The organism is Pseudomonas sp. B2021 (genome assembly GCF_018135665.1).
Classification (GTDB): Bacteria; Pseudomonadota; Gammaproteobacteria; order Pseudomonadales; family Pseudomonadaceae; genus Aquipseudomonas; species Aquipseudomonas lactis.
The window spans coordinates 204954-260601 of record NZ_SMOF01000001.1 but is presented as its reverse complement, the minus strand read 5'-3'; the positions used below and the strand labels follow the sequence as shown (position 1 = coordinate 260601).

The following is a 55648-nucleotide window of genomic DNA, read 5'->3' as shown; positions in this document are numbered from 1 at the left end:
GTTACTGCAAGTGTTGATCCCCCGCGACTGGCTGCTGCGCCTGTTTGGCCGCGCCGGGCTGGGCTCGACCCTGCGCGGTGGGCTGTTCGCCCTGCCGGGGATGATGTGCAGTTGCTGCGCGGCCCCGGTGGCGGCGGGCATGCGCCGCCAGCAGGTGTCGGTCGGCGCGGCGCTGGCGTTCTGGATTGCCAACCCGGTATTGAACCCGGCCACCCTGGTGTTCATGGGCTTTGTGCTGGGCTGGGGTTTCACCGCGTTGCGGCTGGTGGCGGGGATTGTGCTGGTGGTGGGCGTGTCCCTGGTGGCACAGCGTATTGCGCGCCCGGACCACGTGCCGGAAGCCGCACTGGAAGCCGTTGCCGACGTCAGCACAGTGGAGTCGCAACCGTTCCTGAGCCGCTGGTTACGCACGCTGTGGCAGCTGTTCTGGAGCACTATCCCGGTGTATATCCTGGCGGTGCTGATCCTCGGCGCGGCACGGGTTTGGCTGTTCCCTCATGTGGACGGGGCGATGGCCGACAGCCTGGTGTGGCTGGTGCCGCTGGCGATTGTGGGCACGCTGTTTGTGATTCCGACAGCGGCAGAGATTCCCATCGTACAAACCATGATGGCCCTGGGCATGGGCACCGGCCCGGCCGTGGCCTTGCTGATGACCCTGCCGAGCGTGAGCCTGCCGTCGCTGTTGATGCTGCGCAAGGATTTCGATGCGCGGGTGCTGGTGACGGTGGCCGGGTTGACCATGCTGGTGGGGGTGGTGTGTGGGTTGATTGGGGCGGTGATTCTTTAGAGTTTCAGTGGGGCCGATGGCCTCATCGCAGCATAGGTATCTACACAACTTCGGTACGACGCTAAACCTGTGGCGAGGGAGCTTGCTCCCGCGACGGCCTGGCAGCCGACGCTGATCTAACTGACGCACCGCGATCCAACTGTGGGAGCTGGCTTGCCTGCGAAGACGGCTTGACAGTCAACACAGTTGGACCGTGTACATATCCATTCCTGCGGTAACGGCCACTTAGGGTTCCGCCCTGACGGCGGCTCACTTTGCAAAAGCCGGGATGCCGGCCCAGGCCAAAGTAAGCAAAACGCTCTTGCCCCACCACTCGGCACCTCGCCCAGGCTCGGTGTGCCCGTAATCCGCCAGTGATTTGGGGGTCGCCTAAGATCAAAAGCAGATCAAGATCAAGAGCGTCTCGCGTCGCATCGTGGTTACCGTCGGCTGCTACAGCCTACAAAGTTGTGTAGATACCTATGGCTATCGCGGGCAAGCCCTAATGCCAGTCAGTTAAGGTTTTTTGTAGGAGCGAGCTTTCTCGCGAAAAACTTACGGGCGCCGCGTTCATTCAGCGAGCACGCGTTATCGTTGACGTTTTTCGCGAGCAAGCTCGCTCCTACAGTAGGCGATGACCGCTTAACTGACTGGCATTGGGGCAAGCCCACTCCCACAGGGTTTTGTGTTACCTGTTAGAGCGACTCCAGGCAACCGGCGAGGTCATTGCCGAGTTTTTCCAGCACCTGCTCATAACCCTGGGCCGTCGCCGGGGTATAGCCACCCAACGCATCCAACTCCGCCAACTTCACCGGCAACCCGGCTACCAGGGTTTCGGCCAAGCGAGGTCGCAACGGCGGCTCGCTGAACACGCAAGTCTTGCCCACTTCCTGCAAACGCGCGCGCATCGCCGCTACGTGCTGCGCGCCCGGCTGCACTTCGGCGGCCACGCTGAACACGCCCGCATGCTTCAAGCCGTACGCCTCCTCGAAGTAATCAAAGGCTTCGTGGAACACGAAGTAAGGTTTGCCATCCACGCCCGCCAAACGCTGCTTCAGGCGCGCATCCAGCGCGTTCAGGCGTTCTTCGAAGGCTTTGGCATTGCTCTGATAACGCTCGGCATTGGCCGGGTCGGCGGCGCTGAGGTCGGCCGCCATCCGTGCGGCGATCACGCGCGCATTGACGGTCGACAGCCACAGGTGCGCATCGACGCTGCCTGGGCGGTGATCGTGGTCATGTTCGTCGGCTTCGTCGGCATGAGAATGGCTATCTTCGCCGAAGATGCGCAGTTTCATGCCTGGCAGATCCTGCACGGCCACCGTTGGCGCCGTACGGCCTTTAAGCACACGCGGCAAAAACGTTTCCATGTCGGGCCCGATCCAGTACAGCAGGTCCACCGACTGCACACGCCGTACGTCGGATGGGCGCAAAGCGAAGTTGTGCGGCGACGCCCCTGGCGGCAGCAATACCTCTGGAACAGCCACCCCGTCCTGCACGGCAGCGGCAATCAGCTGCAACGGCTTGATGCTCGTCAGCACCTTGACCTCGGCCTGAGCGGCACCCGCAACGAACAAACTGGTGACAAATACGACAAAAACGGGAAAAAGTCGGGACACGATGACCACTCGATGGCGTAGGAACGGGTAACATAATAACGTCTCTATCAAATATCTGTCGCCGCTCATGCCTAAAACACCGCTTGCCAGCCGTCCCCACGACCACTCTCACTGCGTGCACACCGCATTGTCAGAGGCCGACACCCTGTGCGCAAAGAAAGGCTTGCGCCTGACCGCCTTGCGTCGCCGGGTGCTGGAGCTGGTGTGGCAGAGCCATAAGCCTTTGGGCGCTTACGATATTCTTGGCGTCCTCAGCGAGCAGGACGGCCGCCGCGCCGCACCGCCTACCGTTTACCGTGCACTGGATTTCCTGCTGGAAAATGGCCTGGTGCACCGTATCGCCTCGCTCAACGCCTTTGTCGGTTGCAACCACCCGGAGCACGCGCATCAGGGCCAGTTCCTGATCTGCCGCGAGTGCCACGCCGCCATCGAGCTTGAGCAAAAAAGCATCAGCGACGCCATTGTCAAAAGCGCTGCCGACGTCGGCTTCAAGGTCGAGGGGCAAACGGTCGAAGTGGTCGGCCTGTGCGCAGGCTGCCAGGGGGTTTGATGAGCAATGCGTTAATCCGCCTGGAGCAGGTCGGGGTCACGTTCGCCGGGCAAAACGTGCTGGAAAACATCGCACTGAGCGTGGAGCCGGGGCAAATCGTCACTTTGATCGGCCCCAACGGCGCTGGCAAGACCACCCTGGTGCGCGCCGTGCTCGGGCTGCTCAAGCCCCACAGCGGCACGGTTTGGCGCAAGCCCAAGCTGCGCGTGGGCTATATGCCGCAAAAGCTGCATGTAGACCCGACGTTGCCGCTCTCCGTCTTGCGCTTTCTGCGCCTGGTGCCCGGCGTAGACCGCGCCCGCGCCCAGGCTGCGCTTAAGGAAGTCGGCGCCGAACACGTCATCGACAACCCGGTGCAAAGCATCTCCGGCGGCGAAATGCAGCGCGTGCTGCTGGCCCGCGCCTTGCTGCGCGAGCCCGAGTTGCTGGTACTCGATGAGCCCGTGCAAGGTGTCGATGTCGCTGGCCAGGCCGAGCTGTACAGCCTGATCACCCGCCTGCGCGACCGCCATGGTTGCGGCGTGCTGATGGTCTCCCACGACTTGCACTTGGTCATGAGCACCACCGACCAAGTGGTCTGCCTCAACCGCCACGTGTGCTGCTCGGGCCACCCGGAACAGGTCAGTGGCGACCCGGCGTTCGTGGAGCTGTTCGGCAAGAACGCCCAGAGCCTGGCTATCTATCATCACCACCACGACCACGCCCATGACCTGCATGGCGCCGTCGTCGATACCCCCCACGTTCATGGAGATAGCTGCAAGCATGGCTGATTTTCTGCTCTACGCCCTGCTGGCAGGCTTGGCTTTGGCTCTGGTGGCGGGCCCATTGGGCTCGTTTGTGGTCTGGCGGCGCATGGCCTATTTCGGCGACACCTTGTCCCATGCCGCCTTGCTGGGCGTGGCCATGGGCTTTCTGCTGGATGTAAGCCCGGCCATCGCCGTGACCGTCGGCTGCCTGCTGCTAGCGGTGCTGCTGGTGACCCTGCAGCAACGCCAGCCACTGGCTTCCGACACACTGCTGGGCATCCTTGCGCCCAGTACCTTGTCCCTGGGCCTGGTGGTGCTGAGCTTCATGCATGAAGTGCGCATCGACCTGATGGCCTACCTGTTTGGTGACCTGCTGGCAATCAGCCCGACCGACCTGGCCTGGATACTCGGCGGCAGCGCTGCGGTGCTGGTGTTGCTGGTGACCCTGTGGCGCCCGTTGCTGGCGATCACCGTGCATGAAGAATTGGCCAAGGTAGAGGGCTTGCCCGTCGCAGGCCTGCGTATGGCGCTGATGTTGCTCATCGCCGTGGTGATTGCTGTCGCGATGAAGATTGTCGGCGTATTGTTGATCACGTCGCTGCTGATCATTCCAGCCGCCGCCGCCCAACGTCACGCTCGCTCTCCGGAGCAGATGGCGATTGGCGCCAGCCTCCTGGGGATGCTTGCAGTGTGTGGTGGCCTGGCGCTGTCCTGGTTCAAGGACACACCGGCCGGGCCGTCGATTGTGGTTACGGCGGCCGCCCTGTTTCTGCTGAGTTTTGTCCTGCCCCGTCGAGGGGTGTAGACTTGCTCGCTTTTTGCGCAAATAGAGAGTCGCAGGAATGAAGCCGTTCACCTCCCGTTATCTGCTCCTTGCCGCATTTTCACTGCTGCTGGGCGCCTGCCAAAGTACGCCGCCCGCTGCCCCCCAGGCTCCGGATCCGCGGGCTGCGGCCATCGCGCAGCTGGAACAAAACCTGGCCAGCAGCGAATTGGCCACCGCCGAAGACCAGTTGGCCGCACTGCAGGCCCAATCGCCCAATGACCCGGCACTTGAGGCCTACCAGCGTCAATTGGCCGAAGCCTACTTGCAGCGCAGCCAGATCGTGTTGCAAAAGGGCGATGTCAACGCGGCCGCCACGGCCCTGAGCCGTGCCCGCGCCTTGATGCCCAAGGCCCCTGCGCTGACTGGTGGCGTCAACAGCGCCATCAGCCATGCACGCAAAGCCGAATTGGACCAGGCAGAAGCCGCGTTGAAAGCCGCTGAAGCCAAGCCTGCCGCCAAGGTCATCGACCCGGCAGCACCGAGCACCACCGTGGCGCTGAACCTCGCGGATGTCGAAGACATGCGTCATCAGTTGGACGCGATCGCCACCGACGTGGTGAATTATCAGTGCGATGTCAGCATCCAGGTGCCACGCACCCAGGATTACCCGTGGCTGGCCACGTTACTGACCAAGCGGGTGAAGCGGATTGATTCGGGATATGACCTGAAGATTCACCGGCAAATCCTGAAACACATTCCGGCGCAGGTTGTGCTGATTCCGCGCAAGGCGGACTAAAAGCATCGCAGGCAAGCCACCTCCCACATTTGAACGGTGTGGGAGCTGGCTTGCCTGCGATGACGATCTAACAAACAACCGATAAGTTAAGCCGGAATCGCCTTGGATTTCGGCTCACGCTCCCACACCCGATGCTGGGCAATCGCCGCAAAAAACGCTTTGAACGCCTTGGCATCCGCGCCCACGATTAACCCCGCATCCGCTTCCAGCTTCAGCAGGTCCAGCAACGGCTTCACATCACTGGCTACCGCAATCGCCTTCAGGTGTTTGTAGGCTTCCAGTACATAATGCAACGCCACACCATCACCGCTCAGCGCCTTCACGGACTCTTTGCCACCCGGGATAAACACTGCGTCGAAGGCAATGGACGGCATGCCTTCCATCGAGGCGTCGACCGGCAGCGTCTTGCCCTGCGCAGTGGTCACAGGCGCCGAAGTAGGCCCCAGCAACTTGGCATGGGCGCCTTCAGCTTCCAGCGCGGCTTTTAGCGCGTCAATGGCCGCACCATCAACGCCGTTGGCTGCCAGAATCGCCACTTTGCGCGTTTTAATATCGCCCGATAGTAAATTCACCTGGCTCAAGGCTGGCGATTCTTTCAGCGACGTTTCACGGGCAGGCACCGTGCCCTTGGTCGGCGCCGGCAAGCCCAAATTCTGCGCAACGCGCTTGGCCAGCTGCAGGTCGATATTGGCCAGGATCTCGTTGACCTGGCGCGCACGGATGAACTCGCGCTCCACCTTGCCCAGCTCAAAGCTGTAGGCCGCGATAATGTGCTCTTTCTCGTGGTGGCTCATGCTGTTGTAGAACAGCGTCGCCTGGGAGAAATGGTCACCGAAGGATTCGCTGCGCTCACGCACCTTGTTGGCATCGACGCGCTCGTAGTAGGACTCAAAACCACCATCGGTAGGACCAGCAGGGGTTTCTTTCGGCCAACCCCCATCAATGGAGTTTGGTTCGTAGGACGCACGACCCTTATCAATCACGGTGCGATGCTGAGCGTCGCGCTGGCCGTTATGGAAAGGCACGACAGGCCGGTTGATTGGAATCTCATGAAAATTCGGCCCACCCAGTCGGCTGATCTGGGTATCGGTGTAGGAAAACAGACGGCCTTGCAGCAACGGGTCGTTGGTGAAGTCGATGCCCGGCACGATGTGACCCGGGCAAAACGCAACCTGCTCGACTTCAGCGAAGAAGTTGTCGGGGTTACGGTTGAGCACCATTTTGCCCAGCGGCGTGATCGGTACCAGTTCTTCTGGAATGATCTTGGTCGGGTCGAGCAAGTCGAAATCAAACGTGTGCTCGTCTTCTTCGGCCACGATCTGCACGCCCAGCTCCCACTCGGGGTAATCGCCGCTTTCAATCGCCTCCCACAGGTCACGACGGTGGTAGTCCGTATCTTTACCGGCCAGCTTTTGCGCTTCGTCCCATACCAGGGAGCAGGTGCCGACTTTTGGACGCCAGTGGAATTTCACGAAGCTGGACTTACCTTCGGTATTGATCAACCGGAAGGTATGTACCCCAAAGCCCTGCATGGCGCGCAGGCTTTTTGGAATGGCGCGGTCGGACATGGCCCAGATCACCATGTGCGCGGATTCCGGTTGCAGCGAGACAAAGTCCCAGAAGGTATCGTGGGCCGAACCGCCGGTAGGAATCTCGTTATGAGGCTCGGGTTTCACCGCGTGGACGAAGTCAGGAAATTTGATCGCATCCTGGATGAAGAACACCGGCATGTTGTTGCCCACCAGGTCGAAGTTGCCTTCCTCGGTGAAGAACTTCACGGCAAAACCGCGCACATCACGCACGGTGTCGCCGGAACCACGCGGGCCCTGCACCGTGGAAAAACGCGCGAATACTGGGGTTTTATGCTCAGGCGTGCGCAGGAAACCTGCCTTGGTCAGCGTCGAATGGTCGCCGTAACTCTGGAAATAGCCATGGGCGCCCGTACCACGGGCATGCACGATGCGCTCCGGGATGCGCTCATGGTCGAAGTGCGTGATCTTTTCACGCATGATGAAGTCTTCGAGCAGCGACGGGCCGCGCGCGCCGACTTTCAAGCTGTTCTGGTTATCGGAAATCTTCACGCCTTGGTTGGTGCGCAGGGCCTGGCCAGTCGCGTCAGAGCGGAATTCTTCCAGGGCCTGCAACTTGGCGTTGGTGTTGCCACGGTCCAGGGTATCGGTACCCGCAAGTTCACTCTTGGGCGGGGTGGCTGGCTTCTTGGTACTCATCAGTCAAAACTCCTTATTCAAAGTGGCCAGAGCGGTCCCCGGCTCGTTTGAGCAAAACCCCAGGCACGGCACCTGGGAAATCGAGTTGCTTAAGTAGTGACTGACGCGGTTTTGCACCGTTCCTTTTTTATGACCTTTGATCGCGTTATTGCCAAATGACTGGATGAATACGAAATAAATGCTAAGAAACGCTATACGGACAGGCTAAAATGCGCGCCCGGCTAACCGCTGATCCCTTTTCAATGCGCCCCACAAGGTTCGCTACGTGATCGAGTTTCAAAACGTCCATAAAACCTACCGCGTCGCCGGTAAGGATATCCCCGCCCTGCACCCCACCAGCCTGCGCGTCGAGAACGGCCAGGTGTTTGGCCTGATTGGCCACTCGGGTGCCGGTAAAAGCACCCTGCTGCGCCTGATCAACCGCCTGGAAGAGCCCAGTGGTGGCCAGATCAAGGTGGATGGCGAAGAAGTCACTGCGCTGGACGCCAACGGCCTGCGGCGCTTTCGCCAGCAGGTCGGCATGATCTTCCAGCACTTCAACTTGCTGGCGTCCAAGACCGTGGCCGACAACGTCGCGCTGCCGCTGACGCTCGCCGGCGAACTGTCGCGCAAGGAAATCGACCAGCGTGTGGCTGAGCTGCTCGCCCGCGTCGGCTTGTCGGACCACGCCAAGAAGTACCCGGCGCAGTTGTCCGGCGGCCAGAAACAGCGCGTCGGCATCGCCCGAGCCCTGGCGACCAAGCCAAAAATCCTGCTGTGCGACGAAGCCACCAGCGCCCTCGACCCGCAAACCACGGCGTCGGTCCTGCAACTGCTGGCCGAGATCAACCGCGAGCTGAACCTGACCATCGTGTTGATCACCCATGAAATGGACGTGATCCGCCGCGTATGCGACCAGGTCGCGGTGATGGACGCCGGGGTGATCGTCGAGCAAGGCTCGGTGGCCGACGTGTTCCTGCACCCCAAGCACCCGACCACCAAACGCTTTGTACAAGAAGCCGAACAGGTGGACGAAGGCGAGCAGCGCGACGACTTTGCCCATGTGCCAGGCCGTATCGTGCGCCTGACGTTCCAAGGGGACGCGACCTACGCGCCACTGCTGGGGACCGTCGCACGGGAAACCGGGGTGGACTACAGCATCCTTGCCGGTCGTATCGACCGCATCAAAGACATCCCTTACGGGCAACTGACCCTCGCCGTCACCGGCGGTGACATGGACGCTGCGTTTGCACGCTTCACCGCCGCCGACGTTCACATGGAGGTCCTGCGCTGATGGACGTTTTCCTGAGCTTCTTCGCCAATATCGACTGGTCTGAAATCTGGCTCGCCACCGGCGATACCATGACCATGCTGTTCGGCTCGCTGTTCTTCACCGTGCTGCTGGGCCTGCCCCTGGGCGTGCTGTTGTTCCTGACCAGCCCGCGCCAGCTGTTCGAACAAAAAGGCCTGTACGCGCTGCTGTCGCTGATCGTGAATATCTTGCGCTCGCTACCGTTCATCATCCTGCTGATCGTGATGATTCCATTCACGGTACTGATCACCGGCACGTCGCTGGGTGTCGCCGGCGCGATCCCACCGCTGGTCGTCGGCGCCACGCCATTCTTTGCGCGCCTGGTGGAAACAGCCCTGCGCGAAGTGGACCGTGGCATCATCGAAGCCACCCAGGCCATGGGTGCTACCACCCGCCAGATCATCACCAACGCCCTGTTGCCCGAAGCCCGCCCTGGCATCTTCGCAGCGATTACGGTGACGGCGATTACACTGGTTTCCTACACCGCAATGGCGGGTGTGGTCGGTGCTGGCGGCCTGGGCGACCTGGCAATCCGTTTTGGCTACCAGCGCTTCCAGACCGATGTGATGGTGGTCACCGTGGTGATGCTGTTGATTCTTGTGCAAATTCTGCAAACCGTCGGCGACCGGCTGGTGGTGCATTTTTCTCGTAAATAACGGCCATTGCCGGCACACAGCCGGCAGATGCCCGAACAAGGAGCTTGCTGGATGAAAAAACTACTGGTTGCTTTCGCCGCCGTGGCTGCGTTTTCCGCCCACGCCGAGACCATTACGGTCGCTGCTTCGCCGGTGCCTCACGCCGAAATCCTCGAATTCGTGAAGCCTGCCCTGGCCAAAGAAGGCGTGGACCTGAACGTCAAAGTCTTCACCGACTACGTGCAGCCGAACGTACAGGTGGCTGAAAAGCGCCTGGATGCCAACTTCTTCCAGCACCAGCCGTACCTGGATGAATTCAACAAGGCCAAAGGCACTCACCTGGTGAGCGTCGGCGCGGTGCACCTGGAGCCTCTGGGCGCTTACTCCAGCAAGTACAAAAAATTGGCCGACCTGCCTGACGGCGCCAACGTGGTGATTCCGAACGACGCCACCAACGGTGGTCGTGCGCTGTTACTGCTGGCCAAGAACGGCCTGATCACCCTGAAGGACCCGACCAACATCCTGTCGACCATCAAGGACATCACCGGCAACGATAAAAACCTGAAATTCCGCGAACTGGAAGCCGCCACCCTGCCGCGCGTGCTGACCCAGGTCGACCTGGCGCTGATCAACACCAACTACGCCCTGGAAGCCAAGCTGGACCCATCCAAGGATGCCCTGGTGATCGAAGGCAGCGATTCGCCTTACGTGAACATCCTGGTAACCCGCGAAGACAACAAGGATGCGGACGCGGTGAAGAAGCTGGTCGCAGCTCTGCACACGCCTGAAGTGAAGAAATTCATCGAAGAGAAGTACAAAGGCGCGATCAAGCCGGCGTTCTGATCTCTCCTGATCTGATCGTTCCCACGCTCCGCGTGGGAACGCCTCTTGTGACGCTCTGCGTCACGCTTGGGGACGCAGAGCGTCCCTAACTGCATTCCCACGCAGAGCGTTGGAACGATCATCAGGTGCTCACTTGCGCTGTAGCAACCCCGGCAACTGCGCCACCAGCTTCTGGTTGTTCAACGGCGCACGAATAAACCCACGCTGCGTCCCATCCGGGCCGATCAGTGCCAGGTTACCGCTGTGGTCGACGGTGTAGTTCGGCTTGCTGGTATCCGCCGGAATGAAGGGAATGCTCACCGCATTCGAAACCTTCTGCACATCCTCCACATTCGCGCCAGTCAGGCCTTGGAACTGCGGATCAAAGTAACCCAGATACTGCTTGAGCTGCGCCGGAGTATCGCGGTGCGGATCGACGCTGACCAGGATCACCTGCAACTTATCCACAGCCTCTTGGGGCAGCTCGCTCTTGATCTGGCGAAGCTGGGCGAGGGTGGTTGGGCAGATATCCGGGCAGAAGGTGTAGCCAAAAAACAGCAGGCTCCACTTGCCCTTCAACTCGTTGACCACCACCGGCTGGCCTTCCTGATTGGTCATGGTCACCGCTGGCAACTGGCGGCTTTGCGGCAGCAGAATGATGCCGGCGTCGATCAGCGCAGTGGGGTCGCCCTGGCCTTTGCCCGAGAGCACTTTGTTGACGGTCAGGCCCATGATCAACGCCACCAGGGCCACGAGGATGAAGACGGTTTTTTGAGTTCGAGTCATAGGTTCAACAATAAGTAGTGGTCTACGAGCAGGGCGATAAACAGCAGCAGCAAGTACCAGATAGAGTACTTGAACGTGTTGATCGCCGCGTGCGGCTGGCTGCCACGGTACAACACCCAGGCCCATTGCAGAAAGCGCGCCCCCAACACCAGCGCACAGGCCAGGTAGAGCAGCCCGCTCATGTGGATAACGTAGGGCATCAGGCTCACCGCCAGCAGGGCGAAGGTGTACAGCAGGATATGCACCTTGGTGTAGTGCTCGCCATGGGTGACCGGCAGCATCGGGATGTCGGCCTTGGCGTATTCCTCTTTGCGGTGAATGGCCAGGGCCCAGAAGTGTGGCGGGGTCCAGGCGAAGATGATCAGCACTAGCAGCAAGGGTTCGGCACCCACATGCCCGGTGACAGCCACCCAGCCCAGCAGCGGCGGCGCCGCACCGGCCAGACCGCCGATGACGATATTCTGCGGAGTCGCCCGCTTGAGAAAGCCGGTGTAGATCACCGCATAACCCAGCAGCGAAGCCAAGGTCAGCCAGGCCGCCAGCGGGTTGGTGAACGCCAGCAGCAGGGCCAACCCTGCAATCGCCAGGAACAACGCAAACGCTAACGCCGCCATCGGCGAGACACGCCCCTCAGCCATCGGCCGCTTGTGAGTGCGCGCCATCACGGCATCAATCCGTCGATCCACCACATGATTGACCGCCGCCGCGCCGCCGGCACACAGGGCAATGCCGAGGTTGCCGAACACCAGCACTGTCCAGGGCACCCCGGCGCGGGTGGCGAGGAACATGCCCACCAGCGAGGTGATCAGCATCAGCACCACCACTTTGGGCTTGGTCAGCTCCAGATAGTCACGCCAGATCGCCCGGTCGCGACGTGCGCCGATCACGGTCGCCATGGCAGTTCTCCTTTAAGGGTGATCAGGCCCGACACCTGTTTGCGCGGGATAAAACGCCAACCGAACAGACGCGGGTGACGCACCCGAACCAGGCTGGTGCGCGCGTGATAATTGACCAGCACCAGCGTCAACAACAACGTTGCCCCGCCAGCGTTGTGCGCGACCGCCACCGGTAACGGCAGGCCGAACGCCACATTGCTCAGCCCCAGGCAGATCTGCGCGGCCAGGGCGATCAACAGCAGACCGGCCAGGCGCGTCATCCCCACTGCCCGCAGTTGCCAGGCCAAACCGAGCAGCACCAGCGTGACCAGCACGGCGCCGATGCGATGCGTCAGGTGGATGGCAGTGCGCGCTTCGCTGTCGAGCTGGCCCCCCAGGTAATTGGGGCCGATGTGCTGGGTCAGGTGAAAACCATTGGCGAAGTCCGCTGCCGGCCACCACTGGCCATGGCAGGTGGGCAAATCGACACAGGCCACTGCCGCGTAGTTGGAACTGACCCAGCCGCCCAGGGCGATCTGCCCGATCACCAGCACCAGGCCCGCCGTCGCCCAATATTGCAGGCGCTTGGGCACGACCAGCGCCGGCAGTACGCCGGACAGCCGCAGGGTCAGCAGAAACAGCAGGCTCAAGGTCGCAAAGCCGCCCAACAGGTGCCCGGTGACCACTTGCGGCCAGAGCTTCAAGGTCACGGTCCACATGCCAAACGCCGCCTGGGCCAACACCACCGTCAGCAGGAACAGCGGCAGCTTCACTGGCTGGCCCGGATCACGCCGATGACGCCACGAACGCGCCGCCAGCAGCGCGATCAAGAGGCCCAGGCTGCCAGCGAAGTAGCGATGGGTCATCTCGGCCCAGCCTTTGTCGGCCTCCACCGGCGTGTCGGGAAAGTGCAACTCGGCATGGGCCAGTTGGGCTTCGCTTTGGGGCACGCTGATAAAGCCGTAGCAACCCGGCCAGTCCGGGCAGCCGAGGCCGGCGTGGGTCAGGCGGGTATAGGCGCCGAGCAGCACGACAAGCAACGCCAGTAAGGTGGCAAACAGCGCGAGGCGAAATCCAGGCTTGGCCATGACGGTGCCCTTATCCGATGTTCGACAGTTTCAGCAGCAAGCGCAGGTCGTTGAGCAAGTCCTTGCCCTTGACCTTGGCGTCATAGCGCAGCACCAGATTGCCGTGGGGGTCGACGATCCACAGTTGTGCCTCACCAGGCGCGGCAGCGTTCCTGGCAAAGGTCGACACATCCAGCGGGTAGCGCTGCAGCTGTGGATATTCAGCCTTGAGCTTGGCCTCGTATTCGCGGCTCAAAGGTTGCGCGCCGGCCAGGGCATGGCTGGCACGAGACGCATCACGGCCAAGGCTGATCTGCAGCTGGCGCGCCAGGTACACCAGTTGCTGGCACTCGGCAGCGCAGGCGGCGGGGGCGGTGACCAGCAGTTGCCAACGCTGTTCATCGGCCTGCACACCAATGTCGGCGCGGGTCTGGCCGTTGCCGATCAGTTCGCCGTGGTAGCTGCGGCTGTCCGGCACCCAGAACTGCAATTTGTACATAAAGGTGGCCAGCGCCATCGGGCCGATCACCATCATCAGGATCAAAATCAGCTGCCAGCGACCCTTGCGCCGATCAAGCGTGTCAGATGTGCTGGGTGGATTCATGGCCGCTCCCATGGGGCTTCTCCTTTTTGTTATGCCATCCGAGGTAGAGGTAAAGCGCCAGCAACGCCACGGCCATGGCGAACCATTGCACGGCGTAGGCCAGGTGTTTTTCCGGGCCCATGGCGACCACGGGCCAGCTGGTTTCGTAGGTATCGGGGCCCGCTTCGGCACGCAGCTCATAGGCAAAACCGCTGCGCCCCAGTTCGTCCCACAGCGCGTCGGGGTGCAGTGCGGTAAGCAGGCGCGGCCATTGCGTGCTGGCCGGGTCGGCATGCAGTTGGAAGGTCTCGCCGGGGGTGACGTACACCCAGGCGTCGAGGTTCAGCGTCTGTTCAGGGGTAGTAAAGGCGGGCGCGATACGCCGGTCTGGCCAAGGCAGCCAGCCACGATTGAGCAACAGCCACAGGCCGCTGGCCTGATCATGAAAAGGCTGCAGCAGCTCGACACCGGCCTTGCCGTCACGCATGCGGTTATCCAGCAATACGCTGTGTTCACCATCCAGTTGCCCGCGAAGGTGAACGCGACGGAAGGCTGGATCAGCCATGTCATTGAGCTGCGCACTGCTGACCGGCTCGGCGGCGCGGCGCTCGGCATAACGGTCTACCAGCAGTTGCTTTTCGTGCCCACGGGCCAGTTGCCAAAACCCCAGGCCGACCATCAATGGCAGCAACACCAGCACCACCAGCGTCGGCGCGATGCCCGGACGAAAGCGCTGCAGGGCACTGGCTATACTCGATCTCATCGCCCCTCTCCCAATAAGCCCGGAGCCAGACCATGCTCAAAGCCGCCATTGCCCTGATGCTGATCGCGACCGTCGTGAGCCTGTTCAGTGGCTTGTTCTTCCTGGTCAAGGACGAGGGCAACTCCAACCGCCTCGTCACCGCCTTGACCGTGCGTGTCACGCTGGCCGTGATCACCGTGGGCTTGATCGCCTGGGGCTTTTTCAGCGGCCAACTGGTCTCTCATGCGCCGTGGTAAGCGGCGTCACAGCACATAGACAAAGAAAAACAGCCCGATCCACACCACGTCCACAAAGTGCCAATACCAACTGGCCGCCTCGAAACCGAACTGGTGCTCGGCATTGAAATGCCCACGCAGGATGCGCATCAGCATCACAAACAAAATAATGGTGCCGATGGTCACGTGGGCGCCGTGAAAGCCCGTGAGCATGAAGAACGTCGCGCCGTACACGCCTGAGCCCAGGGTAAGGCCCAACTCTTTATAGGCGTGGATGTATTCCTCAGCCTGGAACCCAAGAAACGCCAGGCCCAGCAGCACGGTGATCGCCAGCCAGAGTTTCAGCGCGCCGCGATGGCCTTTGCGCAGGGCATGGTGGGCGATGGTGATGGTCACGCTGGAGCTCACCAGCAGGATGGTGTTGACCAACGGCAGGCCCCAGGGGCTGATGGTGCCTTTGGGCGCTGGGTAGAGCTTGGGGTCGGGGTTGTTCAGCAGGGGCCAGGCAAACTCAAAGTTCGGCCACAGCATATGGGCAATGCCCTTGGGGCCCTCGCCCGCCAACCAAGGCCCAGCCCAGACGCGCACGTAGAACAGCGCACCAAAAAAGGCGATGAAGAACATCACCTCCGAAAAGATGAACCAGGTCATGCCCCAGCGGAACGAGCGGTCCATCTGCGCGCTGTACAGCCCGGCACGACTTTCCTTGATCACCGCGCCAAACCAGCCAAACAGCATGTAGGCCAGCAGCAAACCGCCGACGAAAAAGATCCACGGCCCGTGGGATTCGGCCCGCGCGGCCTTCAAGTCGTTGAACCACACGGCCAGGCCATACACGGTGACCAGCAGGCCAATCGTGGCAATTATCGGCCATTTGCTTTGCGCCGGTACGTAGTACGTATCATGATTCGACATGTATTCGCTCTCCTGATTGAGGGGGCAAACAGTAGCTAGCCCCCGGTCCTGACGGCCACGGGCGGCTGGCGCGCAGTGATATCGAACAGCGTGTACGCCAGGGTCAAATGCTTCACATCCTTGGGCATCGCGCGATCGACGATGAAACGTACGGGCATCTCAATGCGCTCACCGGGCTGCAACACTTGCTGGGTGAAGCAAAAGCATTCGGTCTTGTGGAAGTACATCGCCGCCTCGGCCGGGGAAATGCTGGGTATCGCCTGGGCGGTCATCGGCTTATCGGTGGGGTTGTAGGCCACGAACAGCATCTCGTTGACTGCTCCGGGGTTGACCACAATCTCGTCAGCCTTGGAATGAAACTCCCAGACCATGTCGATGGCGTTGGTGGACAGAAACTGCACGCGCACCTGGCGCGAGGGGTCGACCATTTGCTCGCCCTCGTACTGGCCGGCGGTCTTGCCGTTGATGCCGAACGCCTTGCACATCACGTCATAGATCGGCACCAGGGCGAAGCCGAAGGCGAACATCGCCAACACCAAAATCAGCAGGCGGGTGACCAGGCGCTTGAGCGGTACGGAGTCAGCCATGGCGCCCACCTGGCTTTGGACTTTCTGTGGGAGCTGGCTTGCCTGCGATGAGGACCTCAAAGTCGGGAGATTCAGCGCCTGACATACCGCCATCGCGGGCAAGCCCGCTCCCACAGGAGGAGTATAGGGAGGGCTTCATTTGACCTCCGGCGGCGTGGTGAAGGTGTGATACGGCGCGGGCGAGGGCACGCTCCATTCCAGGCCCTCGGCGCCATCCCACGGCTTGGCCGGCGCAGGCGGGCCGCCACGGATGCACTTGATGACAATGAACAGGAAGAAGATCTGCGTGGCGCCGAACATGAAGGCACCGATGGACGAGACCATGTTGAAGTCAGCGAACTGCAGGTTGTAGTCCGGCACCCGACGCGGCATACCGGCCAGCCCCACGAAGTGCATGGGGAAGAACGCCATGTTCATGCCCACGAAAGACAACCAGAAGTGCAGCTTGCCCAGGGTTTCGTCGTACATGTGGCCGGTCCATTTCGGCAGCCAGTAGTAGGCCGAGGCGAAGATTCCGAAGATCGCGCCGGGCACCAGTACGTAATGGAAATGCGCCACCACAAAGTAGGTGTCGTGGTACTGGAAGTCCGCCGGGGCAATCGCCAGCATCAGCCCGGAGAAGCCGCCAATGGTAAACAGGATCACAAAGGCCACCGCAAACAACATCGGCGTCTCGAACGTCAGTGAGCCTTGCCACATGGTGCTGACCCAGTTGAATACCTTCACCCCCGTGGGTACGGCGATCAGCAGGGTGGCGTACATGAAGAACAGCTCACCCACCAGCGGAATGCCCACCACGAACATATGGTGTGCCCACACGATGAATGACAGGAACGCGATGCTCGCGGTGGCGTAGACCATCGAGGTGTAACCGAACAGCGGCTTGCGCGAGAAGGTCGGGATGATCGAGCTGACCGCGCCAAAGGCCGGCAGGATCATGATGTACACCTCGGGATGCCCGAAGAACCAGAACACATGCTGGAACAGCACCGGATCGCCACCACCGGCCGCGCTGAAGAAGCTGGTGCCGAAGTGGATATCCATCAGCATCATGGTCACGCAGCCCGCCAGTACCGGCATCACCGCGATCAGCAGGAACGCGGTGATCAGCCAGGTCCACACGAACAGCGGCATTTTCATCAGGGTCATGCCCGGCGCGCGCAGGTTGAGGATGGTGGCGACCACGTTGATCGCGCCCATGATCGAACTGATGCCCATCAGGTGGATGGCAAAGATAAAGAACGTCACGCTTTCCGGCGCATAGGTGGTGGAGAGCGGGGCGTAAAAGGTCCAGCCGAAGTTCGGCCCACCGCCGGGCGTGAACAAGGTAGACACCAACAGCAGAAACGCCGCCGGCAGCAGCCAGAAACTGAAATTGTTCATGCGCGGCAGGGCCATGTCCGGCGCGCCGATCATCAGCGGGATCATCCAGTTGGCCAGGCCGACGAACGCCGGCATCACTGCGCCGAACACCATGATCAGGCCGTGCATGGTGGTCATCTGGTTGAAGAACGCCGGCTGCACAATCTGCAGGCCCGGCTGGAACAGCTCGGCGCGGATCACCATGGCGAACGAGCCACCGAGCAGGAACATGGTGAAGGCGAACCACAGGTACATGGTGCCGATGTCTTTGTGGTTGGTGGTCAGCACCCAGCGCATCAGACCCTTGGCGGGGCCGTGGGCATGGTCGGCATGACCATGGTCGATCACAGTGCTCATGGCCGTTCTCCTGCAAGCGAGTGAGCGGGGCGATTCAGGGCATTGGCAATGAAAGTAGTCATTTGCTTTGGGCCTGTTTCAGAGCCAGCACGTCTTTGGGCGTGACCATGTCGCCTTTGTTATTACCCCAGGCGTTACGCTCATAGGTCACCACAGCGGCGATATCCACTTCCGAGAGCTGCTTGCCGAAAGCTGCCATCGCGGTGCCGGGCTTGCCGTGATACACGATGCTCAGATGGTCTTTGGCCGGCCCCGTGGCGATTTTCGAGCCCTTGAGCGCCGGGAACATCGGTGGCAAGCCTTGGCCCTCGGCTTGGTGACAGGCCACGCAGGTGGTGTGATAGACCTTGTCGCCACGAGCCACCAGTTCGTCCAGTGTCCACTCCTTGGAGGTCAGTTCCTTGAGCTTGGCCGCCTCCTCCTTGCGCTCGCCCAGCCAGGTGTCGTAGTCAGCCTTGGACTTGACCTCAACCACGATGGGCATGAAGCCATGGTCCTTGCCACACAGTTCGGCGCACTGGCCACGATAGATGCCGGGCTTCTCGACGCGGGTCCAGGCCTCGTTGACGAAGCCGGGGATGGCGTCGCGCTTGACCGCGAAGGCCGGTACCCACCATGAGTGGATCACATCGGCGGCGGTCACCAGAAAGCGCACCTTGGCACCCACCGGCAATACCAGCGGCTGGTCGACTTCCAACAGGTAGTGTTCACCCTTGGTAGCCTGGTTATGGATCTGCTCGGCGGGCGTGGCCAGGTTGCTGAAGAACTCCACATCCTGCCCCAGGTATTTGTAATGCCACTTCCACTGATAGCCGGTGACCTGGATATCGATATCCGATTCACTGCTGTCGTAGATGTTGATCAGGGTCTTGGTGGCCGGAATGGCCATGGCCACCAGAATCAGCAAGGGCACCACGGTCCAGAGGATTTCCACGGTGGTGCTTTCGTGGAACTTGGCCGCTACCTGGCCCGTAGACCGGCGGTGCAGGATCATTGACCAGAACATCGCGCCAAACACGACGATGCCGATCACCACACAAATCCAGAAAATGGTCATGTGCAGGTCAAACACAGCGTGGCTGACTTCAGTAGCCCCTGGCGCCATATTCGTAGTCCAGGCGGCGTGCGCCTGGCCGAATACCGACCACACCAGGAGGCCCATCCAAACGTGTGGATGTCGCGTCATTGCGGGTTCCCCTTTATGTTTCTTGTTATCCCGCCGGTTTGCACCTGCGGCGAAGGGAGCGGCTTCCATACTGCTTACAACCGCCAAGCCTTGCCTGCGTCATGCAGTTGGGCGTCATCAGCTAATTGCGTACAAAATCGAGTATAGACAGCCGTAGCAACCCCGCAATGTGTGGGGGCAAATGAATAGAAACAGACAGACGGAGCCCGTAAAATAGGCAGCGGAATCGTTTATCCGACGAACGATGGCATTTCGATATAACCCCTGCCTATAACCATGAAATAATTATGACAAATGCGTCTTAGGCGCTCGTATAAACGAACTACCTTATCTTCTCCCTTTTCCTACGCCTGCTTCACTGGAGCCCTCATGAACACCGCCGCATTGCGCGAGCAGATTTCCCGTGCCCATCAACACGAAGCCAGCACCGGCCAGCTCGTCAGCCAGCTGAAAAAACAAGTGCCGCACCTGCATTCGTCCATCGCCCTGGCTGACGGTGATCGCAACATGGTCATGACCCGTTTTGTGACCGCTTACATCGACCTGGTTCCTGATTTGCTCGACGCCGCCAATGACGTGGCCCGTGAGGCCGGGATTGAAAGCCAGATCAAACCGGTACTGAAAATCGCTGAACATTTCTTCCTGCAGCCGCCAGCGATTCTGGCCGGCCACGACGGCCTTGATGGCCTGCTGGATGAGGCCTACCTGGCGCATCGCCTGGTCGAAGAAGTAAACGATCTGTATATCAAGCATTTTGGCCAGCCGTTGATTCCAGCGGATACCACCGTGGCCAACGTGATCGCCCATCAACTGATCGGCGAAGACTTCGCCAACCAGTTGGATGAAGCCGTGCACCTGGCGGTGGATGAGATGCTTAACGAGGAAAGCTTTGCGCTGGAGTCGGTCGAGGCCTATCGCGAGCAGCTCAAGAGCCCGCAGACCGAAGCGTCCTGGAAGCGCTGGCCGTGCCTGTCGCGCCAGCTTGGGGTTGAGCTGTCGCTGGATCAACCTGCGTAAATCGTCCGGCTTACAAAGATCAACTGTGGGAGCCGGGCTTGCCCGCGATTGGCGGAGTATCAGCCAACAGATTAGTTGACTGAACCACCGCCATCGCGGGCAAGCCCGGCTCCCACAGTTTTTTGAGGGGTCAGGCAGGCGCTGAGCCGATCCCCACTGTCGTTCTCACCCGACCTTCCAGCCGACGCTTCAACCCACGCGCCTCGATCACCAACGTCGAGCCCTTGGCTGCATTGGCCCGGCCCCATTCTTCCAGCAACTCCAGGCAAGAGTGGTCGATGTAACTCAAGTTACTCAGCGGCACATGCAAGGTGGTCCCCGCAGGCACCGCCGACAGCACCTGAGTCAACGCCGGCACCTTCAGAAAGGTCGCCGCCCCCGTCAAACGCAGCTCCATTTCACCTTCCTGAGGCAGGTCAACAAGGCTGACTTTAAGACGCGACGCCTTGAACGCCAACTTCACCAGCGTCAGCCCAAAGCCCACCAGCACGCCGGTCAGCAAATCGGTAAAGATGATTGCCAGCGCGGTGGCCGCATAGGTGAACATCGGCATCCGACCATAGCGCCCCAGCGCCTTGAACGCCTTGACGTCTACCAGCTTGATGCCGGTGTACACCAGCACACCCGCCAGGCTCGCGACCGGAATGCTCTGCAGCACGCTCGACAGCAAGAGCACGAAACCCAGCAGCCACAGGCCATGGAACATCGCCGACAGACGCGTGGTAGCACCCGCTTGGACGTTCGCCGAGCTGCGTACGATCACGCCAGTCATTGGCAAGGCGCCAACCAGGCCGCAAAGCATGTTGCCTACACCTTGGGCCGACAATTCCTTATCGAAGTCGGAACGTTGACCACTGTGCATGCGGTCCACCGCTGCGGCAGACAGCAGGGTTTCGGCACTGGCAATAAACGCCACGGCGAACGCCGCGATCAGCAGCTGTGGATCAGCCAGGTTCAGCAGGTCGCTGGGGCGCAGCCAGTCGATAGCGTCCGCCAGGTTTTCCGGAACTTCCACGCGCTTGACCTGCAGCGCCAGCAGCAGGCTGGCGACGGTCGCCAGGCCCACGCCAAGCAGCGCACCGGGCACAAACCGTAGTGGTTGCGGGCGGAATTTGTCCCACAGGTACATCACCAACATCGTCGACAGGCCGAGCACGCCAGCCTGCCAACCGAGCCCGCCGCCGAAGGTCGGAATTGCTTCAGCCAACGCTGCCGGGAAGCCTGCCAGGTTATCCAGCCCGGACGGCTTGGGCGCGCCGTCGAGCATCACATGAATCTGCGACAACACGATCAACACGCCAATCCCGGCCAACATGCCATAGACTACCGCCGGCGCGGTGACGCGAAACCAGCAGCCCAGGCGCAAACGCCCGGCCACCAATTGCAGGAAGCCGGCCAGCAGCAGGATCGGCCCCAGCATCAGCATGCCGTGCTGGCGCACCAACTCGAACACCAACACCGCCAGACCCGCCGCCGGGCCGCTGACTTGCAGCGGCGAGCCGGCCAGCCAGCCCACCACCAGGCCACCGATGATGCCCGTGATCAGGCCCTTGGCCGGCGGCATGCCGGACGCAATCGCGATGCCCATGCACAGTGGCAAGGCGACCAGAAAAACAACCACCGAGGCGAGCAGCTCCCGTGGCAATACAGCTTTCAATTGAGCAGCACGCATGATGACTCTCCCGAGGCATTCGCCGGGCGCGGTAAAGCCTGGCTGCATCCATGGCAGCCACCGCATTACCCGGCAGGGAAGTGTTTTAGAAGCGCGCTTTAGGCGTCGCTGAAGGGATCGGCTCGGTGCCGTTCAGCGGTCGGAACGCCGCTTTGTCCGCATCGTAGGCCCGTATTTCGCTGGTCTCGATGTTGTAGATCCAACCATGGATAAACAAATGACCATTGGCCATGCGCGAAGCCACGGAAGGGTGGGTGCGCAAGTGTTGCAGTTGGGCGATGACGTTTTCTTCGGTCAGCACCGCCATGCTCTCGCCTTCGTTGGCGCAGTCGCAGTTGTCATGGACCATGGTCTTGGCGACCTCGGCGTGACGCAGCCAGGCCTTGACCGTTGGCATCTTTTCCAGGCTGTCGGGGTTGAGCACGGCACGCATGGCGCCGCAGTCCGAATGCCCGCACACGATGATGTGCTGTACGCCAAGGGCGAGCACCGCGTACTCGATAGCGGTGGAAACACCGCCGTTCATCTGGCCGTAGGGCGGCACCACGTTGCCGACGTTACGGGTCACGAACAGGTCGCCTGGGGAGCTTTGAGTGATCAGCTCGGGCACGATGCGCGAGTCGGCGCAGGTGATGAACATTGCCCGTGGGCTCTGGGCAGTGGCGAGTTTCTTGAAGAGTTCTTCCTGCTGGGGGAAGACGTCGTGATGGAAATGCAAAAAGCCGTCAACGATATGCTGCAGCGCTGCATCGGCGGATTCCGCCACCTGAGGGGCTGAAGCCGACGCAGCCAACGGCTGTTTATCCTTGTCACTCATGATTCATCCTCTTGATCAATGCAGGGGAGGGTTCAGGTCAGTTCGACGCCATGGCGGTGAAATAGTTGTAAAACAAGCACCGGCCAGGCCGCCGACTCATCAGTCACTCGCTGAACAAGGTAACCGCCGAAACTTAACTCAAACTGAATGAACCGCTCTAGAACGCGGGTTTCAGTGATGTCAAAACGCGACTATTGCTACAGCAAAGGTGCACGTCTGTCCCTCAGTCTACAACAAAGCCATCTGCCTGCCCGGTGGGCAAAACGCCGTGCAATCGAGGTTGAACCCTTCCCGCCGATTCAGCCCCAGGCGTTTGATTGCCTTGGTGAACCGCTGCGCCAGCAAATCGGCAAACGGCCCCTCACCGCGCATGCGCACGCCAAACCGGCTGTCATACACCTCACCCCCGCGTACCTGGCGCACCAGGCTCATCACATGGGCCGCTCGCTGGGGGTAATGGGCCACCAGCCACTCCTCGAACAACGGCGCCACCTCCAACGGCAGGCGCAGCATCATATACGCCGCGCTTTGTGCGCCGGCCGCGTGAGCTTCGGTAAGCAGGCTCTCCAGCTCGCTGTCGTTGATCATCGGGATCATTGGCGAGCACAGCACGCCCACCGGGATACCCGCGTCGCGCATTACCCGAATCGCCCGCAGCCGCGCCTTGGGCGCTGCCGTGCGCGGTTCCAGGATGCGCTTGAGCTCGTCGTCCAGGCTGGTGAGGCTGATCATCACCGCCACCAGGCGCTGGCGGGCCAACTCGGTCAGCAAGTCGAGGTCACGCAGGATCAACGAACCCTTGGTGATGATGGTCACCGGGTGCCGGTAGCGCAGCAGTACCTCAAGGGTTTGCCGGGTAATCCGGTATTCACGCTCGATTGGCTGGTACGGATCGGTATTGGAGCCCAGGTTGATCGGTGCGCACACGTAGCCCGGCTTGGACAACTGCTGCTCCAGCACATCAGCCGCGTTGCTCTTGGCAATCAATTTGGTTTCAAAGTCCAGCCCGGGCGACATGTCCCAATAGGCATGGCTGGGCCGCGCATAGCAGTAGATGCAACCATGCTCACAACCGCGATACGGGTTGATGGACCGATCAAACGGCAAGTCCGGCGAGTTGTTGCGGGTGATGATGGTCTTGGCCGTTTCGATACGCACTTCGGTGCCTTGGGTCGGCGGCACTTCCTGGTACCAACCGTCGTCCTCAGCCACGCTGACGGTGGGTGCAAACCGATTGTGCAGGTTGGTGGCCGTACCCCGGCCACGGGGCGGCAGCGCAGTAGACATGAAAACGCCTCGATACTGTTTTTATATACAGTATCGAGGCGCGAGGTTTCTGACCAGTGCCGTTGGGCGGCCAGCGAACTTATCAGTGCTTTTGCGTCACCTGGCCCAAGTCATCGCCCGAGGTGGTGTGCAGATCGTTTTTGCGCAGATCCGCCACATCGCTGGCCTTGACCGGCGCGCCCTGGTTGCCCCAGCTGCCACGGATAAAACTCACCACATCCGCCACTTCCTGGTCCGACAGACGCCAGGCGAACGCCGGCATGGTGAAGGTTGACGGCGCCGCATGGGTGGCCGGCAAGGTGCCGCCGTTCAACACAATGTTGATCAACGACGTGGCATCTGCCGTCTGCAACACCGGGTTGCCCGCCAGCGCCGGGAATACCCGCGTATAGCCATGGCCATCGGTACGGTGGCAAGCCGCGCAGTTGTCGATATACACCGACGCACCGGGCTTGCTGTCATCGCCCTTCCACAGCGCTTGTGCTACCTGCTTGTCGTACTGGTGCGGCTGGTCCTTGGGATCGACCGCCGGCAGGCTCTTGAGGTAGCGGGCGATAGCGGTCAGGTCCTCTTGGGACATGTACTGCATGCTGTGCACAACCACATCACTCATGCCGCCGAATACCGCGCTACGGTCGCTGCGACCGGTCTTGAGGAACTGCACCAGTTGCTCCTCGCTCCAGCTGCCGAGGCCGTCCTTGTGGTCGCCGCGCAGGCTTTTGGCAATCCAGCCTTCCAACGGCGCACTGCCAGACAGGAAGGCGCTGCCGTCCGTGGCACTCAAGGCCTTTTCCTGCATGGTCAGGGCACGCGGCGTATGGCAGGCGCCGCAATGTCCGAGACCTTCCACCAGGTAGGCACCGCGATCGATCACCGGGTCGACAGCGGCTTGCGGCTGATGCGCCTCGACCGCTGGGGCAAACATCCAGCGCCAGGCCGCCAACGGCCAACGCATGCTCAGGGGCCAGGGAATATCGCTGTCCTTGTTTTCCTGGGCAACCGGTTCGACCCCCTTCATGAAGTACGCATACAGCGCTTGCATATCGCTGTCGCTGACGCGTGCGTAGGACGGGTAGGGCATCGCCGGGTAAAGCGTACTACCGTTCTTGGCGACGCCATGGCGCACGGCCTTGTCGAAATCCTCGAAGCTGTAGTCGCCCAGGCCGGTCTTGTCCGGGGTGATGTTGGTGGAATAGATCACGCCAATCGGTGTTTCCATCGGCAGGCCGCCAGCGAAGGGCTTGCCCCCCTTGGCGGTATGGCAGGCGACACAGTCGCCGGCGCGTGCCAGGTATTCACCCTGCTTGATCAGATCGGTTTCGGCGGCGCTGATCGAGCAGCTGCTGAACAGCGCCAGGGAGGCGATAACGAGTGCTTTCATGGTCATCGCTCCTTATGCCTGAACCAGTGGGCCGGGGTTTTTGAGGTACTGCTCGCGAATCGCTCGCGCCGACCAATAGGTCAACGCTGCCACCAGGCCGGTAGGGTTGTAGCCCAGCCCTTGTGGGAAAGCGGAAGCACCGGGGACAAATACGTTGTGCACATCCCAGCTCTGCAAGTAGCGGTTCAACGCACTGGTTTTCGGGTCGGTGCCCATGATCGCGCCACCGTTGAGGTGGGTGGTCTGGTAGGCGGCGGTATTGAAATGCTCACCGACCTTTTTACCCAGCACGGCGATGGCCTTGGGGTTCATGGCCTGGGCCACTTTGCCCATTTTCTCCATCATGAAGCGGTTCATCTTGATGTCGTTTTCTTGCCAGTCGAAGGTCATGCGCAGCAGCGGCAGACCGTAGGCATCGCGGTAAACCGGGTCCAGATCCAGGTAGTTGCTGCGGTAGGACTGATGGGCACCGTGGGAGTCCATAGAGACCTGATGGGTGTAGTAATCGGCGGTGGCGCGCTTCCAGGCGCTGCCCCAGGCCGGCGTGCCCGGCGGGTTGGACGTACCGGCAATCGGCCGGCTGCCCGCCTGGTTGACCCACATCGGCGAACCACCCACGAAGCCGTGGGGGCCATGGTCAAAGTTGTCGGCGTTGAAGTCGTCGATGGCCACGCCATTGCCGCCCGCACCGATAAAGTTGTTGGTGTGGGTGTCCTTGTCGAAGAACGCCTTGATGGTGCCCATGTTCTGGTAGGCGAAGTTCCTGCCTACCACGCCTTCATTGGTAATCGGGTCGTAGGGTTTGCCGATGCCGGACAGCAGCATCAGGCGCACGTTATGGAACTGGAAGGCGCCAAGAATCACCAGGTCCGCCGGCTGTTCGCATTCGCGGCCCTGGGCGTCGATGTAGGTCACGCCGGTGGCTTTCTTCTTGGTGCTGTCGAGGTTGACCTTGAGCACGTGGGAATTGGGCCGCAGCTCGAAGTTGGGCACTTGGCGCAAGGCCGGCAAGATGTTCACGTTCGGCGAGGCCTTGGAGTACATGTAGCACACGTAGCCACTGCAAAAGCCGCAGAAGTTGCACGGGCCCATCTGCGCACCGTAGGGGTTGGTGTACGGCCCCGACGTGTTGGCCGACGGCAGGTTGTAAGGTTTGTAACCTACGTCGGTCGCCGCTTTCTGAAACAGCTGGGCGGAGACGGTATTTTTCTGCGCCTCCAATGGGAACGGGTTGGAGCGATCCGGCGCGTAGGGGTTGCCGCCACGGCCTTCTCCGACTAACTGGCCTTTGACTGTCCAGGCTTGGCCGGAGGTGCCAAAGACTTTTTCCGCATAGTCGAAAAACGGCTCCAGCTCTTCATAGCTGACGCCGAAGTCCTGGATGGTCATGTCCTTGGGAATGAAGTTCTTCCCGTAGCGCTCTTCGTAATGGCTGCGCATGCGCAGCTCAATCGGGTCGACGCGAAAATGCACGCCCGACCAGTGCAGCCCCGCACCACCCACGCCATTACCCGGCAAGAAAGCGCCCAACTGACGATTGGGCAGGGCGACGTCATTTACGCTGTGGCGAATGGTCACCGTTTCTTTGGAGATGTCCTGGAACAGCTTCTTACGCACGCTGTAGGTCAATTCGTCGATGACCTGGGGATAGTTGCCGTCTGGGTAAGTGTCCTGCATCGGGCCGCGCTCCAGCGCTACCACGTTGAGGCCCGCTTCCGTCAGCTCCTTGGCCATGATCGCGCCCGTCCAGCCGAAGCCCACAATCACTGCATCCACTTTCTTCATGATGGTCGCCACGTTTATGCCCTCTCGCCGCGAATGGAAACAGCCGGGAAGGGGTACTGCTCGTTGCGTTCCACCCAATCCATGAAGTCGGCGCGGGCGCCGGGGAAGCCGATCATGGTCCAGCCGACCATGCCTTTATTGCCACCGTGGATAGGGTCGCAGAAGAAGCCTTCCTTGGTGTTTTGCAGCAAAAGGTTAAAGAACATCTTGGGTGGCACGGCGTCGAAGTGCGCCGCCACTTCGCTGCCGCCAGCCTCCAGACGCCTGAGCATATCGTCTCGGGTAGCGCTGTCTTGCGCAGCAAAAGCTTTACCGTTGAACGCTTTCGACCACGCATCCGTGGCAGCAATGCCCAGGCGATAGATCTCCTTGGGCACCAACTTGCTCTGCCAGCCCATCTCCGGCGCCGCGTCGGCGTTGAACGGGCCTTGCATGAACCACAGGGCGCCACTGGCGTAAGGAGTGTTCATCTGGCGGTCGATGTATTCCGGCGCGCTAGCCTCCAAGGCACCTGGGCCCTGGGCGTCAGCGGGAATCAAGCGCTCGACGGCAGCGTTGATAAACGCCCACTCCTCGGCTGTGAAATAGCTCGGCTCGTAGGCTTTATCGCTGACCGCAGGCTTGGCCGGTTCGGCCTGGGCCGGTTCCGGCGTGGCCATCAGCATCGAACCGCCAAGGCCGGTGCTGGCAACCGTGACCACCGGGATCAAGGTCAAGGATTTGCGTAAAAAGTCACGCCGGGGGTTGTCTTGATCTTGATCAGACATGGGTACACCTCATCATGTGGTCACGGGTTTATCCGCCGCTTCTGGGAGCAGCGTGAAGGCTTGCGGCTAATTGGATCCAAGCAGATACAGCACAATGGCAAACATTAGTTACAAATGATAGCAGGCTAAGAATTCAGAGGCGTCAATTCGACGACAAAAACACCGGATCAGATCGCAAGCATCACGATTCTTTGACACGGACCTCACGCCGTATTGACCCGCCTTGAGTGAGTCTGGGGCCCATCAGCCACTTCCTCGCTCGGTCACAACGTTCATGTTCAACACACGCATACTGCTCGTTCTAGGCCTGGCGCTCATGAGCCTGCTCAACACCGTACAAGCCGATGAGGCTGCGTCGATCCGCTCGCCGGAATGGGCCCAGCCGGTGGGTAACCAATACAACCTGCATCAAATGACACCCACGCTCTATCGCAGTGCATTGCCGGACGAGCGTGCGCTGCCTCTGTTGCAAACGCTCAAGATCGCTACGGTCATCAACTTCCTGCCGGAATCTGATGCGCAGTGGCTCCAATCATCTGATATCAAACAGGTGCAGTTGAGCTATCGCACCAACCACGTCGACGATTCCGACGTGCTGGCGGCGATCAGGGCGATTCAGGCAGCAGAGGCCGATGGCCCGGTGTTGATGCACTGCAAGCACGGCGCCGACCGCACCGGCCTGATGGCAGCGATGTATCGGGTGGTGGTGCAGGGGTGGAGCAAGGAGGATGCGCTGAACGAGATGACCTTGGGCGGCTTTGGCAGCAGCAACGGTTTCAAGGATGGCGTTCGCTACATGATGAAAGCCGATGTCGACAAGTTGCGCACAGCTTTAGCAAATGGGGATTGCAGCACCAGCGCGTTTGCGTTGTGCTCAATGAAAGACTGGATCACCACAACGGGCCAGGCAGAGAAACAACTGTAGGAGCGAGCTTGCTCGCGAAAAACTCAACAGCACCGCGCTTATCCAGGATAGCGCGCGTTATCGTTAACGTTTTTCGCGAGCAAGCTCGCTCCTACAGGGGGTGCGGGGTTAGTCTTTTTTCAGCTTCGGGTTCGGGAAGAACTGCACTGCCTGCACTTTAGGATCCGCCGGCGCTTTCAGCGCGGTGGTATTGACCCTAGTGCCCAATTCCTTGGGCACCGACAGGCCTTGATCATTCAGCGTATCGGTATACCCGCAGGCCACGCACTCGCGGTGCGGCACGTTGTCTTCGGTCCACATCTTCAACTTGTCCGGCTCGCTGCACGCCGGGCAGACAGCCCCAGCGATAAATTGCTTTTTGGTGATCACAGGCCCTTCACTCATGCTGCCGCGTCCTCACTCAGGCCGCTGTGGCGCAAGAGTGCGTCAATCGACGGCGCGCGTCCGCGGAAGTCGACGAACAGCACCATCGGCGCCTGGGAACCGCCACGGGCCAGGATGGCTTCACGGAACGCCCGCCCGGTCTGGGCATTGAGCACGCCGTCTTCTTCAAACTTGGAGAACGCGTCCGCCGACAGCACTTCGGCCCACTTGTAGCTGTAGTAACCCGCCGCATAACCGCCGGCGAAGATGTGCGCGAAGCTGTTGGGGAAGCGGTTGTAGGCCGGTGGGCGCATGACCGAGACTTCATCGCGCACGCCTTCCAGCACCTGGGCCACACTGCGACCATCGCCATGGGTGGCGTGCAATTCAAAGTCGAACAGCGAGAACTCCAGCTGACGCACCATCATCAGGCCGGACTGGAAGTTTTTCGCCGCGAGCATTTTCTCCAGCAGGTCCTGGGGCAGGGGCTCGCCGGTTTCGTAGTGGCCGGAGATCAGCGCCAGGCCTTCAGGCTCCCAGCACCAGTTCTCCATGAATTGGCTCGGCAGTTCCACCGCGTCCCACGCCACACCGTTGATACCGGATACTCCGGCATGTTCCACGCGGGTGAGCAGGTGATGCAAGCCATGGCCGAATTCGTGGAACAGGGTGGTGACTTCATCGTGGGTCAGCAGGGCAGGCTTGCCGCTGTCGGCCGGGGTGAAGTTGCACACCAGGTTGGCGACGGGGCTTTGCAGCACGCCATCAACGGTACGGCGGCGGTCACGGGCGCCATCCATCCAGGCACCGCCACGCTTGTTGGCGCGGGCGTACAGGTCGAAGAAGAAACGCCCGACGTGCTCGCCGTTTTCCTTGATTTCGAACAAACGAACATCCGGGTGCCAGGTGTCGAAGCCTTTGAGCTCAGCAATCTCGATGCCGTACAGGCGCTGCACAATGGCAAACAGGCCGCCCAGCACTTTGTCGATGGGGAAGTAGGCGCGTAGCGCTTCCTGGGACACGCTGTAGCGCTGCTCACGCAGTTTTTCGCCGTAGAAACCGCTGTCCCAGCTTTGCAGATCAGGGCAGCCTTGCTCGGCGGCATAGGCCTTGAGCTGTTGCAGGTCCTGGGCGGCAAACGGCTTGCTGCGCTTGGCCAGGTCACGCAGAAAGCTCAGCACCTGGTCGCTGGACTCGGCCATCTTGGTGGCCAGGCTCAGCTCGGAGAAGGACGCATAACCCAACAATTGGGCCAGTTCCTGACGCAGGTCGAGGATCTGTTCCATCACCGGGCCGTTATCGTTCTGACCGGCATTCGGGCCTTGGTCCGACGCACGGGTGCAGTAGGCGGCGTACACCTCTTCACGCAGGGCACGGTCCTGGGCGTAGGTCATGACGGCGTAGTAGCTGGGGAATTCCAAGGTGATCAGCCAGCCGTCGAGGCCCTTGGCCTGGGCGGCGGCGGCCATTTGTGCCTTGGCCGAGTCGGTCAGACCGGCAAGGGTGGCTTCATCGGTGACGTGCTTGGTCCAGGCCTGGGTGGCGTCCAGCAACTGGTTTGAGAACTTGCTGCCCAGCTCGGACAGCTTGCTCTGCACCTCGGCGTAGCGCTTTTGCTGCTCCGGCGGCAAGTCGATACCCGACAGGCGGAAGTCACGCAGGGAGTGTTCCAGAATGGTTTTTTGCGCCACATCGAAACCGGCAGCTTCCGGGCTGTTGGCCAGGGCTTCGAAGGCCTGGAACAGCTCACGGTTCTGGCCCATTTCGGTAGAGTAAGCGCTCAAGGCCGGCAGGCACGCCTCATAGGCTTCGCGCAGTTCGGCGCTGTTGCACACGGCATTGAGGTGGCTGACCGGGCTCCAGGCCGCACCCAGGCGATCATTGAGTTCGTCCATGGCCAGGACCAGGCCGGCCCACGTCGGATTTTTACCCTGGCTTTGCAGGATCTCTGCGATTGCCACGCGGTTGTCGGCGAGGATCTGTTCGATGGCCGGCTGCACGTGCTCGGCACGGATCGCCGAGAACGGCGGCAGGTCGTAGGACTGCAAAAGAGGGTTGTTCGCGCTCACGGTGGGCACCTTGGCTGAAGAAACATGTAGAACAAAGATGGGGCCATCTTAATTACAATCAACACCCACCGCAGCTATCAGCACAACAGAGAGAGGCTATCGTGACCCTTCGCACCTATCAGAACCACACGCCAACCCTCGGCGCCGGGGCGTTTGTCGATATTTCGGCGGTGGTGATCGGCGATGTCGAAATCGGCACTGACAGCTCGGTTTGGCCGCTGACAGTGATTCGCGGCGACATGCACCGCATCCGCATCGGTGCCCGCACCAGCGTGCAAGATGGCTGCGTGCTGCACATTACCCATGCCGGGCCGTTCAATCCGCAGGGTTACCCGTTGCTGATCGGCGACGACGTGACCATCGCTCATAAGGTCATGCTGCATGGCTGCACCGTGGGTAGCCGCGTCCTGATCGGCATGGGCAGTATTGTGATGGATGGCGCCGTGGTCGAAGACGACGTGATCATCGGCGCCGGCAGCCTGGTGCCGCCAGGCAAGAAACTCGACAGCGGTTTTTTGTATGTGGGCAGCCCGGTGAAGCAGGTTCGCGCATTGACTGACAAAGAGCGCGCCTTTTTCACCTACAGCGCGGCGAACTACGTGAAACTCAAAGACCTGCACCTGGCCGAAGGATTCGATCAATGACCCTGCATCACCCCACCGTCCTGTTCGACCTGGACGGTACCCTCACCGACCCGCGTGAGGGCATTACCCGTTCGATCCAGTACGCCCTGGCCAAACTGGGCATTGATGAGCCCGACCTGGGGAAGCTCGAACACTTCATCGGCCCGCCCTTGCTGCAGGCGTTCATGCAGTTTTACGCCTTCGACGAGGCCAAGGCGTGGGAAGCGGTGAATTTCTACCGTGAGCGCTTCAAGGTTACCGGCCTGTACGAAAACCGCGTGTTCGACGGGGTCATGCCGTTATTGGAAGAGCTGAACAGCCAAGGGCGCCAGCTGTACGTCGCCACCTCCAAACCGTGGGAGTTTGCCCGCGAGATTGCGCGGCATTTCGACTTTGCCAAGCACTTCAAGGTGATCTACGGCAGCGAGTTGGACGGTACGCGTACCAACAAGGTCGAGTTGATCGCGCATTTGATGCGTGAGGAACGGCTGGACCCGGCCACCACCTTGATGATCGGTGATCGCAAGCATGACCTGATCGGGGCACGCAGTAATGGGCTGGATTCGGTCGCCGTGGGGTATGGGTTTGGTAGTTTTGAAGAGCTGAATGCCGAGGCGCCGACCTGGCATTTCGAGACGTTGGACCAGATGCATCAGGCGTTTTTGCAGCGGCCTTGAGACTGCTTTCGCAGGCAAGCCAGCTCCCACAGTTGACCGCATTCTCATGTTGAAAATCGGTGAACTGTGGGAGCTGGCTTGCCTGCGATAAGGCCCTAACGGCCAACCCTCTCCAACTGCCTCAACGCCGCTTTACGCTGCTCCACCGGCAACCCACCCAACCGCTCCACCGCAGTATAAAACTTCACCCAATCCCCACCTTCCTGCGCAAACAACGCCGCAAACGCCGGCACCCATTGGTCATACAACCCAAACGGCAACAGTCGGGCATTGTTCATCGGCTGGTTGATCCAGGCGTCATAACGCTTGTCACCACCCCATTGGCTATCACGCAGGTGCCGGTATTCGCGGCGCAACTGTTCGAATTGCGCCGCTTTGGCCCGGCGCATCGCGTCCGCTGCCAACGGCTGTGCGTACAACGCCTCCAGACGTTTGCGGGTATCGAGAATCAGCCGGATAAATTGATCGCGTTGCTTCAACGCCGCATCGCCGACAGGCGGCAGGCCCCGCGCCACACGCCATTGCCGGGTGCCTTCCTGCTCGACAAAACTGGCATAGGACTCGTTGAACTCGGTGTCATCCTTCACGTAAAAGCGCTGGTGGGCCAGCTCATGGAAGATCAGCGTGGCGAGGCGCTCATCGCCCCAGCTCATCATCGAACTCATGATCGGATCGTTGAACCAGCCCAGCGTGGAGTAGGCCTCCACTCCACCGATCGACACGTCCATGCCCTGTTGCCGCAACAGTGCCGCCTCGCCCCGCGCCGCGCCTTGGTTGTAGTAGCCGCGATAGGCGACGCAACCGGCGATGGGAAAGCAATGGTTCTGTGGTGACAGAGAGAATTCCTGTGTGGCAAAGACATTCCAGACCACATAGGGTCGGCCAATATCGGCATACAGCCGATAACTTTGGTTGTCAGGCAGATGCAGCTGTTCACTGGCAAAGATTCGGGCTTTCTGCGATTGAGCCAGATGCTCGCGCAGCACTGGCGGGCGAGCAGGGTCGGCGATGACCTCGGCAACCGGCTCCCGGGCCCGCAACAGCTGCCACTGGCCGCTCGCCAACTGGCTGTAATAACTGACACTGGAGCAGCCGCTGAGCAGCACAACCATCAGCCCTGGAAGAAAACGCCTGATCATGCACTGACTGCTCCTGGGAGATTGGTTCGCCAGACTATCGCGCTTGCAGGGGATTTTTCCACGGCACGGCGTGTTTATACTCAAGCCTCTCTTCGTGTTGAGTACCTGCCATGCGCCAGCTTTTGCTTCCCGTCGCCGCTGTGTTCCTCAGCGCTTGCGCCTCTACCCCCATCCCCCCTGTGGACCCGCAGCAGGCCTGGGTCGATTTCACTACACCGACGCCGGGCTCCAAGTTGGTGATGGCTCAGCGCCTGGACGGGAAAAACCTCGACGACGGGCGCTTTTTTCAAATGCCTCCCGGCCCTCACGAGCTGATGGTGCGCTTTGACTTTGAAGTGCCCGCCGGCGGCGGTTTGGGTGGCCTCAGCCAGATGATGTATCGAACCTGCTTCATGACACTGCAGTACGACCACTTTCAGGCCGGCCAGCGCTATGTGCTGGAAGGGCGCTCACTGGCGTTCACGCCCAACATCCGGCTGTACGACTCAACCCGCCAGTTATTGGCCGAAGAGCGCAGCGTGAACTGCATCTGAGTCAGTCGTTGTTCTTTTGGTAGATGATGCGCTTGGTGCCGTTTTCGCACGAACCAACAATCATGGCTTCATCATGGTTCTTGGCTTCTTCGGCGGTGATGATTTCCAGGGTGTAGGACGGAATCGCCTTGGCCTGGATCTTCACTTCGATTTCTTTCCTGAGCTCTTCACAATCTTTTGGCGCGGCCACGGCCGAAGTGGCCAATACACCGCAGATGATTGCCAAGGCAAAACGTTTCATGTGTGGAGCTCCCTGAATGCGCTGCGCACGAGTGTGCGCCTAGGCTGCATGGGCTATTCGACCACATTTTGCAAACACGAGTTCTAATTTAACGCAGAACTAAAATGTGGGAGCAGGCTTGCTCGCTCCCACATAAGATTACTGCTGTGTCAGTTGACCAGCGTGGCATCCAACGTGATGGTTGCATTCAACACCTTGGACACCGGGCACCCTTCCTTGGCCTTTTTGCTCAGTTCATCGAACTGCGCCTGGCTTGCGCCTGGGATTTTGGCCTTCAGGATCAGGTGCACTGCTGTAATCGCAAAGCCGCCCTCGACCTGGTCCAGGGTCACTTCGGCCTGGGTGTCGATGCTGTCAGCCTTGAGCCCAGCGTCGCCGAGAATCATGGAAAACGCCATGGAGAAACAGCCGGCGTGAGCTGCGCCGATCAGTTCTTCAGGGTTGGTACCCTTGCCGCCCTCGAAACGGGCCTTGAAGCCGTAGGGCGCTTCGCGCAGCACGCCGGTTTCCGTGGAAATGGAGCCCAGGCCAGTCTTCAGGTCGCCTTCCCAATGCGCGGATGCCTTTTTAACGATACTCATAGCTTTCTCCTCGAACGGTGGTTTTGCGTCGGTAAGGGTTCTGAGGATAGACGCCCCGGCAAAGTTCATCTTGTCGGAAAAACCTAGCAATCCAGTAGGAAATTTCAGACCCTCCTATTGAATCTCGGGTATATGCCCTCATTGCATAGAACATGCACATGCAGCGGCAGGTTTTGGCTCGTTTACAAAAGCCTGTGCGCCCTATTGGAGAAGCAGGCTTATGAAATCGCTGTCCGACGTAAAATTTTCGACCCTCGACCTGGTGCCCGTACGCGCCAACGGCAGCCCGGCGCAGTCGCTGCGTAATTCCCTGGACCTGGCCCAGCATGTGGAGAAGTTCGGCTACCACCGTTTCTGGGTAGCCGAGCACCACAATATGGACGGTATCGCCAGTTCGGCCACCTCGGTACTGCTCGGTTACCTGGCAGGCGGCACCTCGACCATCCGCGTGGGTTCCGGCGGCGTGATGTTGCCTAACCACGCGCCACTGGTGATCGCCGAGCAGTTCGGCACCCTGGAAAGCCTCTACCCTGGCCGTATCGACCTGGGCCTGGGGCGCGCCCCCGGTTCCGACCAGATGACCGCCCGCGCCCTACGCCGTGAACGCTCCGGCAGTGCCGATGACTTCCCCGAAGATGTGGCCGAGTTGATGGCCTACCTGGGCCCACGTACGCCCGACCAACGGGTTATCGCGGTACCGGGCACCGGCACCAATGTGCCGGTGTGGCTGTTGGGTTCGAGCCTGTTCAGTGCGCAATTGGCCGGTGAGCGGGGCTTGCCTTACGCCTTCGCCTCGCATTTCGCACCGCGCTTGATGCATGAGGCGATTCGCGTGTATCGCAATCACTTCAAGCCTTCAGCCGTGCTGGATAAGCCCTACGTGATGCTCGGCATTCCGCTGGTGGCGGCCGACACCGATGAGCAGGCCGATTACCTGGCCACCTCGGTGTACCAGCGTATTCTCGCGTTGATGCGCGGCCAGAGCCTGGTGCAGCGCCCTCCAGTCAAAACCATGGACGGCCTGTGGTTGCCCCATGAAAAAGACGCGGTTGGCAGCTTCCTCGGCCTGGCCATGGTGGGCAGCCCGTCGAAGATTCGCGGCAAGCTGGAGGTGTTGATCGAGCAGACCGGCGCCGATGAGCTGATTTTTACCAGTGACCTGTACGAGCACGCCGATCGGATTCATTCCTACGAGCTGCTTGCACAAGTGATGAAGGGCTGAAATTCAGGCGAAAAAACCGACGCACTTGCGTCGGTTTTTATATCCACAACACGAGATTAACCGCGCTTGTAGGCAATTTCCTTGGTTCCACCTTCGCAAGTGCCAACTACTGTGTGGTCACTTGGCGTAGCACCTTTGTCCACCACTTCCAGCGAATACCCCGAAGCACCCTTGGCGTCGATTTGCGCGGCAATTTCGCTTTTCAGCTCTTCACAAGGCTTGCCCGCCGCCATAGCGGTACCCGCAATGCTCAACAACCCTACCGCCAACAGAAACGTCTTCATCCGTTACTTTCCTTGCGCTGATCAAAAAGAGCGTGCCGACGCTCATCGCGTCGGCACCCGTTGTTTGTAGCGCAGGTTATGGCAATCGGCCAGCGGGCAAAGTTCAACTCTGCCGATCAACTACTGGCAATGCGGAATCCCACTTTGAGCGTGACCTGGAAGTGCGCAGCCTTGCCATCCTTGATGTGACCACGGGTTTCGGTCACCTCAAACCACTCCAGATGCTTGATGCTTTTGTTGGCTTCGGCCAGGGCATTGTTGATCGCGTCTTCGATGCTGGTGGTGGAAGAGCCTACCAGTTCGACTTTCTTGTACGTGTGATGATCACTCATGGCGTTTCTCCTTATAGGTCGTCAATCAAGACTAGCAGCGAATGTGCGTACTGCTTCAGGCGACCGTTGGGAGGCGAAAGTTCAGAATTACTGCACTTTCTGAAACCGGCGCAGTCGGTATCTACACACGCCACTCAATCACTTCAGGAGATGTCCACATGGCCAACACTTCTTTACGCAAAGCGTCGCTGGAAAGCATGGAAGCCGAGATTTCGAGCCTGCTCAAATCTCTGGAGAGCCTCAAGGACGACGCGTCCGATGAGTCGCGCAAAACGCTGAAGGCCTTGAAAAGCAATGCCGAGAACGCGCTCAAGCACTCTCGTCACCTGATCAGCGACGCCTACGAAGAAAGCAAAGTCAAAATCCGTGAAACCAGCGCTGCCACCCGTGACTACGCTCAAGAGCACCCATGGACGACCGCTGGCGTCGCCGTTGGCGCACTGGGCCTGCTGGCGGCTTACCTGCTGTGCAAGCGCGGTGACTGATTGACCGGTTACATCGGTTGGCGCAACAGCTCAGCCTTGAGCCATTGCGCCAACTGCCCGGCGCGCCCATCTGCGGCGCGCTTGGGTAGCCACAACGCCAGGTGCGCCGGGGTTTCACTGAACCCCCACGGCGCCACCAGGCGACCCGCTCGCAGGTCTTCTGCCACCAGCGGTTCTGGCGCAATTGCCACGCCCAACCCGGCAACCGCCGCTTCCAGCAAATAATACAAATGCTCAAACCCCTGGCCGAGTTTCAACGCGCCGGGCTCGATGCCGTGTTGCCGTGCCCAACTGGGCCAGGCCTGCGGCCTTGAAGTGGTGTGCAGCAAGGCTTGCTCGGCCAGTGCCGACGCCGGAGCCTGGCGCAGCTGTTCAAAATCGGCGAAGCGTGGGCTCATAACCGGGCCGATACGCTCGCTGGCCAGCTCATACACCTGCATATCCGCTGGCCACGGCGGCTCAGCGAACACCAACAAGGCATCCAGCCCGGGGCGGCGCGGGTCCAGATCGCCTTCGCCCGCCGAGAGGTGCAGGCGCAAATCCGGCAAGTCGGCATTCAACCGCCCCAGGCGAGGGATAAACCAACGCGCCAGCAAACTACCGGAACAGCCAAGTACGAAAGGTGCATCGGCGCCGCGCTGGGTCAGTTCGGCGCACACGTCGCGTAAACGCTCGAAAGCTTCCGCGCTCGCGTCGCGAAGCCTTACCCCCGCATCTGTGAGTTTAAGGCCGCGCCCGTCCTTGACGAACAAGCTCACGCCCAAGTGCTCCTCCAGCACTTTCAGCTGGCGGCTGACGGCGCCGTGGGTCACGTGCAATAGCTCTGCTGCCTGGCTGACGCTGTTCAGGCGGGCGGTGGCTTCAAAAGCGCGCAGGGCGTTGAGGGGAGGGAGGTCGCGGCTCATCTGTGAGTTTTCCTGACAGGTTGCGGCGATCTTATCGGTTTTCAGGCCAAGGCGTCACGCGTAGAGTGACCGTCATTGCCTTTAAACACATTCTTTCCTGGAGCGTCCCATGACTCAGTCCCAGACCGATCTACGCAACGGCCCTGATGCCAACGGCCTGTTTGGTGCGTTCGGTGGCCGCTACGTCGCTGAAACCCTGATGCCGTTGATCCTCGACCTGGCCCGCGAATACGAAGCGGCCAAGGTAGATCCGGCGTTTAACGAAGAATTGGCTTACTTCCAGCGCGACTATGTCGGGCGCCCAAGCCCGCTGTACTTCGCAGAACGCCTCACCGAGTTCTGCGGCGGCGCCAAGATCTACCTCAAGCGCGAAGAGCTCAACCACACCGGCGCGCACAAGATCAACAACTGCATCGGCCAGATCCTGCTGGCCCGGCGCATGGGCAAAAAACGCATCATCGCCGAGACCGGCGCCGGCATGCACGGCGTGGCCACCGCCACCGTGGCGGCGCGCTTTGGCTTGCAATGCGTGATCTACATGGGCACCACCGACATCGAGCGCCAGCAGGCCAACGTGTTCCGCATGAAGCTGCTGGGCGCCGAAGTCATCCCTGTGGTCGCCGGCACCGGCACCCTCAAAGACGCCATGAACGAAGCCCTGCGCGACTGGGTCACCAACGTCGACAGCACCTTCTACCTGATCGGTACCGTGGCCGGCCCACACCCATACCCGGCAATGGTGCGCGACTTCCAGGCCGTGATCGGCAAGGAAACCCGTACCCAGTTGCAAGCCCAGGAAGGCCGCCTGCCGGACAGCCTGGTGGCGTGCATCGGCGGCGGTTCCAACGCCATGGGCCTGTTCCACCCGTTCCTGGATGACACCAGCGTCGAAATCATCGGCGTTGAAGCAGCCGGCCATGGCATTGAAACCGGCAAGCACGCCGCCAGCCTCAACGGCGGCGTTCCCGGCGTGCTGCACGGCAACCGCACCTTCCTGCTACAGGACGACGACGGCCAGATCATCGACGCCCACTCGATTTCCGCAGGCCTGGACTACCCCGGCATCGGCCCGGAACACGCTTGGTTGCATGACATCGGCCGCGTCCAGTACACCTCGGTGACGGACGACGAAGCCTTGGAAGCCTTCCACAAATGCTGCCGCCTGGAAGGGATCATTCCTGCCCTGGAAAGCGCCCACGCCCTGGCTGAAGTATTCAAGCGCGCGCCAAACCTGCCCAAGGATCACCTGATGGTGGTCAACCTCTCGGGCCGTGGCGACAAAGACATGCAGACCGTGATGCACCATATGGAACAGTCCAAGCAGGAGAAACACTGATGAGCCGCCTGCAAACCCGCTTTGCGCAACTCAAAGAACAGAACCGCGCCGCCCTGGTGACCTTCGTCACCGCTGGCGACCCCGGCTATGACACTTCGCTGGCGATCCTCAAGGGCTTGCCGGCCGCCGGCGCCGACGTGATCGAACTGGGCATGCCCTTCACCGACCCGATGGCCGACGGCCCGGCCATTCAACTGGCCAATATCCGCGCTCTGGGCGCCAAGCAGAACCTGTTGAAAACCCTGCAGATGGTTCGCGAGTTCCGCCAGGACAACAACGACACCCCGCTGGTGTTGATGGGTTATTTCAACCCGATCCACAAATATGGCGTGTCGCAGTTCATTGCCGATGCCAAGGCAGCTGGTGTCGACGGCCTGATCGTGGTGGACATGCCGCCTGAGCACAATGGCGAGCTGTGCGACCCGGCCCAGGCTGCAGGCATCGACTTTATCCGCCTGACCACGCCAACCACCGATGACGTGCGCCTGCCCACTGTGCTCAATGGCAGCTCCGGGTTTGTGTATTACGTGTCGGTCGCCGGTGTAACCGGGGCCGGTGCCGCCACCCTGGAACACGTCGAAGAAGCCGTGACCCGCCTGCGCCGCCATACCGACCTGCCGATCAGCATCGGCTTTGGTATCCGCACGCCGGACCAGGCAGCGGCCATCGCACGCCTGGCAGACGGGGTGGTAGTGGGTTCGGCGCTGATCGATCACATCGCCACGGCCAAGAACGACCAGCAAGCCATTGATGGCGTGCTGACGCTGTGCACGGCGCTGTCGGAAGGTGTGCGCAACGCACGCAAGTAACTGCCTGTTCGGTCGGTGATCGGACTGTTCAAACATCACCGATTTATACGCTAGGCTTCAAAAGGGGGCAGGCATCTCGCCTAATGTGTAGGAGCGAGCTTGCTCGCGAAAAACTTACAGGCGCCGCGTTCATTCAGCGAGCACGCGTTATCGTTGACGTTTTTCGCGAGCAAGCTCGCTCCTACACAAGGCTAGGCATCGCGTCTCTCCTTTTTAACGCACTTCGTGCCCTTTGCCGTCTAACCACCTTCGCAAGCCCCGCAGTCCTTGCCCCTCGGTCGTTAAGTTAGCCGCATCAGAAGTCATTCTTGTCTCTTTAAGGAGTACATCATGGCATTTGATCTCGTCACTGTTTCAGACCGTCGCCACTCCACCCTGCAAAAGGGTTTCAATCTGCGCTGGCCCTTGGGAAATGTGCAGGGCCAGTCTTCGCCCAATGGCGCCAACCTGGTTTACCTGTGCCGCAGCCCCCAAGACATCATGGACGCCGCCGCCCAGGCATTGGCCCTGCCCAATGGACGCATCACCGTACGCAGCGGCGGTCACTGCTATGAGGGGTTTGTCGCCAACAAGATGCCCGACAGCCCGGATGAGATGCTGTCGATCCTGGATATCAGCGCGCTGAGCCAAGTGGTGTACGACGCCAGCGGGCAGATCGGTTCCGAACTGAGCCCGACGCAGCCCTTTCGCTACCGCTTTCGCCTGGAGGCCGGCAGCCAGATCTGGGACAGCTATAGCGAGTTGTACAAGCGGGCCAACAAGACCTTGCCCGGGGGCTCCTGTTATTCGGTCGGATTGGGCGGGCACATTTGCGGCGGCGGCTACGGTCTGCTGTCGCGCAAGTATGGACTGGTGTGTGACTGGCTCAGCGGGGTCGACATCCTGGTGCCTGACAGCCAAGGCAAAGGGCTCGAACCGCGCCATGTCAGCAGGGACAGCACCCAACAGGACGAATTGGACCTGTTCGCCGCGTGCTGCGGTGCTGGGGGTGGTCAATTCGGCATTATCACCAGTTATTACTTCAAGGACCTGCCACCGGCCCCCAAAGAGGTGCTGTGGCTGGTGTTGGAATGGGACTGGTCAATACTGACCCAGGATGCACTCGAAAGCTTGCTGGTGGCTTACCAGCTGTGGTTTTCCAGCCATCAGAGCAACCCAGATACCTGGGGCCTGGCGACCAAGCTGGAAATGCGCCATCAGCACACAGGCAATATCACGCTGGGCTTCCATTATGTGGATAAGGACGGCGAACTGAACGACCGCGCGCCGTTTGATGATTTTGTCGAAAAGATGCTCACGGCCATCGGCTTACCCGCTACCGAGTCGCTGGTGCCGTTTCATGTGGTCCATTTGCCGCCTGGCACAGCCCGCGGGCGCCCCATCGACTCAGTGTCATCCGCCCAGGCTGCGGCGCGGCGCCTGGATTGGCTGGTGTGCCAGCAAACATTGAATGGTTCGGGAGACAACCAGCGTGGGCGCTATAAGTCGGCCTACCAGAAAGGGGAGTTCAGCCCTCAAGTGCTACAGGCCATCTGGACTACCCTGACATGGCCAGACCCTGACAACCACCTGACACAAAGCCTGATCCAGATTCAGTCCTTCGGCGGCCAGATCAACGCCGCCAGTGCGCCAGTGCGCAAGGAGTCGTCGGCCGCCCAGCGTTCGTCCTTCCTCAAGTGGCAACCTCAGTGTTACTGGCGCGGCGACAGCGCCGCCGCGGACCAAGCCCATGCTGACTGGATCCGAGGGCTGTACTTCAACGCGTTTGCGGATGCTCAAGGTGTACCGCTCAACAACGCGTTCGAAGGCTGCTACATCAATTACCCCGACCTCGACATGACTTACGCAGGGGGTAATCCGGCCAACGGCAAAAACCCCCAGTGGTACAAAATATTCTTTCCCGACCTGATGATCGAAAGCCGCTTGCGCCGTACCAAACAGCGCTGGGACCCGCGCAATGTATTTCGCAACGAGATGTCGGTGCCGTAGAACGAAAAAAGGGCGACCCGCAGGTCGCCCCTTTTTACAGCTCGATCCGCTCGACTTTGCCGACCAGCAATATGTAGGAAAGCGCGCCAAGCAACGCCAGTACTGCAATGTAGGTAATGGCCGGCGCAAACGATGAGCCACTGGCCAGAAAACCAATCACGATAGGCGTGGCAATCGCCGCCAGGTTGCCAATGAAGTTGAACACGCCCCCGGTCAGCCCCAGCAAACGGGCAGGCGCCAAGGTCGACACCAACGACCAGGTGATCGACGCCAGGCCATTGCCGAAAAACGCCACCGCCAGAAACGCGATGACCCACCCCGTCGAGTCCACATAGTTGGCCCCGATGATCGCCGTGGAAATCAGCAGCCCGCTGATGATCGGCAACTTGCGCGCAAAGCCCACCGACGCCCCACGACGAATCAGCCAATCGGAAAACACCCCCGAACACAGCACGCCCACAAACGCGGCCAGGAACGGCAAGGAGGCCAGCAAGCCAGACTGGATAAAGTCCATGCCACGATATTTCACCAGGTACGTCGGGAACCAGGTCAGGAAGAACCACAGCGTGGAGTTCAGGCAAAACTGGCCCAGGTAGATGCCCCACAGCTTGCGCTTGCTCAGCACGATGCCCAGGTCCGTCCAACTGAAGGGTGCCTTGATGGTTTTAGCCTGCATGTCCACCAGCCCGCCACCGTCGCGGATCAGTTGGATTTCAGCTTCGTTGGCGCCTTTGAAGTCTTTGGGCTCGCGGTACACCGCATACCAGATCGCGGCCCATAGGATGCCGACGCCACCGGTTACCACAAACACCATGTGCCAGCCGTACTGATGTTGCAGCCACGCCAGTACCGGGGTGAGGAACGCCAGGCCGACGAATTGCCCAGAAGTGTAGACGCCGATAGCCGTGGCGCGCTCGCGCTCGGGAAACCAGGTGGTGACCACGCGGCTGTTGATGGGATAGGCCGGTGCCTCCAACGCGCCAACGGCCATGCGCAGCACGAACAGCGCGATAAAGCTGGCGGCGAAACCGAGCATTACGGTGGCAATCGACCACAGCAGCAGGGCCGCCGTGTAGAGAATGCGCGGCGGCACCCGGTCTACCAACCAGCCACCCGGGATTTGCATGGCGGCGTAGGTCCAGCCGAAGGCAGAGAAAATCAGCCCGACTTGCACCGGGTCGATCCCCAGCTCGCTGGTCAGCGCCGGAGCGGCAATCGACAGGTTGCTGCGGTCGAGGTAGTTGATAACCACGGTGATGAACAGCAGCACCATGATGAAAAAGCGCTTTCTGCTAGGCGTGACTAAAGAAGCCTGCCCGGTGAGGGATTCAGGGTGCATGGGGGTGCCTCTTTTTATATTTGTTGAGGAAGGAACGCGCTCAATGTGGGAGCTGGCATGCCTGCGATGGCGGCATGACTGGCACCGCTGCGGTGACTGGCCCACCGCCATCGCAGGCAAGCCAGCTCCCACCTTTTTTAGCGCGTTTCAATCAGGTGGAAATCACCACTCGGCAAAGCTGCCATCGGCATGGCGCCAGATCGGGTTGCGCCAGCGATGGCCGATGGCCGCGCGCTCAACCACATACTCTTCGTTGATCTCAATGCCCAAACCCGGGCCGTTGGGGATCTTCACAAAGCCCTGGTCATAGTCGAACACGCCCGGGTCTCGCACATAGTCGAGCAGATCGTTGCTTTCATTGTAGTGAATGCCCAGGCTCTGCTCCTGGATAAACGCGTTGTAGCAAACCGCATCCAGTTGCAGGCACGCCGCCAAGGCAATCGGGCCCAGCGGGCAGTGCAAGGCGAGGGCCACGTCGTAGGCTTCGGCCATGTTGGCGATCTTGCGGGTTTCGGTGATACCGCCCGCGTGGGAGGCGTCCGGCTGGATGATGTCGACGTAGCCTTCGCTGAGCACGCGCTTGAAATCCCAGCGCGAGAACAGGCGCTCGCCCAGGGCGATCGGCGTACTGGTCAACGGTGCCAGTTCTTTGAGCGCTTCGTAGTTTTCGCTGAGCACCGGCTCTTCAATGAACATCAGTTTGTACGGGTCGAGCTCTTTCATCAGCACCTTGGCCATCGGCTTGTGCACCCGGCCATGGAAGTCGACGCCGATCCCCACGTTAGGGCCGACCGCATCGCGCACGGCAGCGACGTTGGCCAGGGCCAGGTCGACTTTTTCGAAGCTGTCGACAAACTGCAATTCTTCGGTGCCGTTCATTTTTACCGCCGTGAAGCCACGGGCCACCGCCTCTTTGGCAGCACGGGCGGTGTCGGCAGGGCGGTCACCGCCGATCCATGAATACACGCGGATTTTGTCGCGCACCTGGCCGCCCAGCAGATCGCTGACCGACACACCGAGGGCCTTGCCCTTGATGTCCCACAACGCCTGGTCGATGCCGGCGAGGGCGCTCATGTGCACCGCGCCGCCTCGGTAGAAGCCGCCGCGATAGAGCACGGTCCAGATATCTTCGATGTTGCGTGGGTCTTTGCCGATCAGGTAGTCGGACAGTTCTTCGACGGCAGCGGCCACCGTGTGAGCGCGGCCCTCGACCACAGGCTCACCCCAGCCGGTCACACCCTGGTCGGTTTCGACCTTGAGGAAGCACCAGCGCGGCGGAACGATAAAGGTCGTCAGTTTGGTGATTTTCATCTCTTGTCTCTCTTATAGATGCAGCGCCTGTGGGCGCGGAATGTGCTCTCAGCCGAGGGCTTTCCAGGCGGCGACATACGCCTGGGCACGGCTCGCAACCTGATCCACTGTCATGCCCGGCTTGAACAGCCCGGAACCCAATCCGAAGCCCTTGGCGCCGGCGTCGGTAAACACCTGCATGTTGTCCGGGGTGATGCCGCCCACCGGCAGCAGCAACGTGCCCGCCGGCAATACCGCCAGCCATGCCTTGATCACTGAAGGGCCCATTTGCTCGGCCGGGAACAGCTTCAACACATCGGCGCCTTCGGCCAGTGCGGCAAAGGCTTCGGTGGGCGTGGCTACCCCAGGGGACAAATACAGGCCCGCCGCTTTGGCCGCACGCAACACCTTGGCATCGCTGTGGGGCATGACGATCACCTGGCCTCCGGCCGCCTTGACCTGCTCGACCTGCTCAGGCGTCAACACCGTGCCAGCACCGATCAGGCAATCGGCGGGCAAGCTGTCGCGCAGGGTGCGGATGCTGGTGTAAGGGTCTGGCGAGTTGAGCGGCACTTCGATCACGCGAAAACCCGCGTCGTACAGCACTTGGCCGACCGCCTGGGCTTCGTCGGGGCGTAGGCCGCGCAGGATGGCGATCAAACCGTTTTGTGCGAGTGCTTGCTTGAGCATGTCAGGCCTCCAGTAAAGGTCGAGTAAGCCCGGCGGCTTGCGCCAGTTGCCACAGGCCACGCTCGGTGGCTTCTTGCGCCAGGCTGACGTGGGCAAAGCCGCAAAGGGCGAGGGCGCGTTGATAGCGGGCGCAGAGTGGAGCAGCGCCGACCAGGATGATCGGCTGGTGTTTGGCGGAATCTGGCAGGCCGACGAGTTCATGGCCGATGAGCAAGCCGGACAGGTAATCGGGTTGCTGGTCGGGCGCCAGCTGCGCAGTGAGCCCAAGGGTACGGGCACTGAACAGGGTTGAGAGCACGCCACGCTGGCCGTCGTTGGACAGCGCCACGTGCACGCCTCGATCAAACGCCTCGGCCTGGAACTGTTCGCTGGCCTGTTGGGTGCGCCCCAGAATGCTGTGCTTGCTCAACACCGCAAACACTTCGCCGGTCATGAAGGTATCGAAATGGGTAATGCGGCCTTCCACCACCTCGACCCATTTGGAATGGCTGCCGGGCAGGCCGATCAGCACCTTGGGCCCAAGCCCTTGCAGTACGCCGAGCACTTGGGTTTCTTCGCCGCGCATCACATTGGGCAGCCCCACTTGCTCGATCACCCCCGGCACGATGTGCACCTGCACCCCGCGCAGGCTGCGTATGCCATGCAACGCCTGGCCAAGGCTGGCGACATCCACAGGCGTGCTGCGATAGGCCGCCTCGCTCCAACCCTGTGCGCTGCCGACCATGCCGCACGCGATCACTGGCAGCCTGGGCTGGGCGTCGAGCCAATCGCCGCAGGCGCTATCGAACGCCAGTTCAAAGCCGTCGGTGCACAGCACACCGGCAATTTCCCGAGGCTCTGTGGGCAAGTGCATGATGCCGGTAGCCAGCGAGCGCTGTTCCAGCACAACGCCCGCGGGGCCGAGTTTGTAAGCACGAAGGGAGCTGGTCCCCCAATCGAGCGCGATCAATTGCGCCTGCATCGCTTCACCTGAAATGAGTGGGTGCTGAAAAAAGCAGATGGGCGAATATAAACCTACGGCGCAGAACATCTCAATATATAAATATCAATCCCATATAATGAGAAAAGGCAAGATAAATCCTACAACTCTTCCTGTTTTTACTTAGGGAAAGACGCGGGTTAACCGGGTAAGAACGCTTAAAAAATCGACAGGTCCAGCTCGCGCATCGCACCCATCCAAATGGCGTAATCGGTGTGGTCCTTGAGGTCATCACCGGTTTCCGGGTGCAGGAACACCACCAAACCATTGCGATGCAGCGCCAGCCACGGCAATACCACGCCGATATATTCCGGCTCGAACGCCAGTTGGCAACTCCAATCCGGGTGCGGGCCCACCGGCCGCTCATGCACGCGGCCCATGCGCAACGGGAACAGCCTGGCGGCGTCTTCACAGAGCGTGCGCGCCTGCTCGATCGTACTGGCGTCGAAGTAGATATGGGCGTGGTAGCCCTTGATACGTTGCATGACTGACTCCGGTTCCACTGTGCGCCGATCCTAGACCGCAATCGACGGCAGGGCCAGCCCGGTCAACGACTGCGCACTGCTGGCCTGTTCCGCCACCAGCCACTCGACAAAGCGGTCCACCAACTGACCACGGCGTTTGCGCTGGGGCTGCACCACGTAATAGCCAAATCGCGACGTCACCGTGGGGCTGATCGGTCGGCACAACCAATTCTGCTCCAGCAGGTTATCCACCAGGTGGCGCCAGCCGATGGCGACACCCTGGCCGGCAATCGCGGCCTGGATCAGCAAGGTGTAGTTGTCGAAGCGCAATTGCCCAGGGGTCGGCGCAGCGGTGATACCCAGTTCGCGGAATACGCCGTTCCAGTCGAACCACTGGCTGTTGTTTTCCTGGCGCAGGTGCAGCAACGGGCAGCCTTGCAAGGTCTGCACCGTCAGGGGCGCAGCTTGCTCCTTGAGCCACTGCGGGCTGCACACCGGAAACACCTCCTCATTGAACAACCACAGGCTCTCGCCCTGCTTGAAACGGCCATCGCCGAACAACACCGCCACATCAATATCGCTGCGCAGAGTGGCGTGGTTGCGCTCACTGGTGACCAGGCTGACATCCACCTGCGGGTTGGCCTGGTGGAAGCGATGCAGGCGCGGCATCAGCCAATAGGCAGCGAAGGCGAAGTCAGTGGCGACTTGCAGCACTTCATGCTGGCTTTGTTGAGTAATGGCGCCGAGGCCCTGGTTGATGTTCTGCAGGCCGCCTTGCACATGCTCGAACAGCAGGGCGCCAGCGTCGGTCAGTTCAATGCCGCGATAAATGCGGTCAAACAGGCGGATCGCCAGTTGCTCTTCGAGGCGTTTGATCTGCTGGCTGACCGCCGGTTGGGTGGTGCCCAGTTCCATCGCGGCAGCGGTGAAACTGCGATGGCGTGCCGCTGCCTCAAAGGCGCGCAGCAAATCGAGAGAGAGGTCACCCAGCGCTTCATACATAAGCTCAACTTATCCTAGTCATTGCCGCGTATGGGCTTTACCCATGTATTGATGGACCGCATGCTCATTCGCATAAACACCGCCTATGGAATGCCGAGAAACCATGAAGCACAAGAACATTCTTTTCATCATGGCCGATCAGATGGCCGCGCCGATGCTGCCGTTCTACGGGCCTTCCCCGATCAAGCTGCCCAACCTCAGCCGCCTGGCGGCACAAGGTGTGGTGTTCGACGCCGCCTATTGCAACAGCCCATTGTGCGCACCGTCGCGCTTCACCTTGGTAAGTGGCCAATTGCCGAGCAAGATCGGCGCCTACGACAACGCCGCCGATTTCCCCGCCGATGTACCGACCTATGCCCACTACCTGCGTCGCCTCGGCTATCGCACTGCGCTGTCGGGCAAGATGCACTTCTGCGGCCCCGACCAGTTGCACGGCTATGAGGAACGCCTGACCAGCGACATCTACCCCGCCGACTATGGCTGGGCGGTGAACTGGGACGAACCAGACGTACGCCCTACCTGGTATCACAACATGTCCTCGGTACTGCAAGCCGGCCCGTGTGTGCGCACCAACCAGCTGGATTTCGACGAAGAGGTGGTGTTCAAGGCTCAGCAATATCTGTTTGATCACATCCGCGAGGAGGGCGACCAGCCGTTCTGCCTGACCGTGTCGATGACCCATCCCCACGACCCGTACACCATTCCCAAGCCGTTCTGGGACCTGTACGCCGACACCGAGATTCCAATGCCCGCGACGCCGCCCCAGGCCGACCTTGACCCGCATTCCCAGCGGCTGCTCAAGGTCTATGACTTGTGGGACAAACCGCTGCCGGTGGATAAGATCCGCGACGCCCGCCGCGCCTACTTCGGCGCCTGCAGCTACATCGACGGCAACGTCGGCAAGCTGCTGCAGACCCTGGAAGACACCGGCCTGGCCGCCGACACCCTGATCATTTTCTCCGGCGACCACGGCGACATGCTTGGCGAGCGCGGCCTCTGGTACAAAATGCACTGGTTTGAAATGGCCGCCCGCGTGCCGCTGCTGGTCAGTGCACCGGGTCAGTTCGCCGCTGGTCGAGTCACTCAAGCCGTGTCGACCGCCGACCTGTTGCCGACCCTGGTGGAATTGGCCGGTGGCGAACTGGACCCGCACTTGCCGCTGGACGGCCGCTCACTGGTCCCGCACTTGCTAGGGCAGGGCGGGCATGACGAAGTGTTTGGCGAATACATGGCCGAAGGCACCATAAGCCCGTTGATGATGATTCGCCGGGGCGCCTACAAATTCATCTACAGCGAAGACGACCCTTGCTTGTTGTTCGATGTGCACAACGACCCGCGCGAGCAGGAAAACCTCAGCCAGTGCGCCGAACATCGTCCGTTGTTCGAGGCGTTCTTGCGTGAAGCGCGGGCTAAATGGGACATCCCGGCGATCCATCAACAGGTGCTCGCCAGCCAACGCCGTCGCCGCCTGGTGTTTGAAGCGCTGACCCAAGGCAAACTCAAGAGCTGGGATCACCAGCCACTGGTAGACGCCAGTCAGCAGTACATGCGCAACCATATCGACCTTGATGACCTGGAGCGCAAGGCACGTTTTCCACAACCCTGCCAAAACCAATAAGTAGACAGAGGGAAGGCCATGCAAAAGTTGACCGTGGTACTGAGTTTGGTGGTGCTCAGCAGCGCCCAGGTGTACGCAGACACTCGCTGCGAAACGGTGAAGATGGCCGATCCAGGCTGGAGCGACATTGCCGCCACCAACGCCATCACCAGTTTCTTGCTGACGGGCATGGGCTACCAACCCAAGGTCGACACCTTGGCGGTGCCGATCACCTTCGGCGGGCTGAAAGACGGCCAGGTGGATGTCTTCCTCGGCAACTGGATGCCGGCGCAGCAAGGCTTCTACGACAAGTTCGTGGCCAACGGCGATGTGGTGCAACTGGCGAAGAACCTGGAGGGCACCGAGTTCACCCTCGCGGTGCCGGACTATGTGTGGGAAGCCGGGGTGCATGACTTCGCCGACCTGAACAAGTTTGCCGACAAGTTCGACAAGAAGATCTACGGCATTGGCTCCGGCGCGCCGGCCAATATCTCCTTGCAGGAGATCATCAAGAAAAATGACTTCGACCTGGGGCAATGGAAGCTGATCGAGTCCAGCGAACAAGCGATGCTCGCAGAGGTCTCGCGAGCGGTGAAGAAACAGCGTTTCATCACCTTCCTCGGCTGGACCCCACACCCGATGAACGTGCAACTGAAAATGCGTTACCTCAAAGGCGGCGAGCAGTACTTTGGCGCTACCGGCAGCGTGTATACCCTGACCCGCAAGGGTTACGCACAAGCCTGCCCCAATGTCGGGAAACTGCTGACCAACCTGAGTTTCACCCAGGCCATGGAGAACAGCATCATGGCCGACGTGGCCAACAACAAGGTCAGCAATGCGCAGGCGGCGAAGGCGTGGATCAAGGCCAACCCGGCGGTGCTGGACCAGTGGCTGGAGGGCGTGAAAACCCTGGATGGCCAGGAGGCGTTGCCGGCGGTAAAGGCCAAACTCTGACGCTTGCCGCTGCCCCCTGTGGGAGCTGGCTTGCCTGCGATAGCATCATCCCGGTATGCCTGTCGCACCGAGGCGCCAGCATCGCAGGCAACCCAGCTCCCACACGTACCCATGCATATTGATACTCTTGCCAAAACCCTTTACCCGAGCCTGCGATGCCCCGGCCCACCCGCCATACACTCTTGCCCTTCCTGCGCTGGCTGCCGCGCCAAACCCGCGCCAGCGTCGGCCGGGATGCCATCGTCGGCCTCAGCGGCGCCGTGCTTGCGCTGCCGCAGTCAATTGCCTACGCATTGATCGCAGGTCTCCCACCCGAATACGGGCTCTACGCCGCCATCATTCCGGTATTGATCGCTTGCCTGTGGGGCTCGTCCTGGCACCTGATCTGCGGGCCCACGGCCGCCATCTCCATCGTGCTTTACGCCAGCGTCAGCCCATTGGCCGTGCCCGGCTCCCAGGACTACATCACCCTTATTCTGTTGCTGACCCTCCTCGCGGGCGTATTCCAGTGGTTGCTCGGCCTGCTGCGCTTCGGCGCCCTGGTGAACTTTGTCTCCCATTCGGTGGTGCTGGGTTTCACCCTGGGCGCCGCTGTGGTGATTGCCCTGGGGCAACTGCCCAACCTGCTCGGGTTGGATTTGCCCAGCCAGGCCACGGCCATCAACGGTCTACTGGCGCTGATCGATCATCGTGGCGAGTGGGATCAGGCATCCCTGGCCCTGGGGCTGGGGACGTTGCTGGCAGGCATGTTGCTCAAGTACCTGGTGCCACGCTGGCCCACACTGTTGATAGCCTTGGTGCTGGGCAGCCTGGTGGCATGGTTGTGGCCGGCGATGTTCGGGCATGTGGCACGGGTCAGTTCGTTCATCGGCAAACTGCCGCCGTTCAGCCCGTTGCCGATGGACCTGGACCTGGTGCTGCGCCTGCTGCCCAGTGCCGTGGCTGTGGGCATGCTGGGGTTGGTGACCAGCCTGTCGATTGCCCGCTCGCTGTCGGCCCGCTCGCAACAACTGCTCGACGCCAACCAGGAAGTTCGCGCCCAGGGTTTATCCAACATCGTCGGCGGATTTTTTTCCGGCTACCTGTCAGCCGGATCATTCACCCGCTCGGGCCTCAGTTACGAGGCGGGCGCCTGTTCGCCGCTGGCGGGGGTGTTTTCGGCCCTGTGGGTGGCGTTATTCGCGTTATTTGGCGCAGCGTTGATCGCGCATATTCCGATCCCGAGCATGGCGGCGAGCATCCTGCTGATTTGCTGGGGGCTGGTGGACCACCGCGGCATTCGCGCGCTGTTCCGGGTCAGCCGTGCCGAATTCGTGGTGATGAGCCTGACCTGCGTCGCCACCTTATTGTTGGAGCTGCAAACGGCCATCTATGCCGGGGTGCTGGCGTCGCTGTTTTTCTACCTCAAGCGCACGTCGCAGCCACGGGTTCAACACTGGCGCGACGGTGAGGCGGATGTGTTGCGGGTGGGCGGCTCGATCTTTTTTGGCGCCAGCCATTACCTGCAAGTGCGCCTGCAGCGCTTGCAGGGCGAGCGGGTGGTGATCGAGGCGCAGCAGATCAACTTTATCGACTATTCCGGGGTGGAGATGCTGCATCAGGAGGCGCGCCGGTTGGCGGGGTTGGGGCGTAGCTTGACGTTGCGTGGGGCCAGGCCGCAGGTGGTTGATGAGCTGAAAAAGCTCGACGGGCCCGATAACTGCCCCATCGACTTTGAAGACTGAACCCGATCAAAACTGTGGGAGCTGGCTTGCCTGCGATAGCGGTGGGTCAGCCAGCACATGGGTAACTGACCTATTGCTGTCGCAGGCAAGCCAGCTCCCACATTAACGGTGCCCACATCAGAGTGTGGAATCAGGCCAATTGCCGGCGCAGTTCGGCCAGTACCGGCGCCGAATCCGGCCGCACACCACGCCACAGCAAGAAGGCTTCCGCCGCTTGTTCCACCAGCATGCCCAGGCCATCCATCGCCACCGCCGCGCCTTGCTCGCTCGCCCAGCGGCAGAATGCAGTGGGTTCCTTGGCGTACATCATGTCGTAGCAGAAGGTCTTGCCCGACTCGATCAGGCTGCCGGCAATCGGCGGTACATCGCCTGACAGGCTGGCCGACGTGGCATTGATGATCACGTCCACCGGCTCACGCAACCAGTCGAAGCCACTGGCAGACACCGGGCCCAGGTCATCGAACAGCTCAGCCAGTAACTCGGCTTTTTCCACGGTGCGGTTGGCGATGATCAACGACGAGGGTTGCTGCGCCAGCAACGGCTCCAGCGCACCGCGTACCGCGCCACCGGCGCCCAATAACAGAATGCGTTTGCCTTGCAGGGCCAGCCCGGCACTGACCGTCAAATCGCGCACCAGGCCCGCGCCGTCGGTGTTGTCGCCCAACAAGGTGCCGTCAGCCAGTTTGCTCAAGGTGTTCACGGCACCGGCGCGCTGGGCTCGTTCGGTCAGGGTATTGGCCAGGCGATAGGCCTCTTCCTTGAACGGCACGGTCACGTTGGCGCCCCGGCCCTGTTGGAAAAACTCTCGGGCACAGGCGGTGAAGTCCTCCAACGGCGCGAGCATTGTGCTGTAGTCCAGCTGCTCACCGGTCTGGGCGGCGAACAGACGGTGAATCAGCGGCGATTTGCTGTGGCCGATGGGGTTGCCGAACACGACATAACGGTCCATCACACCGCCGCCTTGGGCGCGGCAACGCCGAGCCAGTCACGGTCTTGCAGGAAGTAGTCGGTGAGGCGCGCCTCTTCGCTGCCGGCTTCGGCCTTCCAGTCGTAGCTCCAGCGTACCTGAGGTGGCAGCGACATCAGGATCGACTCCGTACGCCCGCCCGATTGCAGGCCGAACAGGGTGCCACGGTCATAGACCAAGTTGAACTCAACGTAGCGGCCCCGGCGGAACTCCTGGAACTGGCGCTGTTGCTCGGTGTACGCCATGGCCTTGCGACGCTGCACAATCGGCAGGTAGGCGTCGATGTAGGCATCGCCGATGGCACGGATGAAGGCGAAGCAGGTGTCGAAGCCCCACTCGTTCAAGTCATCGAAGAACAACCCACCGATGCCACGGGGCTCGTTGCGATGTTTGATGTGGAAGTAGGTGTCACACCAGGCCTTGTAGCGTGCGTACACATCCGGGCCAAACGGCGCACAGGCCTGCTCGGCCACGCGGTGCCAGTGAATGCAGTCTTCTTCATTGCCGTAATACGGGGTGAGATCGAAGCCACCCCCGAACCACCACACCGGTTCTTCGCCTTCTTTTTCAGCGATGAAAAACCGCACATTGGCGTGGGAAGTCGGTACATGCGGGTTATGCGGATGGATCACCAGTGACACGCCAAGCGCTTCAAACCCACGGCCGGCCAGCTCGGGGCGATGGGCACTGGCAGACGGTGGTAAACCGCTGCCGAACACGTGGGAAAAGTTGACGCCGCCTTTTTCGATCACCGAACCGTTTTCCATCACACGGGTGCGACCGCCACCGCCGGCTGGCCGGGTCCAGGCGTCTTCGATAAAGCGAGTGTCCGTCTCGAAGGTTTCCAGGGCGCTGCAAATGCGGTCTTGCAGGTCAAGCAGGTAGGCTTTAACGGCCTCGGTGCGGGTAGTCATGGCATCACCTTGAATCGGGCAAAGCTACGCGAGGCCCATGGGGCGTCGGCGGCAAATGGGCGCACAGGATACCACTGCGCTTAGATGCCACTGCACTTAGGTGCGCGGCAGTTGACGAAGATCAAGCTTAGGAGTCCGATAGGGGGCTACGCAGATTCGAACCCAAGGAGAAGTGCAGATGGCCAAACGTATCCAGTTCAGCGCCCATGGCGGCCCCGACGTACTTGAATATGTGGACTACACGCCAGCGGAACCTGGCCCACAGCAGGTTCGGGTGCGCAACGAGGCGATCGGCCTGAACTTCATCGACACCTACTTCCGCAGTGGCCTCTATGCGCCGCCGGCCCTGCCATCGGGTCTGGGTGCGGAAGGTGCTGGCGTAGTCGATGCCGTTGGCAGTGAAGTCAGCCAATTCAAAGTCGGCGACCGTGTGGCCTACGGCAGCGGCCCGCTGGGTGCCTACAGCGAGTCGCACGTGTTGCCCGCCGCCAACCTGGTGCACCTGCCGGATGAGATCAGCTTTGAACAGGCCGCCGGTGCCATGCTCAAAGGCCTGACCGTGCAGTACCTGCTGCGCCAGACCTATGAGCTCAAAGGCGGTGAAACCATTTTGTTCCACGCCGCCGCCGGTGGCGTGGGCTCCCTGGCCTGCCAATGGGCCAAGGCTTTGGGGGTGAAGTTGATCGGTACCGTCAGCTCCCCGGAAAAAGCCGCTTTGGCCAAATCGCTGGGCGCCTGGGAAACCATCGACTACAGCAAGGAAGATGTCGCACAACGCGTACTGGAATTAACTGACGGCAAGAAATGCCCGGTGGTGTACGACGGCGTCGGCAAGGACACCTGGCTGACCTCACTCGACAGCGTGGCGCCACGGGGTCTGGTGGTGAGCTTCGGCAACGCGTCGGGTGCGGTGGATGGGGTGAACCTGGGGATTCTGTCGGCGAAGGGTTCGCTGTACGTCACCCGGCCGACTTTGGCGACCTATGCAAACAATCCGGCGAACCTGCAGGCGATGGCGGACGATCTGTTTTCGATGATCAAGAGTGGCAAGGTACGCATTGATATCAACCAGCGCTACTCGCTGGCAGAGGCGGCCAAAGCGCAGACGGAGTTGTCGGGGCGGCGCACGACTGGATCGACCATCCTGCTGCCTTAAGATCGTACCCACGCTCTGCGTGGGAATGCATACCGTGACGCTCTGCGTCACAAGCGGACCCAGAGCGTCCAATGCGGCGTTCCCACGCAGAGCGTGGGAACGAGCTGCACCTACGAGGGGCGCACCACATCACCCGTCACCAGATCCCGAATCAGGCTCGGGTTCTTGCGCCCACCCAAGGCGCCGCCCAACACCAGGTCCACTTGCCCGCGAAAATACTGCTCCACGCGAATGCGCGTGCGGGCTGCCGGGCGGCCCTGAGGGTTGGCCGAGGTGGAAATCAACGGGCCGACCTCGGCGCACAAATCTCTCACCAACGGATGATCACTGACCCGCAGCGCTACGGTGTCGTGCACACCCGTGACCCATTCGGGCAGCAAGTCTTGATGGGGCACCAGCCAGGTATTCGGCCCTGGCCAGG

At 60.9% G+C, this 55648-nt stretch carries 57 protein-coding genes (2 of these 57 only partly in view); 23 read left to right on the top strand and 34 right to left on the bottom strand.

Features of this window, described 5'->3' with window-relative positions; genetic code table 11:
* A protein-coding gene (locus E1K68_RS01160; RefSeq protein WP_003190307.1) for a permease crosses the window boundary here: on the top strand, positions 1–787 show its 3' portion. It extends 269 nt beyond the left edge of the window; only the last 787 of its 1056 coding nucleotides appear in the window; its start codon lies off the left edge, out of view; it ends in the stop codon at positions 785–787.
* A 674-nt stretch (positions 788–1461) separates the two neighbouring features.
* On the opposite strand, the gene E1K68_RS01155 is transcribed toward E1K68_RS01160, so the two are convergent.
* Positions 1462–2391 (bottom strand): zinc ABC transporter substrate-binding protein, encoded by a 930-nt coding sequence (locus E1K68_RS01155; protein WP_003187364.1) that lies wholly within the window; start codon positions 2389–2391, stop codon positions 1462–1464.
* Positions 2392–2437: 46 nt separating this feature from the next.
* On the opposite strand from E1K68_RS01155, the gene E1K68_RS01150 reads away from it, so the two are divergent.
* The 4 genes from E1K68_RS01150 to E1K68_RS01135 are packed head-to-tail and all read left to right on the top strand — an operon-like array spanning position 2438 to position 5240.
* Entirely contained in the window at positions 2438–2932 is a 495-nt protein-coding gene (locus E1K68_RS01150) for a Fur family transcriptional regulator (protein WP_169857065.1), read from the top strand.
* Positions 2932–3702, top strand: a complete 771-nt coding sequence (gene znuC / locus E1K68_RS01145) for a zinc ABC transporter ATP-binding protein ZnuC (protein WP_003187361.1) — start codon at positions 2932–2934, stop codon at positions 3700–3702. Before E1K68_RS01150 ends, znuC begins: the two co-directional genes overlap by 1 nt.
* Positions 3695–4483, top strand: coding sequence for a zinc ABC transporter permease subunit ZnuB (znuB, locus tag E1K68_RS01140; protein WP_003187359.1), 789 nt, complete (start codon positions 3695–3697; stop codon positions 4481–4483). Before znuC ends, znuB begins: the two co-directional genes overlap by 8 nt.
* 37 nt (positions 4484–4520) lie before the next feature.
* Entirely contained in the window at positions 4521–5240 is a 720-nt protein-coding gene (locus tag E1K68_RS01135; RefSeq protein ID WP_014716334.1) for a PA5502 family lipoprotein, read from the top strand.
* A gap of 86 nt (positions 5241–5326) precedes the next feature.
* Here E1K68_RS01135 and katE read toward each other — a convergent pair whose 3' ends face one another.
* Positions 5327–7468 (bottom strand): catalase HPII, encoded by a 2142-nt coding sequence (gene katE / locus E1K68_RS01130; RefSeq protein ID WP_169857044.1) that lies wholly within the window; start codon positions 7466–7468, stop codon positions 5327–5329.
* Positions 7469–7733: 265 nt separating this feature from the next.
* Between katE and E1K68_RS01125 the strand changes: the two genes are divergently transcribed.
* The 3 genes from E1K68_RS01125 to E1K68_RS01115 are packed head-to-tail and all read left to right on the top strand — an operon-like array spanning position 7734 to position 10237.
* A complete protein-coding gene (locus E1K68_RS01125) occupies positions 7734–8741 on the top strand; it encodes a methionine ABC transporter ATP-binding protein (RefSeq protein ID WP_003187356.1) in 1008 nt (335 codons plus the stop codon).
* Entirely contained in the window at positions 8741–9415 is a 675-nt protein-coding gene (locus tag E1K68_RS01120) for a methionine ABC transporter permease (protein ID WP_003187354.1), read from the top strand. Before E1K68_RS01125 ends, E1K68_RS01120 begins: the two co-directional genes overlap by 1 nt.
* 51 nt (positions 9416–9466) lie before the next feature.
* A complete protein-coding gene (locus E1K68_RS01115) occupies positions 9467–10237 on the top strand; it encodes a MetQ/NlpA family ABC transporter substrate-binding protein (protein ID WP_034134153.1) in 771 nt (256 codons plus the stop codon).
* A 129-nt stretch (positions 10238–10366) separates the two neighbouring features.
* Here the strand turns inward: E1K68_RS01115 and E1K68_RS01110 are convergent, their stop codons facing one another.
* The 5 genes from E1K68_RS01110 to E1K68_RS01090 are packed head-to-tail and all read right to left on the bottom strand — an operon-like array spanning position 10367 to position 14290.
* Positions 10367–11002, bottom strand: a complete 636-nt coding sequence (locus tag E1K68_RS01110) for an SCO family protein (RefSeq protein ID WP_120247388.1) — start codon at positions 11000–11002, stop codon at positions 10367–10369.
* Complete coding sequence (gene cyoE, locus E1K68_RS01105) at positions 10999–11898, bottom strand: heme o synthase (RefSeq protein ID WP_057710650.1); 900 nt, start codon at positions 11896–11898, stop codon at positions 10999–11001. The genes E1K68_RS01110 and cyoE overlap by 4 nt, the downstream gene beginning before the upstream one ends.
* Complete coding sequence (locus tag E1K68_RS01100; RefSeq protein WP_003187349.1) at positions 11886–12965, bottom strand: COX15/CtaA family protein; 1080 nt, start codon at positions 12963–12965, stop codon at positions 11886–11888. Before E1K68_RS01100 ends, cyoE begins: the two co-directional genes overlap by 13 nt.
* Before the next feature lie 10 nt (positions 12966–12975).
* Positions 12976–13560, bottom strand: coding sequence for a hypothetical protein (locus E1K68_RS01095; protein WP_003187348.1), 585 nt, complete (start codon positions 13558–13560; stop codon positions 12976–12978).
* Positions 13526–14290: an SURF1 family protein gene (locus tag E1K68_RS01090; protein ID WP_192002124.1), complete on the bottom strand. Its 765-nt coding sequence runs from the start codon at positions 14288–14290 to the stop codon at positions 13526–13528. The genes E1K68_RS01095 and E1K68_RS01090 overlap by 35 nt, the downstream gene beginning before the upstream one ends.
* 32 nt (positions 14291–14322) lie before the next feature.
* On the opposite strand from E1K68_RS01090, the gene E1K68_RS01085 reads away from it, so the two are divergent.
* On the top strand, positions 14323–14526 hold the full coding sequence (locus E1K68_RS01085; protein ID WP_003187345.1) for a twin transmembrane helix small protein: 204 nt from the start codon (positions 14323–14325) through the stop codon (positions 14524–14526).
* Positions 14527–14532: 6 nt separating this feature from the next.
* Here E1K68_RS01085 and E1K68_RS01080 read toward each other — a convergent pair whose 3' ends face one another.
* The 4 genes from E1K68_RS01080 to coxB all read right to left on the bottom strand — a co-directional run bounded on the left by E1K68_RS01080 (position 14533) and on the right by coxB (position 18912).
* Positions 14533–15420: a cytochrome c oxidase subunit 3 gene (locus E1K68_RS01080; RefSeq protein WP_212613680.1), complete on the bottom strand. Its 888-nt coding sequence runs from the start codon at positions 15418–15420 to the stop codon at positions 14533–14535.
* Positions 15421–15455: 35 nt separating this feature from the next.
* A complete protein-coding gene (locus tag E1K68_RS01075) occupies positions 15456–16007 on the bottom strand; it encodes a cytochrome c oxidase assembly protein (RefSeq protein ID WP_003187340.1) in 552 nt (183 codons plus the stop codon).
* 135 nt (positions 16008–16142) lie between these two features.
* Complete coding sequence (ctaD, locus tag E1K68_RS01070; protein ID WP_003187339.1) at positions 16143–17726, bottom strand: cytochrome c oxidase subunit I; 1584 nt, start codon at positions 17724–17726, stop codon at positions 16143–16145.
* Positions 17727–17784: 58 nt separating this feature from the next.
* The gene (gene coxB, locus E1K68_RS01065) at positions 17785–18912 is read right to left on the bottom strand and encodes a cytochrome c oxidase subunit II (RefSeq protein ID WP_003187336.1); all 1128 of its coding nucleotides are present in this window, start codon (positions 18910–18912) and stop codon (positions 17785–17787) included.
* 369 nt (positions 18913–19281) lie between these two features.
* Between coxB and E1K68_RS01060 the strand changes: the two genes are divergently transcribed.
* Positions 19282–19929 (top strand): hypothetical protein, encoded by a 648-nt coding sequence (locus tag E1K68_RS01060; protein ID WP_003187334.1) that lies wholly within the window; start codon positions 19282–19284, stop codon positions 19927–19929.
* A gap of 130 nt (positions 19930–20059) precedes the next feature.
* On the opposite strand, the gene E1K68_RS01055 is transcribed toward E1K68_RS01060, so the two are convergent.
* From E1K68_RS01055 to E1K68_RS01030, 6 genes are all read right to left on the bottom strand, one after another.
* A complete protein-coding gene (locus E1K68_RS01055) occupies positions 20060–21601 on the bottom strand; it encodes a SulP family inorganic anion transporter (RefSeq protein WP_212613679.1) in 1542 nt (513 codons plus the stop codon).
* Between the two features lie 85 nt (positions 21602–21686).
* Positions 21687–22418, bottom strand: a complete 732-nt coding sequence (locus E1K68_RS01050) for a carbonic anhydrase (protein ID WP_003187331.1) — start codon at positions 22416–22418, stop codon at positions 21687–21689.
* A 228-nt stretch (positions 22419–22646) separates the two neighbouring features.
* Complete coding sequence (locus tag E1K68_RS01045; RefSeq protein ID WP_003187330.1) at positions 22647–23705, bottom strand: PA0069 family radical SAM protein; 1059 nt, start codon at positions 23703–23705, stop codon at positions 22647–22649.
* Positions 23706–23787: 82 nt separating this feature from the next.
* On the bottom strand, positions 23788–25086 hold the full coding sequence (locus tag E1K68_RS01040) for a cytochrome c (RefSeq protein WP_212613678.1): 1299 nt from the start codon (positions 25084–25086) through the stop codon (positions 23788–23790).
* A gap of 12 nt (positions 25087–25098) precedes the next feature.
* Positions 25099–26883, bottom strand: coding sequence for a GMC family oxidoreductase (locus E1K68_RS01035; protein ID WP_003187327.1), 1785 nt, complete (start codon positions 26881–26883; stop codon positions 25099–25101).
* Between the two features lie 2 nt (positions 26884–26885).
* A complete protein-coding gene (locus E1K68_RS01030) occupies positions 26886–27638 on the bottom strand; it encodes a gluconate 2-dehydrogenase subunit 3 family protein (RefSeq protein ID WP_212613677.1) in 753 nt (250 codons plus the stop codon).
* Between the two features lie 274 nt (positions 27639–27912).
* Here E1K68_RS01030 and E1K68_RS01025 point away from each other — a divergent pair, with 274 nt between their 5' ends.
* A complete protein-coding gene (locus E1K68_RS01025; RefSeq protein WP_034134457.1) occupies positions 27913–28563 on the top strand; it encodes a dual specificity protein phosphatase family protein in 651 nt (216 codons plus the stop codon).
* 108 nt (positions 28564–28671) lie between these two features.
* Here the strand turns inward: E1K68_RS01025 and E1K68_RS01020 are convergent, their stop codons facing one another.
* The gene (locus tag E1K68_RS01020) at positions 28672–28947 is read right to left on the bottom strand and encodes a YheV family putative zinc ribbon protein (protein ID WP_003187322.1); all 276 of its coding nucleotides are present in this window, start codon (positions 28945–28947) and stop codon (positions 28672–28674) included.
* Entirely contained in the window at positions 28944–30995 is a 2052-nt protein-coding gene (gene prlC / locus E1K68_RS01015; RefSeq protein WP_003187320.1) for an oligopeptidase A, read from the bottom strand. The genes E1K68_RS01020 and prlC overlap by 4 nt, the downstream gene beginning before the upstream one ends.
* A gap of 101 nt (positions 30996–31096) precedes the next feature.
* Here prlC and E1K68_RS01010 point away from each other — a divergent pair, with 101 nt between their 5' ends.
* Together E1K68_RS01010 and E1K68_RS01005 are read left to right on the top strand one after the other, a co-directional pair.
* Complete coding sequence (locus E1K68_RS01010; protein ID WP_003187318.1) at positions 31097–31639, top strand: gamma carbonic anhydrase family protein; 543 nt, start codon at positions 31097–31099, stop codon at positions 31637–31639.
* Complete coding sequence (locus E1K68_RS01005) at positions 31636–32295, top strand: HAD family hydrolase (RefSeq protein ID WP_094773969.1); 660 nt, start codon at positions 31636–31638, stop codon at positions 32293–32295. Before E1K68_RS01010 ends, E1K68_RS01005 begins: the two co-directional genes overlap by 4 nt.
* A 95-nt stretch (positions 32296–32390) precedes the next feature.
* On the opposite strand, the gene E1K68_RS01000 is transcribed toward E1K68_RS01005, so the two are convergent.
* The gene (locus tag E1K68_RS01000) at positions 32391–33434 is read right to left on the bottom strand and encodes an aminopeptidase (protein WP_212613676.1); all 1044 of its coding nucleotides are present in this window, start codon (positions 33432–33434) and stop codon (positions 32391–32393) included.
* A gap of 110 nt (positions 33435–33544) precedes the next feature.
* On the opposite strand from E1K68_RS01000, the gene E1K68_RS00995 reads away from it, so the two are divergent.
* A complete protein-coding gene (locus tag E1K68_RS00995) occupies positions 33545–33967 on the top strand; it encodes a hypothetical protein (protein WP_034134140.1) in 423 nt (140 codons plus the stop codon).
* A 1-nt stretch (position 33968) separates the two neighbouring features.
* On the opposite strand, the gene E1K68_RS00990 is transcribed toward E1K68_RS00995, so the two are convergent.
* Positions 33969–34208 carry a DUF1161 domain-containing protein gene (locus E1K68_RS00990; RefSeq protein ID WP_003187312.1) on the bottom strand — a complete coding sequence of 80 codons (240 nt, stop codon included), beginning with the start codon at positions 34206–34208 and terminating at the stop codon, positions 33969–33971.
* A 149-nt stretch (positions 34209–34357) separates the two neighbouring features.
* On the bottom strand, positions 34358–34789 hold the full coding sequence (locus tag E1K68_RS00985; protein WP_003187311.1) for an OsmC family protein: 432 nt from the start codon (positions 34787–34789) through the stop codon (positions 34358–34360).
* Positions 34790–35009: 220 nt separating this feature from the next.
* On the opposite strand from E1K68_RS00985, the gene E1K68_RS00980 reads away from it, so the two are divergent.
* Positions 35010–36011, top strand: coding sequence for an LLM class flavin-dependent oxidoreductase (locus E1K68_RS00980; RefSeq protein WP_212613675.1), 1002 nt, complete (start codon positions 35010–35012; stop codon positions 36009–36011).
* 56 nt (positions 36012–36067) lie between these two features.
* Here the strand turns inward: E1K68_RS00980 and E1K68_RS00975 are convergent, their stop codons facing one another.
* Entirely contained in the window at positions 36068–36295 is a 228-nt protein-coding gene (locus tag E1K68_RS00975; RefSeq protein ID WP_078466262.1) for a DUF1161 domain-containing protein, read from the bottom strand.
* Positions 36296–36411: 116 nt separating this feature from the next.
* Positions 36412–36627, bottom strand: coding sequence for a dodecin (locus tag E1K68_RS00970; protein ID WP_005783406.1), 216 nt, complete (start codon positions 36625–36627; stop codon positions 36412–36414).
* Between the two features lie 158 nt (positions 36628–36785).
* Here E1K68_RS00970 and E1K68_RS00965 point away from each other — a divergent pair, with 158 nt between their 5' ends.
* Positions 36786–37112, top strand: a complete 327-nt coding sequence (locus E1K68_RS00965) for a DUF883 family protein (RefSeq protein WP_003187304.1) — start codon at positions 36786–36788, stop codon at positions 37110–37112.
* Positions 37113–37120: 8 nt separating this feature from the next.
* Here the strand turns inward: E1K68_RS00965 and E1K68_RS00960 are convergent, their stop codons facing one another.
* Positions 37121–38017 (bottom strand): LysR family transcriptional regulator, encoded by an 897-nt coding sequence (locus tag E1K68_RS00960; RefSeq protein ID WP_212613674.1) that lies wholly within the window; start codon positions 38015–38017, stop codon positions 37121–37123.
* 109 nt (positions 38018–38126) lie between these two features.
* On the opposite strand from E1K68_RS00960, the gene trpB reads away from it, so the two are divergent.
* The 3 genes from trpB (at position 38127) to E1K68_RS00945 (ending at position 42151) form a co-directional block, all read left to right on the top strand.
* A complete protein-coding gene (trpB, locus tag E1K68_RS00955; protein ID WP_014716306.1) occupies positions 38127–39353 on the top strand; it encodes a tryptophan synthase subunit beta in 1227 nt (408 codons plus the stop codon).
* Positions 39353–40162 carry a tryptophan synthase subunit alpha gene (gene trpA / locus E1K68_RS00950; RefSeq protein WP_120247395.1) on the top strand — a complete coding sequence of 270 codons (810 nt, stop codon included), beginning with the start codon at positions 39353–39355 and terminating at the stop codon, positions 40160–40162. Before trpB ends, trpA begins: the two co-directional genes overlap by 1 nt.
* Before the next feature lie 330 nt (positions 40163–40492).
* A complete protein-coding gene (locus E1K68_RS00945) occupies positions 40493–42151 on the top strand; it encodes a BBE domain-containing protein (RefSeq protein ID WP_212613673.1) in 1659 nt (552 codons plus the stop codon).
* A 34-nt stretch (positions 42152–42185) separates the two neighbouring features.
* Here the strand turns inward: E1K68_RS00945 and E1K68_RS00940 are convergent, their stop codons facing one another.
* The 6 genes from E1K68_RS00940 to E1K68_RS00915 form a co-directional block, all read right to left on the bottom strand.
* Entirely contained in the window at positions 42186–43490 is a 1305-nt protein-coding gene (locus tag E1K68_RS00940; RefSeq protein ID WP_003187298.1) for an MFS transporter, read from the bottom strand.
* A gap of 162 nt (positions 43491–43652) precedes the next feature.
* On the bottom strand, positions 43653–44801 hold the full coding sequence (dgoD, locus tag E1K68_RS00935; protein WP_003187297.1) for a galactonate dehydratase: 1149 nt from the start codon (positions 44799–44801) through the stop codon (positions 43653–43655).
* A gap of 48 nt (positions 44802–44849) precedes the next feature.
* On the bottom strand, positions 44850–45470 hold the full coding sequence (locus tag E1K68_RS00930; RefSeq protein WP_003187296.1) for a 2-dehydro-3-deoxy-6-phosphogalactonate aldolase: 621 nt from the start codon (positions 45468–45470) through the stop codon (positions 44850–44852).
* 1 nt (position 45471) lies between these two features.
* Entirely contained in the window at positions 45472–46431 is a 960-nt protein-coding gene (locus E1K68_RS00925) for a 2-dehydro-3-deoxygalactonokinase (RefSeq protein WP_003187294.1), read from the bottom strand.
* A gap of 176 nt (positions 46432–46607) precedes the next feature.
* Positions 46608–46934, bottom strand: a complete 327-nt coding sequence (locus E1K68_RS00920) for a DOPA 4,5-dioxygenase family protein (RefSeq protein ID WP_003187292.1) — start codon at positions 46932–46934, stop codon at positions 46608–46610.
* Between the two features lie 30 nt (positions 46935–46964).
* On the bottom strand, positions 46965–47915 hold the full coding sequence (locus tag E1K68_RS00915; RefSeq protein ID WP_003187289.1) for a LysR family transcriptional regulator: 951 nt from the start codon (positions 47913–47915) through the stop codon (positions 46965–46967).
* A gap of 103 nt (positions 47916–48018) precedes the next feature.
* On the opposite strand from E1K68_RS00915, the gene betC reads away from it, so the two are divergent.
* From betC to E1K68_RS00900, 3 genes are all read left to right on the top strand, one after another.
* The gene (gene betC, locus E1K68_RS00910) at positions 48019–49533 is read left to right on the top strand and encodes a choline-sulfatase (protein WP_212613672.1); all 1515 of its coding nucleotides are present in this window, start codon (positions 48019–48021) and stop codon (positions 49531–49533) included.
* Between the two features lie 18 nt (positions 49534–49551).
* Positions 49552–50466, top strand: a complete 915-nt coding sequence (gene choX, locus E1K68_RS00905) for a choline ABC transporter substrate-binding protein (protein WP_003187286.1) — start codon at positions 49552–49554, stop codon at positions 50464–50466.
* A 155-nt stretch (positions 50467–50621) separates the two neighbouring features.
* A complete protein-coding gene (locus E1K68_RS00900; RefSeq protein ID WP_034134134.1) occupies positions 50622–52190 on the top strand; it encodes a SulP family inorganic anion transporter in 1569 nt (522 codons plus the stop codon).
* 130 nt (positions 52191–52320) lie between these two features.
* On the opposite strand, the gene aroE is transcribed toward E1K68_RS00900, so the two are convergent.
* Both aroE and hemF read right to left on the bottom strand, forming a co-directional pair.
* Positions 52321–53139 (bottom strand): shikimate dehydrogenase, encoded by an 819-nt coding sequence (aroE, locus tag E1K68_RS00895; RefSeq protein WP_212613671.1) that lies wholly within the window; start codon positions 53137–53139, stop codon positions 52321–52323.
* Positions 53139–54071, bottom strand: coding sequence for an oxygen-dependent coproporphyrinogen oxidase (gene hemF / locus E1K68_RS00890; RefSeq protein ID WP_003187281.1), 933 nt, complete (start codon positions 54069–54071; stop codon positions 53139–53141). Before hemF ends, aroE begins: the two co-directional genes overlap by 1 nt.
* A 178-nt stretch (positions 54072–54249) precedes the next feature.
* Between hemF and E1K68_RS00885 the strand changes: the two genes are divergently transcribed.
* Entirely contained in the window at positions 54250–55227 is a 978-nt protein-coding gene (locus E1K68_RS00885; protein WP_034134131.1) for a quinone oxidoreductase, read from the top strand.
* Between the two features lie 110 nt (positions 55228–55337).
* Here the strand turns inward: E1K68_RS00885 and E1K68_RS00880 are convergent, their stop codons facing one another.
* On the bottom strand, positions 55338–55648 hold the 3' portion of the coding sequence (locus E1K68_RS00880; protein WP_003187278.1) for an L-threonylcarbamoyladenylate synthase. It continues 247 nt past the right edge of the window; the window shows 311 of its 558 coding nt (coding positions 248–558); the start codon falls outside the window, past its right edge; its stop codon occupies positions 55338–55340.

Excerpts from the sequence above, each read along its gene's own strand:
- cyoE (WP_057710650.1), bottom strand. The coding sequence starts at position 11,898 with ATGGCGACCGTGATCGGCGCACGTCGCGACCGGGCGATCTGGCGTGAC.
- choX (WP_003187286.1), top strand. The coding sequence starts at position 49,552 with ATGCAAAAGTTGACCGTGGTACTGAGTTTGGTGGTGCTCAGCAGCGCC.
- E1K68_RS01005 (WP_094773969.1), top strand. The coding sequence starts at position 31,636 with ATGACCCTGCATCACCCCACCGTCCTGTTCGACCTGGACGGTACCCTC.
- aroE (WP_212613671.1), bottom strand. The coding sequence starts at position 53,139 with ATGGACCGTTATGTCGTGTTCGGCAACCCCATCGGCCACAGCAAATCG.
- E1K68_RS01055 (WP_212613679.1), bottom strand. The coding sequence starts at position 21,601 with ATGCGTGCTGCTCAATTGAAAGCTGTATTGCCACGGGAGCTGCTCGCC.
- E1K68_RS01000 (WP_212613676.1), bottom strand. The coding sequence starts at position 33,434 with ATGATCAGGCGTTTTCTTCCAGGGCTGATGGTTGTGCTGCTCAGCGGC.
- E1K68_RS01020 (WP_003187322.1), bottom strand. The coding sequence starts at position 28,947 with ATGAGTGAAGGGCCTGTGATCACCAAAAAGCAATTTATCGCTGGGGCT.
- E1K68_RS00925 (WP_003187294.1), bottom strand. The coding sequence starts at position 46,431 with ATGCAGGCGCAATTGATCGCGCTCGATTGGGGGACCAGCTCCCTTCGT.
- E1K68_RS00980 (WP_212613675.1), top strand. The coding sequence starts at position 35,010 with ATGAAATCGCTGTCCGACGTAAAATTTTCGACCCTCGACCTGGTGCCC.
- E1K68_RS00965 (WP_003187304.1), top strand. The coding sequence starts at position 36,786 with ATGGCCAACACTTCTTTACGCAAAGCGTCGCTGGAAAGCATGGAAGCC.
- E1K68_RS00900 (WP_034134134.1), top strand. The coding sequence starts at position 50,622 with ATGCCCCGGCCCACCCGCCATACACTCTTGCCCTTCCTGCGCTGGCTG.
- E1K68_RS00920 (WP_003187292.1), bottom strand. The coding sequence starts at position 46,934 with ATGCAACGTATCAAGGGCTACCACGCCCATATCTACTTCGACGCCAGT.
- coxB (WP_003187336.1), bottom strand. The coding sequence starts at position 18,912 with ATGACGCGACATCCACACGTTTGGATGGGCCTCCTGGTGTGGTCGGTA.
- E1K68_RS00915 (WP_003187289.1), bottom strand. The coding sequence starts at position 47,915 with ATGTATGAAGCGCTGGGTGACCTCTCTCTCGATTTGCTGCGCGCCTTT.
- E1K68_RS01030 (WP_212613677.1), bottom strand. The coding sequence starts at position 27,638 with ATGTCTGATCAAGATCAAGACAACCCCCGGCGTGACTTTTTACGCAAA.
- E1K68_RS00985 (WP_003187311.1), bottom strand. The coding sequence starts at position 34,789 with ATGAGTATCGTTAAAAAGGCATCCGCGCATTGGGAAGGCGACCTGAAG.
- E1K68_RS01045 (WP_003187330.1), bottom strand. The coding sequence starts at position 23,705 with ATGTCTACTGCGCTGCCGCCCCGTGGCCGGGGTACGGCCACCAACCTG.
- E1K68_RS00960 (WP_212613674.1), bottom strand. The coding sequence starts at position 38,017 with ATGAGCCGCGACCTCCCTCCCCTCAACGCCCTGCGCGCTTTTGAAGCC.
- E1K68_RS00970 (WP_005783406.1), bottom strand. The coding sequence starts at position 36,627 with ATGAGTGATCATCACACGTACAAGAAAGTCGAACTGGTAGGCTCTTCC.
- betC (WP_212613672.1), top strand. The coding sequence starts at position 48,019 with ATGAAGCACAAGAACATTCTTTTCATCATGGCCGATCAGATGGCCGCG.
- znuC (WP_003187361.1), top strand. The coding sequence starts at position 2,932 with ATGAGCAATGCGTTAATCCGCCTGGAGCAGGTCGGGGTCACGTTCGCC.
- E1K68_RS01110 (WP_120247388.1), bottom strand. The coding sequence starts at position 11,002 with ATGACTCGAACTCAAAAAACCGTCTTCATCCTCGTGGCCCTGGTGGCG.
- E1K68_RS01100 (WP_003187349.1), bottom strand. The coding sequence starts at position 12,965 with ATGGCCAAGCCTGGATTTCGCCTCGCGCTGTTTGCCACCTTACTGGCG.
- ctaD (WP_003187339.1), bottom strand. The coding sequence starts at position 17,726 with ATGAGCACTGTGATCGACCATGGTCATGCCGACCATGCCCACGGCCCC.
- znuB (WP_003187359.1), top strand. The coding sequence starts at position 3,695 with ATGGCTGATTTTCTGCTCTACGCCCTGCTGGCAGGCTTGGCTTTGGCT.
- E1K68_RS01075 (WP_003187340.1), bottom strand. The coding sequence starts at position 16,007 with ATGGCTGACTCCGTACCGCTCAAGCGCCTGGTCACCCGCCTGCTGATT.
- trpA (WP_120247395.1), top strand. The coding sequence starts at position 39,353 with ATGAGCCGCCTGCAAACCCGCTTTGCGCAACTCAAAGAACAGAACCGC.
- E1K68_RS01060 (WP_003187334.1), top strand. The coding sequence starts at position 19,282 with ATGAACACCGCCGCATTGCGCGAGCAGATTTCCCGTGCCCATCAACAC.
- E1K68_RS00945 (WP_212613673.1), top strand. The coding sequence starts at position 40,493 with ATGGCATTTGATCTCGTCACTGTTTCAGACCGTCGCCACTCCACCCTG.
- trpB (WP_014716306.1), top strand. The coding sequence starts at position 38,127 with ATGACTCAGTCCCAGACCGATCTACGCAACGGCCCTGATGCCAACGGC.
- E1K68_RS01080 (WP_212613680.1), bottom strand. The coding sequence starts at position 15,420 with ATGTCGAATCATGATACGTACTACGTACCGGCGCAAAGCAAATGGCCG.
- hemF (WP_003187281.1), bottom strand. The coding sequence starts at position 54,071 with ATGACTACCCGCACCGAGGCCGTTAAAGCCTACCTGCTTGACCTGCAA.
- E1K68_RS01025 (WP_034134457.1), top strand. The coding sequence starts at position 27,913 with ATGTTCAACACACGCATACTGCTCGTTCTAGGCCTGGCGCTCATGAGC.
- E1K68_RS01135 (WP_014716334.1), top strand. The coding sequence starts at position 4,521 with ATGAAGCCGTTCACCTCCCGTTATCTGCTCCTTGCCGCATTTTCACTG.
- E1K68_RS01040 (WP_212613678.1), bottom strand. The coding sequence starts at position 25,086 with ATGAAAGCACTCGTTATCGCCTCCCTGGCGCTGTTCAGCAGCTGCTCG.
- E1K68_RS01090 (WP_192002124.1), bottom strand. The coding sequence starts at position 14,290 with ATGAGATCGAGTATAGCCAGTGCCCTGCAGCGCTTTCGTCCGGGCATC.
- E1K68_RS01085 (WP_003187345.1), top strand. The coding sequence starts at position 14,323 with ATGCTCAAAGCCGCCATTGCCCTGATGCTGATCGCGACCGTCGTGAGC.
- E1K68_RS00995 (WP_034134140.1), top strand. The coding sequence starts at position 33,545 with ATGCGCCAGCTTTTGCTTCCCGTCGCCGCTGTGTTCCTCAGCGCTTGC.
- E1K68_RS00930 (WP_003187296.1), bottom strand. The coding sequence starts at position 45,470 with ATGCTCAAGCAAGCACTCGCACAAAACGGTTTGATCGCCATCCTGCGC.
- E1K68_RS00940 (WP_003187298.1), bottom strand. The coding sequence starts at position 43,490 with ATGCACCCTGAATCCCTCACCGGGCAGGCTTCTTTAGTCACGCCTAGC.
- E1K68_RS01050 (WP_003187331.1), bottom strand. The coding sequence starts at position 22,418 with ATGAGTGACAAGGATAAACAGCCGTTGGCTGCGTCGGCTTCAGCCCCT.
- E1K68_RS01115 (WP_034134153.1), top strand. The coding sequence starts at position 9,467 with ATGAAAAAACTACTGGTTGCTTTCGCCGCCGTGGCTGCGTTTTCCGCC.
- E1K68_RS00975 (WP_078466262.1), bottom strand. The coding sequence starts at position 36,295 with ATGAAGACGTTTCTGTTGGCGGTAGGGTTGTTGAGCATTGCGGGTACC.
- E1K68_RS00990 (WP_003187312.1), bottom strand. The coding sequence starts at position 34,208 with ATGAAACGTTTTGCCTTGGCAATCATCTGCGGTGTATTGGCCACTTCG.
- katE (WP_169857044.1), bottom strand. The coding sequence starts at position 7,468 with ATGAGTACCAAGAAGCCAGCCACCCCGCCCAAGAGTGAACTTGCGGGT.
- E1K68_RS00885 (WP_034134131.1), top strand. The coding sequence starts at position 54,250 with ATGGCCAAACGTATCCAGTTCAGCGCCCATGGCGGCCCCGACGTACTT.
- E1K68_RS01120 (WP_003187354.1), top strand. The coding sequence starts at position 8,741 with ATGGACGTTTTCCTGAGCTTCTTCGCCAATATCGACTGGTCTGAAATC.
- E1K68_RS01095 (WP_003187348.1), bottom strand. The coding sequence starts at position 13,560 with ATGGGAGCGGCCATGAATCCACCCAGCACATCTGACACGCTTGATCGG.
- dgoD (WP_003187297.1), bottom strand. The coding sequence starts at position 44,801 with ATGAAAATCACCAAACTGACGACCTTTATCGTTCCGCCGCGCTGGTGC.